53 protein-coding genes (2 of these 53 running past the window's edge) are annotated in these 57,671 nt (G+C 58.8%); 27 read left to right on the top strand and 26 right to left on the bottom strand.

Annotation, left to right across the window (positions count from 1 at the left end; all coding sequences use genetic code 11):
* Positions 1–206: the end of a D-amino acid aminotransferase gene (locus K3754_RS16355; protein ID WP_203210084.1), read on the top strand. The gene continues 724 nt to the left of window position 1, outside the view; 206 of the gene's 930 nt are visible here — the last part of the coding sequence; its start codon lies off the left edge, out of view; its stop codon occupies positions 204–206.
* Between the two features lie 18 nt (positions 207–224).
* Here the strand turns inward: K3754_RS16355 and K3754_RS16350 are convergent, their stop codons facing one another.
* Together K3754_RS16350 and K3754_RS16345 are read right to left on the bottom strand one after the other, a co-directional pair.
* The gene (locus tag K3754_RS16350; protein ID WP_259938639.1) at positions 225–1,490 is read right to left on the bottom strand and encodes a glycerate kinase; all 1,266 of its coding nucleotides are present in this window, start codon (positions 1,488–1,490) and stop codon (positions 225–227) included.
* A gap of 21 nt (positions 1,491–1,511) precedes the next feature.
* Positions 1,512–2,678, bottom strand: a complete 1,167-nt coding sequence (locus K3754_RS16345; RefSeq protein WP_259938637.1) for a nucleotide sugar dehydrogenase — start codon at positions 2,676–2,678, stop codon at positions 1,512–1,514.
* Positions 2,679–2,818: 140 nt separating this feature from the next.
* Here K3754_RS16345 and K3754_RS16340 point away from each other — a divergent pair, with 140 nt between their 5' ends.
* Positions 2,819–4,474 carry a sulfatase-like hydrolase/transferase gene (locus K3754_RS16340; protein ID WP_259938634.1) on the top strand — a complete coding sequence of 552 codons (1,656 nt, stop codon included), beginning with the start codon at positions 2,819–2,821 and terminating at the stop codon, positions 4,472–4,474.
* Between the two features lie 39 nt (positions 4,475–4,513).
* Here K3754_RS16340 and K3754_RS16335 read toward each other — a convergent pair whose 3' ends face one another.
* From K3754_RS16335 to K3754_RS16325, 3 genes are read right to left on the bottom strand one after another with little or no spacing between them, the layout of a single operon-like run.
* Complete coding sequence (locus tag K3754_RS16335) at positions 4,514–5,569, bottom strand: YeeE/YedE family protein (protein ID WP_259938632.1); 1,056 nt, start codon at positions 5,567–5,569, stop codon at positions 4,514–4,516.
* 47 nt (positions 5,570–5,616) lie between these two features.
* On the bottom strand, positions 5,617–6,009 hold the full coding sequence (locus K3754_RS16330; protein ID WP_409202360.1) for an ArsR/SmtB family transcription factor: 393 nt from the start codon (positions 6,007–6,009) through the stop codon (positions 5,617–5,619).
* An 8-nt stretch (positions 6,010–6,017) separates the two neighbouring features.
* Positions 6,018–6,386, bottom strand: coding sequence for a hypothetical protein (locus K3754_RS16325; protein ID WP_259938630.1), 369 nt, complete (start codon positions 6,384–6,386; stop codon positions 6,018–6,020).
* Between the two features lie 70 nt (positions 6,387–6,456).
* Here K3754_RS16325 and K3754_RS16320 point away from each other — a divergent pair, with 70 nt between their 5' ends.
* The 13 genes from K3754_RS16320 to K3754_RS16260 all read left to right on the top strand — a co-directional run bounded on the left by K3754_RS16320 (position 6,457) and on the right by K3754_RS16260 (position 17,811).
* Entirely contained in the window at positions 6,457–7,197 is a 741-nt protein-coding gene (locus K3754_RS16320; RefSeq protein WP_203210091.1) for a cytochrome c biogenesis CcdA family protein, read from the top strand.
* A 13-nt stretch (positions 7,198–7,210) separates the two neighbouring features.
* Positions 7,211–7,774 carry a thioredoxin family protein gene (locus K3754_RS16315; RefSeq protein WP_259938626.1) on the top strand — a complete coding sequence of 188 codons (564 nt, stop codon included), beginning with the start codon at positions 7,211–7,213 and terminating at the stop codon, positions 7,772–7,774.
* A gap of 124 nt (positions 7,775–7,898) precedes the next feature.
* Complete coding sequence (gene soxX, locus K3754_RS16310; RefSeq protein ID WP_203210093.1) at positions 7,899–8,372, top strand: sulfur oxidation c-type cytochrome SoxX; 474 nt, start codon at positions 7,899–7,901, stop codon at positions 8,370–8,372.
* A gap of 36 nt (positions 8,373–8,408) precedes the next feature.
* The gene (gene soxY / locus K3754_RS16305; RefSeq protein WP_203210094.1) at positions 8,409–8,825 is read left to right on the top strand and encodes a thiosulfate oxidation carrier protein SoxY; all 417 of its coding nucleotides are present in this window, start codon (positions 8,409–8,411) and stop codon (positions 8,823–8,825) included.
* A 20-nt stretch (positions 8,826–8,845) separates the two neighbouring features.
* Positions 8,846–9,175 (top strand): thiosulfate oxidation carrier complex protein SoxZ, encoded by a 330-nt coding sequence (gene soxZ, locus K3754_RS16300; protein WP_025049676.1) that lies wholly within the window; start codon positions 8,846–8,848, stop codon positions 9,173–9,175.
* Positions 9,176–9,202: 27 nt separating this feature from the next.
* Positions 9,203–10,054, top strand: a complete 852-nt coding sequence (gene soxA / locus K3754_RS16295; RefSeq protein WP_259938617.1) for a sulfur oxidation c-type cytochrome SoxA — start codon at positions 9,203–9,205, stop codon at positions 10,052–10,054.
* A gap of 89 nt (positions 10,055–10,143) precedes the next feature.
* Positions 10,144–11,847 carry a thiosulfohydrolase SoxB gene (gene soxB / locus K3754_RS16290; protein WP_203210096.1) on the top strand — a complete coding sequence of 568 codons (1,704 nt, stop codon included), beginning with the start codon at positions 10,144–10,146 and terminating at the stop codon, positions 11,845–11,847.
* 29 nt (positions 11,848–11,876) lie between these two features.
* Positions 11,877–13,160, top strand: a complete 1,284-nt coding sequence (soxC, locus tag K3754_RS16285) for a sulfite dehydrogenase (RefSeq protein WP_259938615.1) — start codon at positions 11,877–11,879, stop codon at positions 13,158–13,160.
* The gene (locus K3754_RS16280) at positions 13,144–14,190 is read left to right on the top strand and encodes a c-type cytochrome (protein ID WP_259938613.1); all 1,047 of its coding nucleotides are present in this window, start codon (positions 13,144–13,146) and stop codon (positions 14,188–14,190) included. Before soxC ends, K3754_RS16280 begins: the two co-directional genes overlap by 17 nt.
* A 4-nt stretch (positions 14,191–14,194) precedes the next feature.
* Positions 14,195–14,902, top strand: a complete 708-nt coding sequence (locus K3754_RS16275; RefSeq protein ID WP_259938611.1) for a c-type cytochrome — start codon at positions 14,195–14,197, stop codon at positions 14,900–14,902.
* Positions 14,903–14,924: 22 nt separating this feature from the next.
* Complete coding sequence (locus K3754_RS16270) at positions 14,925–16,190, top strand: NAD(P)/FAD-dependent oxidoreductase (protein WP_259938608.1); 1,266 nt, start codon at positions 14,925–14,927, stop codon at positions 16,188–16,190.
* A gap of 85 nt (positions 16,191–16,275) precedes the next feature.
* Positions 16,276–16,713 carry a DUF302 domain-containing protein gene (locus K3754_RS16265; RefSeq protein WP_203210101.1) on the top strand — a complete coding sequence of 146 codons (438 nt, stop codon included), beginning with the start codon at positions 16,276–16,278 and terminating at the stop codon, positions 16,711–16,713.
* Between the two features lie 39 nt (positions 16,714–16,752).
* A complete protein-coding gene (locus K3754_RS16260) occupies positions 16,753–17,811 on the top strand; it encodes a YeeE/YedE family protein (protein WP_259938607.1) in 1,059 nt (352 codons plus the stop codon).
* A gap of 21 nt (positions 17,812–17,832) precedes the next feature.
* Here K3754_RS16260 and K3754_RS16255 read toward each other — a convergent pair whose 3' ends face one another.
* Positions 17,833–18,780, bottom strand: coding sequence for an MBL fold metallo-hydrolase (locus K3754_RS16255; RefSeq protein ID WP_259938605.1), 948 nt, complete (start codon positions 18,778–18,780; stop codon positions 17,833–17,835).
* A complete protein-coding gene (locus tag K3754_RS16250) occupies positions 18,780–19,697 on the bottom strand; it encodes an MBL fold metallo-hydrolase (protein WP_259938602.1) in 918 nt (305 codons plus the stop codon). The genes K3754_RS16255 and K3754_RS16250 overlap by 1 nt, the downstream gene beginning before the upstream one ends.
* Positions 19,698–19,845: 148 nt before the next feature.
* Here K3754_RS16250 and K3754_RS16245 point away from each other — a divergent pair, with 148 nt between their 5' ends.
* The 7 genes from K3754_RS16245 (at position 19,846) to K3754_RS16215 (ending at position 28,705) form a co-directional block, all read left to right on the top strand.
* Positions 19,846–20,775, top strand: a complete 930-nt coding sequence (locus K3754_RS16245) for a LysR family transcriptional regulator (RefSeq protein WP_259938600.1) — start codon at positions 19,846–19,848, stop codon at positions 20,773–20,775.
* 102 nt (positions 20,776–20,877) lie between these two features.
* The gene (locus K3754_RS16240; RefSeq protein ID WP_259938597.1) at positions 20,878–22,956 is read left to right on the top strand and encodes a hydantoinase/oxoprolinase family protein; all 2,079 of its coding nucleotides are present in this window, start codon (positions 20,878–20,880) and stop codon (positions 22,954–22,956) included.
* Positions 22,957–22,960: 4 nt separating this feature from the next.
* The gene (locus K3754_RS16235; RefSeq protein WP_259938596.1) at positions 22,961–24,673 is read left to right on the top strand and encodes a hydantoinase B/oxoprolinase family protein; all 1,713 of its coding nucleotides are present in this window, start codon (positions 22,961–22,963) and stop codon (positions 24,671–24,673) included.
* Entirely contained in the window at positions 24,670–25,884 is a 1,215-nt protein-coding gene (locus tag K3754_RS16230) for an FAD-binding oxidoreductase (RefSeq protein ID WP_259938593.1), read from the top strand. Before K3754_RS16235 ends, K3754_RS16230 begins: the two co-directional genes overlap by 4 nt.
* Entirely contained in the window at positions 25,884–26,657 is a 774-nt protein-coding gene (locus K3754_RS16225; RefSeq protein WP_259938591.1) for an HpcH/HpaI aldolase/citrate lyase family protein, read from the top strand. Before K3754_RS16230 ends, K3754_RS16225 begins: the two co-directional genes overlap by 1 nt.
* Positions 26,654–27,865 carry a pyridoxal phosphate-dependent aminotransferase gene (locus K3754_RS16220; RefSeq protein ID WP_259938590.1) on the top strand — a complete coding sequence of 404 codons (1,212 nt, stop codon included), beginning with the start codon at positions 26,654–26,656 and terminating at the stop codon, positions 27,863–27,865. The genes K3754_RS16225 and K3754_RS16220 overlap by 4 nt, the downstream gene beginning before the upstream one ends.
* A 3-nt stretch (positions 27,866–27,868) precedes the next feature.
* Positions 27,869–28,705, top strand: a complete 837-nt coding sequence (locus tag K3754_RS16215; protein WP_259938589.1) for an NAD(P)-dependent oxidoreductase — start codon at positions 27,869–27,871, stop codon at positions 28,703–28,705.
* A 52-nt stretch (positions 28,706–28,757) separates the two neighbouring features.
* Here the strand turns inward: K3754_RS16215 and K3754_RS16210 are convergent, their stop codons facing one another.
* The 4 genes from K3754_RS16210 to K3754_RS16195 form a co-directional block, all read right to left on the bottom strand.
* Positions 28,758–29,885 carry a cupin gene (locus K3754_RS16210; protein ID WP_259938588.1) on the bottom strand — a complete coding sequence of 376 codons (1,128 nt, stop codon included), beginning with the start codon at positions 29,883–29,885 and terminating at the stop codon, positions 28,758–28,760.
* A gap of 12 nt (positions 29,886–29,897) precedes the next feature.
* Positions 29,898–30,530: a helix-turn-helix domain-containing protein gene (locus K3754_RS16205; RefSeq protein ID WP_203210113.1), complete on the bottom strand. Its 633-nt coding sequence runs from the start codon at positions 30,528–30,530 to the stop codon at positions 29,898–29,900.
* Positions 30,531–30,606: 76 nt separating this feature from the next.
* Positions 30,607–33,183 (bottom strand): DUF3131 domain-containing protein, encoded by a 2,577-nt coding sequence (locus K3754_RS16200; protein WP_259938587.1) that lies wholly within the window; start codon positions 33,181–33,183, stop codon positions 30,607–30,609.
* On the bottom strand, positions 33,180–36,602 hold the full coding sequence (locus K3754_RS16195) for a glycosyltransferase (protein ID WP_259938583.1): 3,423 nt from the start codon (positions 36,600–36,602) through the stop codon (positions 33,180–33,182). The genes K3754_RS16200 and K3754_RS16195 overlap by 4 nt, the downstream gene beginning before the upstream one ends.
* A 739-nt stretch (positions 36,603–37,341) precedes the next feature.
* Between K3754_RS16195 and K3754_RS16190 the strand changes: the two genes are divergently transcribed.
* Positions 37,342–37,878, top strand: coding sequence for a hypothetical protein (locus K3754_RS16190; RefSeq protein WP_231024312.1), 537 nt, complete (start codon positions 37,342–37,344; stop codon positions 37,876–37,878).
* A 59-nt stretch (positions 37,879–37,937) separates the two neighbouring features.
* Here K3754_RS16190 and K3754_RS16185 read toward each other — a convergent pair whose 3' ends face one another.
* The 7 genes from K3754_RS16185 to K3754_RS16155 form a co-directional block, all read right to left on the bottom strand.
* Positions 37,938–39,083 carry an iron-containing alcohol dehydrogenase gene (locus K3754_RS16185; RefSeq protein ID WP_203210116.1) on the bottom strand — a complete coding sequence of 382 codons (1,146 nt, stop codon included), beginning with the start codon at positions 39,081–39,083 and terminating at the stop codon, positions 37,938–37,940.
* A 4-nt stretch (positions 39,084–39,087) separates the two neighbouring features.
* The gene (locus K3754_RS16180; RefSeq protein ID WP_259938580.1) at positions 39,088–40,464 is read right to left on the bottom strand and encodes an aldehyde dehydrogenase family protein; all 1,377 of its coding nucleotides are present in this window, start codon (positions 40,462–40,464) and stop codon (positions 39,088–39,090) included.
* A gap of 105 nt (positions 40,465–40,569) precedes the next feature.
* A complete protein-coding gene (locus K3754_RS16175) occupies positions 40,570–41,922 on the bottom strand; it encodes a glutamine synthetase family protein (RefSeq protein ID WP_203210118.1) in 1,353 nt (450 codons plus the stop codon).
* A gap of 57 nt (positions 41,923–41,979) precedes the next feature.
* The gene (locus tag K3754_RS16170; protein ID WP_203210119.1) at positions 41,980–43,011 is read right to left on the bottom strand and encodes a TRAP transporter substrate-binding protein; all 1,032 of its coding nucleotides are present in this window, start codon (positions 43,009–43,011) and stop codon (positions 41,980–41,982) included.
* 50 nt (positions 43,012–43,061) lie between these two features.
* Positions 43,062–44,387: a TRAP transporter large permease subunit gene (locus K3754_RS16165; RefSeq protein ID WP_259938579.1), complete on the bottom strand. Its 1,326-nt coding sequence runs from the start codon at positions 44,385–44,387 to the stop codon at positions 43,062–43,064.
* The gene (locus K3754_RS16160; protein WP_203210121.1) at positions 44,387–44,956 is read right to left on the bottom strand and encodes a TRAP transporter small permease subunit; all 570 of its coding nucleotides are present in this window, start codon (positions 44,954–44,956) and stop codon (positions 44,387–44,389) included. Before K3754_RS16160 ends, K3754_RS16165 begins: the two co-directional genes overlap by 1 nt.
* Entirely contained in the window at positions 44,944–45,723 is a 780-nt protein-coding gene (locus K3754_RS16155) for an N-formylglutamate amidohydrolase (protein WP_259938575.1), read from the bottom strand. The genes K3754_RS16160 and K3754_RS16155 overlap by 13 nt, the downstream gene beginning before the upstream one ends.
* 118 nt (positions 45,724–45,841) lie before the next feature.
* On the opposite strand from K3754_RS16155, the gene K3754_RS16150 reads away from it, so the two are divergent.
* The 4 genes from K3754_RS16150 (at position 45,842) to K3754_RS16135 (ending at position 48,758) form a co-directional block, all read left to right on the top strand.
* Entirely contained in the window at positions 45,842–46,714 is an 873-nt protein-coding gene (locus tag K3754_RS16150; RefSeq protein ID WP_203210123.1) for a MurR/RpiR family transcriptional regulator, read from the top strand.
* Between the two features lie 82 nt (positions 46,715–46,796).
* Positions 46,797–47,477, top strand: coding sequence for a Crp/Fnr family transcriptional regulator (locus K3754_RS16145; RefSeq protein WP_259938574.1), 681 nt, complete (start codon positions 46,797–46,799; stop codon positions 47,475–47,477).
* A gap of 85 nt (positions 47,478–47,562) precedes the next feature.
* Positions 47,563–47,775: a DUF2892 domain-containing protein gene (locus K3754_RS16140; RefSeq protein ID WP_259938573.1), complete on the top strand. Its 213-nt coding sequence runs from the start codon at positions 47,563–47,565 to the stop codon at positions 47,773–47,775.
* 101 nt (positions 47,776–47,876) lie between these two features.
* Positions 47,877–48,758 (top strand): MBL fold metallo-hydrolase, encoded by an 882-nt coding sequence (locus tag K3754_RS16135; RefSeq protein WP_259938571.1) that lies wholly within the window; start codon positions 47,877–47,879, stop codon positions 48,756–48,758.
* On the opposite strand, the gene K3754_RS16130 is transcribed toward K3754_RS16135, so the two are convergent.
* The 8 genes in view from K3754_RS16130 to K3754_RS16095 are tightly spaced (at most 4 nt apart) and all read right to left on the bottom strand, a layout consistent with a single transcriptional unit that may run on beyond the window.
* Positions 48,755–50,689, bottom strand: a complete 1,935-nt coding sequence (locus tag K3754_RS16130; RefSeq protein WP_259938570.1) for a beta-galactosidase — start codon at positions 50,687–50,689, stop codon at positions 48,755–48,757. The two genes, K3754_RS16135 and K3754_RS16130, sit on opposite strands and share 4 nt — an antisense overlap.
* Positions 50,686–51,531, bottom strand: a complete 846-nt coding sequence (locus tag K3754_RS16125; RefSeq protein ID WP_259938568.1) for an SMP-30/gluconolactonase/LRE family protein — start codon at positions 51,529–51,531, stop codon at positions 50,686–50,688. The genes K3754_RS16130 and K3754_RS16125 overlap by 4 nt, the downstream gene beginning before the upstream one ends.
* Positions 51,528–52,133: a 2-dehydro-3-deoxy-6-phosphogalactonate aldolase gene (locus tag K3754_RS16120; protein ID WP_259938565.1), complete on the bottom strand. Its 606-nt coding sequence runs from the start codon at positions 52,131–52,133 to the stop codon at positions 51,528–51,530. Before K3754_RS16120 ends, K3754_RS16125 begins: the two co-directional genes overlap by 4 nt.
* Complete coding sequence (locus K3754_RS16115; RefSeq protein WP_259938562.1) at positions 52,130–53,026, bottom strand: 2-dehydro-3-deoxygalactonokinase; 897 nt, start codon at positions 53,024–53,026, stop codon at positions 52,130–52,132. Before K3754_RS16115 ends, K3754_RS16120 begins: the two co-directional genes overlap by 4 nt.
* 4 nt (positions 53,027–53,030) lie before the next feature.
* On the bottom strand, positions 53,031–53,798 hold the full coding sequence (locus K3754_RS16110; RefSeq protein ID WP_259938560.1) for an SDR family NAD(P)-dependent oxidoreductase: 768 nt from the start codon (positions 53,796–53,798) through the stop codon (positions 53,031–53,033).
* A complete protein-coding gene (locus tag K3754_RS16105) occupies positions 53,798–55,510 on the bottom strand; it encodes an IlvD/Edd family dehydratase (RefSeq protein WP_259938558.1) in 1,713 nt (570 codons plus the stop codon). Before K3754_RS16105 ends, K3754_RS16110 begins: the two co-directional genes overlap by 1 nt.
* Positions 55,507–57,591, bottom strand: a complete 2,085-nt coding sequence (locus K3754_RS16100; RefSeq protein ID WP_259943383.1) for an alpha-galactosidase — start codon at positions 57,589–57,591, stop codon at positions 55,507–55,509. Before K3754_RS16100 ends, K3754_RS16105 begins: the two co-directional genes overlap by 4 nt.
* A protein-coding gene (locus tag K3754_RS16095) for a carbohydrate ABC transporter permease (RefSeq protein WP_203210131.1) crosses the window boundary here: on the bottom strand, positions 57,588–57,671 show its final stretch. It continues 765 nt past the right edge of the window; only the last 84 of its 849 coding nucleotides appear in the window; its start codon lies beyond the right edge, outside the window — the gene reads right to left on this strand; its stop codon occupies positions 57,588–57,590. Before K3754_RS16095 ends, K3754_RS16100 begins: the two co-directional genes overlap by 4 nt.

Raw genomic sequence — 57,671 nt, 5'->3', positions numbered from 1 at the left:
TTTCGGTGTTTGAAAAGAACTTCTCGCTTTATGAGGCCTACAGCGCCGATGAGGCATTCTTGACCGGGACATTCGGAGCGCAGACCCCGGTGGCGACGATCGATGGCAAACCGATTGGCAATGGAGAGCGGCCTGTCACGGCGCGGTTGCAAGCGCTCTATAAGGCGTTGATCGCGGATCATGTGGCGCAGAAAGCTGCCCTTTGACTGGGGCGTTTGGCACCCTCAACCCTTTGGCAGATCGCCGATCAGGAGGGCGCGAAAATCATTCACGTTGGTGCCTGTCGGGCCGGTGACAAAGAGATCATCCGTGGCCTCAAAGGCGCTATAGGCATCGTTTTGGCCAAGAAAAGCGACGGGGTTGATGCCCGCATCGCGCATCCGGCTGGCTGTATTGCCATCGACAAAGGCACCGGCGTTGTCTTCGGAACCATCGATCCCGTCCGTGTCCGCGGCAAGGGCGCTGATCCCCGCCTGACCGTCAACTGCGATGGCGAGGCTCAGCTGAAATTCACTGTTGCGTCCGCCACGTCCCTTGTGGCGGAGCGTCACTGTGGTTTCGCCGCCCGAAAGCATAACGAAGGGCGCGGCAAAGGGTGTGCCGGACTTGGCCGCATGAAGGGCGATGGCGCTGTGCACCTGCGCGACATCCCGCGCCTCTCCCTCAATGGCGTCGGAGAGGATCCACGGCTTCACGCCGCGTGCCTGTGCGGTGTCAGCGGCGGCCTTCAGGGAAAGGGCGGCCGAGGCGATGATCTTGGTCGAGACCTGCGGCGCGCGGCCACTTGCCGTACGGGGCGCGTTTTCCAAATAGGCCAAGCAGCGGTCGGGCAGGACAATACCGCGGGCGCGGATCATCGCACGGACATCTGCGGGTGCAGGTCGTCCCGGCACGGTCGGCCCGGAGGCCACCTCGCCGGGTGCATCGCCTGGAACGTCCGACACGATCAGTGAACAGACCTGCGCGGGCGCGGCCAGTTCGGCGAGGCGTCCGCCGTTGATCCCGCTGAAGCATTTGCGGATGTCGTTCATCACCGAAATCGGTGCACCTGAGGCCAGCAGCGCCTCGTTCAATTTTTGCAGGTCGTCCAGCGTCAGACCGTCAGGTGGATCAGGCAACAAAGACGATCCACCACCGCAGATCAGCCCGATCACCAGATCGTCCGGGCCAAGCCCCCGAACAGCATCCTTGAGCGCTTGGGCGGCTTCGAGGCCGGCTGCATCGGGCACGGGGTGCGCCGCCTCCAGCACGCGGATGGTCCGGCACGGGGCGGCATAGCCATAGCGGGTGACGACAACCCCTTCGAAAGGGGCGGGCCAGAGTTGCTCAAAGGCTTGGGCCAGCTGCGCCGCGCCTTTGCCTGCACCGATGACGACGGTGCGGCCCTTGGGCGGGTCCGGCAGGTTGCCCTGCAAAGCCTTTAGCGGATCGGCGGCGGCGACGGCAGCATCAAACAGACTGGCGAGGAAATCTCTTTTTGGATCGCGCATCTGCCCTCCTCACACCTGCGGTCAGCTGAGGCCAAAAATATCGCGGGTGAAGACTTTGCCTGCCACATCGTCAAGGTCTTCGGAGGCACGGTTTGCCACGACCACATCGCTGCGTTGCTTGAAGGTCGCCAGATCGTTGATGACCGAGCAGCCCATGAAAGTTTCAGCCTCAAGGGCAGGCTCGTAAATCACCACGTCAATGCCAGCGGCGCGGATGCGGCGGATCACGCCTTGCACGGAACTTTGGCGGAAATTGTCGGAACCGGCTTTCATCACCAGACGGTGAATGCCGACAACCTTCGGGGCGCGGGATATGATCTGATCTGCGATGAAATCCTTGCGGGTGCGGTTTGCATCGACCACCGCCCGCATCAGATTCTGCGGCACATCCGAATAATTTGCCAACAATTGTTTTGTGTCCTTGGGCAGGCAATAACCGCCATATCCGAAGGAGGGGTTGTTGTAATGGGTTCCGATGCGCGGGTCGAGTCCGATGCCTTCGATGATCTGGCGGGCGTCCATGTTCTGGCTCAGCGCATAGCTGTCCAACTCGTTAAAGAAGGCAACGCGCATGGCCAGATAGGTATTGGCAAAAAGCTTGATTGATTCTGCTTCTTCGGGGCCGGTGAACAGAAGCGGGATGTCCTGCGCCTCGGCCCCTTGGACCAGCAGTTCGGCAAAGGTGCGTGCAGCGGTTGTATCGGCGCCAACAACGATCCGGGAAGGGTGCAGGTTGTCATGCAGCGCCATGCCTTCGCGCAGGAATTCGGGGCAGAACAGGATGTTGTCTGATCCCACCGCAGTACGCATGCGCGATATGAAACCAACCGGAACGGTGGATTTGATGACAACCGTGGCATCGGGGGCGTCTTGAGCAGCCGCGTGGATCACGGCCTCGACGGATGACGTGTCAAAGAAATCGGTTTTGGGATCGTAATCCGTGGGCGTGGCAACCACGACAAAGGTGGCCTGCGCCATGGCGCCGGCGCTGTCGGTTGTGGCGGTCAGATCAAGATCCTTGGTGGCCAGCCAGTCTTCGAGTTCCGGGTCTTCGATGGGGGAGCGGCGCGCATTCAATTGTGCAACGCGATCTGCGTCCAAATCCACGGCAACGACGGTGTTGTTCTGGGCCAACAAAACGGCATTGGACAGGCCCACATAACCGATACCGAATACGGCAATTTTCATGTCAATGCTGCCCGCCCCAAAATCTGTGGCACCTTAGTGTCATATCGGCTTTGGGGTGGCAATGATCAGCTGCCCGCAGGGGAAATTACCTCTGGTTGTTTTGCTTGCGCTGTGGATACTGGAGGGCAGGGGGAACGCCAGTGAATATCCTGTTTATCATGTATGACCAGTTGCGGTTCGACTATCTAAGCTGTGCGGGGCATCCGCATTTGCACACGCCAAATTTCGACCGCGTCGCGGCAATGGGAGTGCGGTTCTCAAACGCCTATGTGCAATCGCCGATCTGCGGTGCCAGTCGGATGTGCTACTACACGGGCCGTTACGCATCGAGCCATGGCGCCCAATGGAACGGCTTCCCGTTGCGGGTGGGAGAACAGACCATTGGCGATCATCTGCGCAAACTTGGCATGGATTGCTGGCTGATTGGCAAGACCCACATGGTGGCGGATGCAGAGGGCATGGCGCGGCTGGGGCTCAGCGCGGACAGCACCATCGGCGCACGGCAGGCCGAATGCGGGTTTGATGCATGGGTGCGCGATGATGGGCTGTGGGGCGAGGGGCCAGACGGGTTCTATGATGAAAAACGCTCTCCCTATAACGAATATCTCAAGGGCAAAGGTTATGACAGTGAAAACCCCTGGGCCGATTATGCCAATGCTGGCATTGACGATGATCAGATTGCTTCGGGCTGGATGTTCCGGAACGCCGACAAGCCCGCCAACATCCGCGAGGAGGACAGCGAAACCCCCTGGCTGACCAGCAAAACCATTGAGTTTATCGAAGAACATGATGGCCCGTGGTGTGCCCATGTCAGTTTTATCAAACCGCACTGGCCCTATATCGTGCCTGCGCCCTATCATAACATGTACGGCGCGAACCATGTGCCGCAACCGCGCCGCGCTGATGTGGAACGCGATGATCCGCATCCTGTTTTCGGGGCCTATATGGAAAACAAGGTCGCTAGCGCGTTTCGGCGCGAAGAGGTGCGGCAAAAGGTGATCCCGGCCTATATGGGGCTGATCAAGCAATGTGATGATCAGTTGGGGCGCCTGCTCGATCATCTGGAAAACACGGACCGTTTGAAAGACACGATGATTGTGTTGACCTCGGACCATGGGGATTACCTGGGCGATCACTGGCTGGGTGAGAAAGATCTGTTTCACGAGCAGTCAGTAAAGGTGCCGATGATCATCTACGATCCGCGCAGCGCGGCGGATGCGGCGCGGGGCACAACCTGTGACGCTTTGGTGGAAAGCGTCGATCTCGCCGCAACCTTTGTCGAAGCGGCAGGTGGCAAGGTGCCCGAGCACATCATTGAGGGCCGGTCCCTGATCCCGTGGTTGCACGGCGAGGTGCCGGACTGGCGGGAATACGCGATCAGCGAATATGACTATTCGGCCACCCCGCAGGCGGTCAAGCTGGGGCTGCGCCCGCGCGATGCACGATTGTTCATGGTGTTTGATGGCCGATACAAATTGATGCACGCCGAGGGCGGATTCCGCCCGATGCTGTTTGACCTGCAAACCGACCCGGACGAATTTCATGACCTGGCCAAGGGCGGCAAGCATCACCCCGAAATGGACCGTCTTTACGATATGTTGGCGCAATGGGGGCGGCGGATGTCACAGCGGGTGACGCGGTCCGAAGATGACATCGAGACCATGCGCGGCAAATCCGGGCGCCGGGGGATCTTGCCGTTTATGTATGACGGCAGCGAGGTGCCCGATGAATTGACGGTGAAATATCGCGGCACGGTCCGGCAGGATCACGTGAAAGGGGATGACAAAGGCAACTGATAGGGCGCCGCGATTTCTTTAAAGCAATCGGTCTTGTCCCTAAACTGGCGGCGCAAACCCCAAGATCAATTGCCGCAGCCCAATCGCTGCACCGGCCAGAATGCACAGCAGAGTGATCGGCGCACTATAGGCCAGCACTGAAAAGGCGGAGATACCTTGGCCTACGCTGCATCCAACTGCGACAACCGCGCCCATCCCCATCAAGGCCGCTCCAAAAAGCTGCCTGCCCAGCTCACGCGGGTCATCGCAGGCCTCCCAGCGGAAATGCCCCTTGAACAGACTGCCCAGAAACGCCCCGAGCAGGACGCCGATCACCGATCCGGTGCCAAAACTGATGGTGTTGCCAGAGGACGTCATCGCATACAGCATGGTTTCCCCGATGGGTGCGGAAAACGTGTGACTGACCACCGCCGTTGCATCAAACCCATGTGCCGCAACCCAGTGTGTGCCCGCCCAGCCCGAGACGATGGAAAGGCCGACAACTGCGCCCCAGAACACATGGCTGAAAGATCGCCGCATATCATGGTTCGCCAATGTCAGTGCCAGAATGACCGCGCCGATGGCCATGCCTGAAACGTTTACGGATAGGCCCGAAAGCGCGGACAGCGCCTGCGCATAGCTGGAGGTTGCAGCGGGGTGTACATAGGTGCCAAAGGCCCAGATGCGCAGGCCCGACAAAGGCCCGCCCAAGGTGACATAGGCCGAAAGCCCCATCACCAGAACAATCAAGAAGGACCGCAGATCACCGCCGCCCAGCCGCGCCAATGCGCCGTAACCGCAGTTGCCCGCCAAGGCCATGCCATAACCAAAAACCAACCCGCCAAACACCGATCCCAGCAGGTTCCAATCGCGGGTCATGTAAAGGGTATTGCCGAGGTCCAGCAGGCCTGCCGCCGACAACCCAAAGGTGCCGATCACCGCAACGCCAATGGCAATGCCCCACATCCGCAGACGCAAGGCGCTTTCGCCGTAATAAAGATCTTCGATTGCACCAAGCGTACAGAACCGCCCGATGCGGGCTGCCAGACCCAGAAACACGCCGCCTACAAGGCCGATCAGCGCAACCAGTGCAGGTTCGGAAAAGACATCAAACATGGCTTGGCCCTCTGGTTGCAGTGGGTCTTGCTGTGCCGCGTCACCGGTTACTTTTGTCGGCAGAACAGATCATAGACAACTTCCATAATCTGTTTCGGGCGGTCATCGGTCAGACTGTAATAGATGGTTTTGCCATCGCGGCGCGGGGTCACAAGCCCCTCTAGCCGGAGGCGTGACAATTGCTGGGACACCGCCGCCTGCCGCGCAGACAGCAATTCCTCCAATTCGGTCACGGATTTTTCGCCAGAGGCCAGATGGCACAGGATCATCAGACGCCCCTCATGGCTGATCGCCTTGAGAAAATTGGACGCCCGCATCGCGTTGGCGGCCATCTTGTCCATGTCTTCGGCGCAGATGTCCTTGTCGAACACGGGCAGGCTGGATGTGCTTGCCGGTTCCGACGGTGAAAGGCCGTCTTGGTGTGAAACGCTCGTGTCCATCGTCATCCTCAATTCAATGGCGGGCTGTCGGCTTTTTCCAGCATCTTTTCCAGAAGCCCCCAAAAGAAGTCTTCTCCAGGATAGCCCTCGATGCGTGAAATTTCCAGATTATCCTGCATCAGCACAAATGTCGGGGTAAAGCTGAGCCGTCTGGCAAAGGTCAAATCCTCCGGCAAGGCTGCGTGAATGTCGATCCGGCGCAGGGGGGCGGACTGGCCTTCGGGGGTCTTGGGATAGATATGGGCAATCTCGTCATTCCAGCGGGCGCACCAGACACATCCGTCTTCTTCGACCATCACCAATGACAGCTCAGCCGCCGCCGAGAGGGCAGAGGAAAGCAGCAGAAAAGCAGAAAGTAAGACGCGGCGCAGGAACATGGTAAATTGACCTTTGATAGTAATAATACATAATATGAATATGTGAATTACTCAAGGGCGGGTCTGGGTCATGATGGATATTACCTTTGCAGGGGCCTTGATCGCCGGGCTGTTGTCATTCCTGTCGCCCTGTATCTTGCCGATCGTGCCGTTCTACCTGAGTTATCTGGCGGGCGTTGGCATGAACCAGATCCAGGCGGATGCGCAAATTGACCGCAGTGTGAGAATACGCGCGGTGCTGGCCGCCTGTTTCTTTGCAGCCGGTGTCATCACCATCTTTATGGGGCTTGGGGCCGTGGCGACGACCTTTGGTCAGGCGGTGCGCGAGTACTTTGACATCCTGCGCTGGATAGCGGCGGCAATCATCATCGCGATGGGCCTGCATTTTCTGGGGGTGATCCGCATTGGCATCCTCTACCGGCAATTGCGGGCCGATGGCGGGGGCACCTCCAATGTCAGCCTGCTGGGCGCTTATGTGATCGGGCTGGCCTTTGCTTTTGGCTGGACGCCCTGCGTGGGTCCGGTGTTGGCGGCGATCCTGTTCACAGCCGCGGGGGCAGATACCGCATCGACCGGCGCGGCGCTGCTTTTTGTTTACGGATTTGGCATGACCTTGCCTTTTGTCCTTGCGGCGCTGTTCATCGGACCATTCATGCGATGGATGCAAAAATTCCGCCGTCATTTGGGAACGATTGAAAAGCTGATGGGCGTTATGCTGATTGTGTTCGGCATCCTGATCGCGACAAACTCGATCAATTACATTGCGCAATGGATGCTGTCGATCGCGCCGGACATCGGCGTATTGAGATGAGGGAGAGTTGATAATGAAACGGATTGCTATTTTGTTTGCCAGCTTGCTGGCCTTGACCCTGCCATTACATGCAGCAGAGCTGGGCGATGACGGGCTGCACAAAGCACCTTGGATGCGCGACACGTTCAAGGATCTGAGCGAGGATCTGGAAGAGGCCAACGCCGAGGGCAAGCGGATGGTGGTGATGATCGAACAGCGTGGATGCATCTACTGCACCAAGATGCACGAAGAGATCTATCCGCAGCCCGAGATCGCCGATTACATCGCCCGGAATTTCTTTGTTGTGCAGGTGAATATGTTTGGCGATGTCGAGGTCACCGATTTTGACGGAGAGACTTTGACGGAGAAGCAGATGGTCCGCAAATGGGGTGTTCTGTTCACGCCGACGATTCTGTTTTTCCCGGAAAATGTTGAAGGGGGCATGCCCGCTTCCAAGGCGGCGGTGGCGACCATGCCGGGCGCATTTGGTCGCCAAACCACGTTTGACATGTTCAACTGGGTCGTTGAAAAGGGCTATGCCGGAGACGAAAGTTTCCAGAAATATCATGCCCGTAAGATCGCCGAACGTGCCGGTTGATCGGAAGGGCGCTCAAGAGATTGGTCGCTCAGATAAAATAATTCATTAAACTGAATTTGTTGTTGCGTGATCGGGAAATCGTGCGCTACGGTATACAAAACGCCGTGAAGGCAAGGGAGGACGCATGAAGATTTTAGGAACTGCAGCCGTGATTGCGGGCATGCTGACAAGCGCGGCACTGGCCGAAGTCGTGGCGCCTACAGCGGTGAAATACGAGGATGGCACCGTTGCGATGTCATTGTCAGGCGTGGCCGGTGATCCAGTCGAGGGCCGCGACATCGTCGGCAACAAGAAAAAGGGCAACTGCGTGGCCTGTCATCAGGTCACCGATCTGAGCGATGTGCCGTTCCACGGTGAGATTGGTCCTGCGCTGGATGGCGCTGGTGATCGCTGGAACGAAGCAGAGCTGCGCGGGATCGTGGCGAATGCCAAACTCATGTTCGAAGACACGATGATGCCGGCCTTCTACAAGACCGAGGGCTTCATCCGGCCAGGCAAAGCCTACACAGGCGAGGCGGCGGACGAGACCTTTGGTCCGGTCCTGACCGCGCAGCAAATCGAAGATGTTGTTGCCTACCTCAAGACACTCAAAGAATAATCCGCAGGGTCTGCGGACCAGACTAGGAGATCACTCATGGAATTCACACGACGCAATGCGCTGGCGCTTGGGGCGGGGGCACTTGTTCTCGCGGGTCTTCCGGTCAAGGGCTACGCCGCGGGCGAAGCCGAGATCGAAGCCTTCACCGGCGGCGCAGCAATGGCCGACACCGGCATTACACTGACCGCGCCCGAGATTGCCGAGAACGGCAACACCGTGCCAATCGAGGTCGACGCCCCCGGCGCGGTCGAGATTATGGTGCTGGCGCTGGGCAACCCGACACCGCCTGTCGCCACCTTTAAATTTGGCAAGCTGGCCGCCTCGCATCAGGCCTCCACGCGGATCCGCCTTGCGGGCACTCAGGATGTTGTAGCCATCGCCAAGATGGCGGACGGCACATTCGCCAAAGCATCCAGCACGGTCAAAGTAACAATCGGCGGCTGCGGCGGCTAAGGCATTAAGGAGAATTTAACATGGCATCTGGTGTAAAACCCCGCGTCAAAGTCCCCAAGAAAGCGGCCGCCGGCGAGGCGATCACGATCAAGACTTTGATCAGCCACAAAATGGAATCCGGCCAGCGTAAAGACGATGATGGCAACCCCATTCCGCGGTCCATTATCAATCGCTTTACCTGTGACTTTAACGGTGAAAACGTGATTGACGTGACCCTTGAGCCGGCAATCTCGACCAACCCCTATCTGGAATTTCAGGCCACCGTGCCCGAAGCCGGTGAATTCAAGTTCACCTGGTATGACGATGATGGGTCGATCTACGAAACAAGCAAAAAAATTGCGATCGGCTGAGGGGCTGTGTCACTGGGAGGAACACATATGAAACGACTGGCACAAATGGCCTGCGCGGTATCGGTGATGGCATTTGGCGGGGCGGCATTTGCCGATCCGGTGGATGACACGCTGATCCTGAATGAAGACATCACCATGGTAACGCGGACTGCAGCGCCTGCGCATCTTGAGGACGTCATGGACGAAGTTATATCGGGTTGGCACTTCCGCGGGACAGAAACCCGCGCGATGCAAGCGGACGATTTCGACAATCCCGGCATGATCTTTGTGGAACAGGCCGAAGAGGTCTGGAACACCGCTGAAGGCTCCGAAGGCAAGTCCTGCGCAAGCTGCCACAATGAGCCTGAAACGATGGCCGGCGTGCGGGCGGTCTATCCCAAGTGGAACGAAGCGGCGGGTGAGGTGCGCACCCTTGAGATGCAGATCAACGACTGCCGCGAAAACCGTATGGGCGCGGAAAAGTGGAAGTACACCAAAAGCGAAATGGTCAACATGACCGCGCTCTTGGCATCTGTATCTCGCGGCATGCCGATCAATGTCGCCATTGACGGTCCGGCGCAATCCACATGGGAGCAGGGCAAGGAACTCTACTACACCCGCACGGGCCAGTTGGAACTGTCTTGCGCAAATTGCCACGAAGACAGCTATGGCAAGATGATCCGCGCCGATCACCTCAGCCAGGGCCAGATCAACGGCTTTCCTGTTTACCGCTTGAAAAACACCAAGCTGAACGCGGTCCACGCCCGTTTCAAAGGCTGCGTGCGCGACACGCGCGCCGAGACATACAAGCCCGGCTCGCCCGAGTTTATCGCGCTTGAGCTTTATGTCGCTTCGCGCGGCAATGGTCTGTCCGTCGAAGGACCTTCCATCCGAAACTAAGACATGACCCCGCGCAGAACGCTGCGCGGGGTTTTTCGCATCTATTAAATTCACAAATGCGCATACGTGCGCGTGACTGGAGCCACCCTATGATTTCTCGCCGCGATTTCCTGCAAACCTCCATGGCCGCTGCGGCCCTTTATGGCGGGTCCGGCTTTGGCAATTGGTCTCAACTTGCCGCACAACAGGCCCTGACACAGGACAAACTGCTGGAATTTGACAGCTTTGGGAATGTCTCGTTGATCCATGTCACGGACATCCATGCCCAGCTCAAACCACTGTATTTTCGTGAGCCAGAGGTAAACATAGGCGTGGGCGACAACAAAGGCGCGGTGCCGCATTTGACTGGTGCGGACTTCCGTCGCGCATATGGCATCGAGGACGGCAGCCCCTCCGCCTATGCCCTGACCTACAATGACTTTGCATCCCTCGCCAAAGGCTATGGCCGCGTTGGTGGTCTGGACCGGGTTGCGACAGTGATCAATTCCATCCGTGCCGAACGTCCCGACGCCCTGCTGCTGGACGGCGGCGACACATGGCACGGCAGTTACACCTGCTATCACACCCAGGGGCAGGACATGGTCAATGTCATGAACGCCTTGAAACCGGACGCGATGACCTTCCACTGGGAGTTCACGCTGGGTTCCGACCGGGTGAACGAGATTGTAGAGGGCCTGCCTTTTGCGGCGCTGGGCCAGAACATCTTTGACGCCGAATGGGATGAACCGGCGGAATTGTTCCCGCCCTACAAGTTCTTTGAGCGCGGCGGCGTGAAGATCGCTGTGATCGGCCAGGCCTTTCCCTATATGCCCATCGCCAACCCCGGCTGGATGTTCCCTGAATATGCTTTCGGCATCCGCGATGAGAACATGCAGGACATGGTCGATCAGGTTCGCGCCGAAGGGGCCGAGCTGGTCGTCTGCCTCAGCCACAACGGCTTTGACGTGGACAAGCGGATGGCAGGTATTGTGACCGGCATCGACGTGATCCTGTCCGGCCATACCCATGACGCACTGCCCGAACCGGTGTTGGTGGGCGATACGATCATTGTGGCTTCGGGATCGAATGGCAAGTTCGTCAGCCGCGTCGATCTGGACGTGCGCGATGGCCGTATGATGGGTTTCCGGCACAAGCTGATCCCGATATTCTCGGATGTGATCACCCCGGATGCAGAAGTGGCCAAGCTGATTGACGAACAACGTGCGCCATACCTCGACGATCTGACCAAGGTGATCGGCAAGACGGCTGATGACCAAACGCTTTACCGCCGCGGAAATTTCAACGGCACATGGGACGACCTGATCTGTGACGCACTGATCTCGGAACGTGAGGCGGATATCGCCCTGTCCCCCGGTGTGCGCTGGGGGCCGTCGATCCTGCCCGGTCAGGACATCACCCGCGAGGACATCTGGAACGTCACGTCCATGACCTATGGTGAGGCGTACCGGACAGAGATGACAGGCGAATTCCTGCATGTCGTGCTCGAAGACGTCGCTGACAACCTGTTCAACCCCGATCCCTATTACCAGCAGGGCGGCGATATGGTGCGCGTTGGCGGCCTTGGTTACCGAATTGACGTGACCAAAAAGCAAGGCGAACGGATCACCGAAATGACCTTGCTGAAAACCGGTGAGTTGATCGATCCGGCCAAGACCTATCAGGTCGCAGGCTGGGCCTCGGTCAACCAGGGCACCGAAGGGCCGCAGATCTGGGATGTGGTCGAGGCGCATATCGCCAAACAGGGGACGGTATCCCTTGATCCGAACAACAGTGTGAAAGTTGTCGGGGCCTAACCCCCGAACTGCCAGAGGAGACATGACAGATGTCAGATAAAAGAACACCGGGCGCTCCCTCGCGCCGTGCCTTTCTGCGTGGGGCCGCCGCGGCCAGTGCGGGCGCCATTGCCGCAGGCACTGCCCGTGCCGCCGCGCCCGATCCGCTGATCAGCGAAGTTCAGCCCTGGGCGCGGGAATTGGGCGATGGTGTCGACGCCACGCCTTACGGTTTGCCAATTGAATATGAAAACGATGTGATCCGCCGCAATGTGGAATGGCTGACCGCCGACACCGTTAGTTCGATCAATTTCACCCCGATCCACGCCCTTGATGGAACGATTACCCCGCAGGGCTGCGCATTCGAACGGCACCATTCCGGTGCGATTGACCTGAAAAAGCAGGATTACCGCCTGATGATCAATGGTCTGGTGGATACGCCACTGGTCTTTACCTATGCCGATCTTGAACGCTTCCCCCGTGAAAACCACGTCTATTTCTGCGAGTGCGCCGCAAACACCGGCATGGAATGGGCAGGTGCGCAGCTTAATGGCGCGCAGTTCACCCATGGCATGATCCACAACATGGAATATACCGGCGTGCCGCTGCGCACGCTGCTGGAAGAGGCCGGGCTGGGTGCCGCCGGTGATCTGAAGGACAAATGGGTGTTTGTCGAAGGTGCAGATGCATCGTCAAATGGCCGGTCGATCCCGATGGAAAAGGCGCTGGATGATGTCTTGGTCGCCTTCAAGGCCAACGGCGAGGCGTTGCGCAAGGAACACGGCTATCCGGTGCGTCTGGTTGTCCCTGGTTGGGAAGGCAACATGTGGGTCAAATGGATCCGCCGGATCGAGGTCATGGATGCCCCTGTCGAAAGCCGCGAAGAGACCAGCAAATACACCGACACGCTGGAAAACGGCATCAGCCGCAAATGGACATGGGCGATGGATGCAAAATCGGTTGTCACTTCACCCAGCCCGCAAGCACCGATCACGCACGGCAAGGGGCCATTGGTGATCACCGGATTGGCGTGGTCGGGCCGCGGCGCGATCAAACGGGTGGATGTGTCCAAGGATGGCGGCAAGACATGGGAAACTGCCCGTCTGGCCAAGCCGGGCGAGAAAATGGCGCTGACCCGCTTCTACCTCGATACCAATTGGGACGGGGAAGAGATGCTGCTGCAATCGCGTGCCATGGATGACACCGGGTATGTGCAGCCCACCAAGGCGCAGCTGCGCGAAGTGCGCGGGCTCAATTCGATCTATCACAACAACTGCATCCAGACATGGTTGGTGCGCAGCACGGGCGAGGCTGAAAATGTCGAAGTTTCTTAAATCCATTCCCCTGATCGCTTTGCTGGCCGGATTGGCCGCGCCCGCATCCGCCGAGAAATTCGGCCTTGGCCGCGCCGCCCTGCCCGAGGAAATTGCCGCATGGGATGGCGATGTAAGCCCCAACGGCGACGGCCTGCCCGCCGGATCAGGTGACGCGATCGTTGGCGAAGAGATCTTTGCCGAGCAATGCGCGGTCTGCCACGGGGATTTCGCCGAAGGGATCGACAACTGGCCTAAACTGGCGGGCGGTGCGGACACGCTGGATCATGACGACCCGCTCAAGACGGTCGGTTCTTACTGGCCGCATCTCAGCACGGCGTTTGACTATATCAAACGGTCCATGCCCTATGGCAACGCAGGCACACTCAGCGATGACGAGGTCTATGCGATTGTCGCCTACATCCTGTATTCCAACGACCTGATCGAAGATGATTTTGTCCTTTCGGATGAGTCATTTGCCGATGTCGAATTGCCCAACGCGGACGGGTTCATTTTGGACAATCGCGCCGAAACCGAATACGCAATCTGGAGCGGCGAGCCTTGCATGGAAAACTGCAAGGAAGAGGTCAAAGTGACCATGCGTGCCATGGTTCTTGATGTCACCCCCGAAGAAGACAAGCCAGCAACTGCCGAAGTGACGCAAGCCAGTGCAGCCAAGGTGGAAGAGACCGAAGAAGCGCCGGTTGAAGCCGCCGCCCCTGCGATTGACGCCGAATTGGCTAAGGCGGGCGAGAAGGTTTTCAAAAAATGTAAGTCCTGCCATCAGGTCGGCGCCAAGGCCAAGAACCGCTCTGGTCCGGTCCTGAACGGGATCGTTGGCGGCGCGTCGGGGGCTGTGGACGGGTTCAAATATTCCAAAGCCCTGAAGGCGGCAGCCGAGGGTGGGTTGGTCTGGACACCCGAAGAACTTGCGGCTTTCCTTGCCAAACCCAAGAAATACCTCAAGGGCACCAAGATGGGGTTCGCTGGTTTGAAAAAGGAAGAGGATCAAGCGGCGGTGATTGAATATCTCAAGACCTTCGCGGAGTGACGGGGTGACCACTCGATTCACCACTCTCTTTGCGTTTCTCGTCGCCTCTCTGGCGGCGGGGGTCTCCTCTGCCACTGAAGTGGGCGATGCGGTAAACGGTGCGAAGGTTTTCCAGCAATGCAAAGCTTGCCATCAGGTGGGAGAGGGGGCCAAGGATCGGGTTGGCCCACAGTTGAACGGAGTGTTTGGCCGCAGGGCGGGTATCATCGAAGGCTTCCGATATTCCAAAAGTATGGACCGGATGGGCAGTGATGGTCTGACCTGGACGGCAGAAACACTCGACGCCTATATAGAAAATCCCAAGGCGTTGGTGTCGAAAACCCGGATGAACTTCAAGGGGATCAAGGACGCGGCCGATCGCAGAGATCTGCTGGCTTATCTGCGCCAGTTTTCCGACAACCCGGCAAACTTTCCCGAGGCCGAACCAACAGCAACGGCAACGGATCATGACATTGATCCCGCAATTCTCGCGCTACAGGGCGATCCGGAGTATGGTGAATATCTGGCCGGAGATTGCACCACCTGCCATCAGCGCGATGGAGAGGACGCAGGCATCCCCTCGATCACCAACTGGCCAGTGGAAGATTTCGTTGTGGCCATGCATGCCTACAAACGCAAACTCAGGCCGCATCCGGTGATGCAAATGATGGCGGGCCGGTTGTCAGACGAAGAGATCGCGGCATTGGCCGCATATTTTGAGGCCCTCGAATAGGGTCCGTCAGGGAGGAAGAAAAATGAAACTGAACAGACGTCATTTTATCGGGACAACGGCTGCGGCCACGGCATCCCTTTCCGCGCCGATGGTATTGGCTGACGGGCACGCAAAACCGCGTGTTGTGGTCGTGGGCGGCGGTGCCGGCGGTGCAACCGCGGCGCGTTACATCGCCAAGGACAGCAAAGGTGCGATTGACGTCACGCTGATCGAGCCCACGCGCATGTATTACACCTGCTTTTTCTCCAACCTCTATCTTGGCGGGTTCAAGGACATCGAGGACATCGGCCATAGCTATGGCAGTTTGGCCGCAGGCGGCGTCAATGTCGTGCATGACTGGGCTGTGGGTGTGGACCGCGATGCCAAGACGGTTTCCCTCGCCGGTGGGGGAAGTGTGCCTTATGACAAGCTGATCCTCAGTCCCGGCATTGATTTTGTGGATGGCGCGGTTGAAGGCTGGGATCTGTCTGCACAGAATGCGATGCCGCACGCCTACAAGGCCGGATCACAAAGCGAACTGCTCAAGGCGCAGCTGATGGCAATGCCTGAAGGAGGCATATTTGCCATGGTCGCGCCGCCCAACCCCTACCGCTGCCCGCCCGGTCCTTATGAGAGGGTGTCGATGGTCGCGCATTTCCTCAAGAACAACAATCCGACGGCCAAGATCATTGTTGCGGACCCCAAGCCGAAGTTCTCAAAGATGGCCCTGTTCCAGGAAGGCTGGGCCAATCACTATGAGGGCATGATCGACTGGATCGGAGAAGACTTCGGTGGCGGCAATGTTTCGGTTGATCCGAACGCCATGACCGTCACGATCGACGGCGAAGAAACCAAAGTGGACGTCTGTAACGTCATCCCCGCGATGAAAGCGGGCCGCATCGCTGAAATCGCAGGTGTGACAAATGGCAATTGGGCACCGGTCAATGCAGTCGACATGTCCACCAAGGCAGACGCAGATATCTATGTTTTGGGCGATGCATCGCAACAGGGCGACATGCCCAAATCCGGATTCTCTGCCAACAGCCAGGCCAAGGTTTGCGCCAATGCGGTGCGCGGCGCGCTGACCGGGTCAAAGGTCTTTCCGGCGCGGTTCTCCAACACCTGCTGGTCACTCATCGACACCAACGATGGGGTCAAGGTCGGCGCAAGCTACGAGGCGACGGACGAAAAGATCGCCAAGGTTGATGGCTTCATTTCCCAAACAGGAGAAAGCGCGGATCTGCGCAAAGCCACCTATGAGGAATCCGAAGGATGGTATGCGGGCATTACCGCAGACATGTTCGGCTGATACGTTTTGGACGGGGCTTTGATCAGGGTCAAAGCCCCGCGCCTACTGCTATGGTATTCTGACCCTGAGAAAAGGGGATCAATCCATGAAAAATACAATTATCGCAGGTCTGTTTGCCACCGCCATGGCGGTGACGGCGCAGGCCGACACATTATCCACGTCCTATGATTTTGACGGCAGCTTTGACGACGCCACGTTTAGCGTTGAAAGTGCAATTGTCGGGCGCGGGCTGGTCATTGACTACGTCAGCCACACGGGTGAAATGCTGAACCGCACGGGCGCGGATGTCGGCAGCGATGTCAAAATTTTTGACGGGGCCGATATCTTCTTGTTCTGCTCTGCCGTTCTGTCCCGCAAGGTGATGGAGGCCGATCCGATGAACATCGCCCACTGTCCATACGGCATTTTTGTCACCGACAAGGACGGCAAGGTCTCGGTCGGTTATCGCAATTATCCTGAAGGGCCGATGCAGGAGGTACAAAGCCTGCTGGACGACATCGTCCGCGAAGCGGTGGGCGAGTGATCGCGTATCTGTAACCACTGACCTGTCCGAGGATTGCCGATGTTGGAGGCTTTGATCGACCGCTTTGGCGATCCGGCTGTGTTGATGATGGCCGGTGCGATCACCGGTGTTGTCTTTGGCATGGCCGCCCAGCATTCACAGTTTTGCCTGCGCGCCGCCACAGCGGAAGTGGCCGAGGGGCGCTTTGGATCACGGTTGTCGATCTGGCTGATCGCGTTTTCGGCAGCGGTCATGCTGGTGCAGGGCGGCGTGGCGCTTGGCCTTCTGGATGTGTCAGACGCAAGGCAACTTGCCGCCACCGGCAGCATGTCCGGCGCGATCATCGGCGGTTTGATGTTTGGTGTGGGGATGATCCTCGCGCGCGGCTGTGCCAGCCGTTTGCTGGTCTTGTCGGCCACCGGCAATATGCGGGCGATCCTGACGGGACTGGTGCTGACGCTGGTCGCACAGGCCTCTTTGCGCGGGGTGTTATCGCCCGCCCGTGAAAGCCTGACGGTGCTGTGGTTGGTTGAGGGGGGAGAAGCGCGAAACATGCTGACCCAATTGGGGCTGAGCGCGGCTGTGGCAGCTTCGGTTGCGGCCCTTGCCCTGATCGGCGGGCTTATCTTGGCGTGGCGCACCCAGGTCAAGCTAAGCCGCATCTTCGCTGCTGCGGGCGTGGGCGCGGCCGTGGCGCTAGGCTGGGCTTTGACCTATGCGATCGCGCAAACCTCCTTTGATGTGGTGCCTGTATCGTCTGTCACCTTCACCGGACCATCGACAGACACCCTTATGGGGCTGGTCAATGCGCCCGACCTGCCACTGGGCTTTGGTATCGGGCTGGTGCCGGGGGTTTTTGCGGGGGCCGGATTGATGGCGCTGCTGACCCGCGAAATCCGGATCGAACGTTTTGGCCCGGACACCCCGATGGAACGCTACCTGCTGGGCGCTGTTTTGATGGGTTTTGGCAGCATGCTGGCCGGAGGCTGCGCTGTGGGCGCGGGCATGTCGGGCGGGTCGATCTTTGCGATCACGGCATGGGTCGCCGTCTTCTGCATGTGGCTGGGGGCAATGGCGACACATACATTGCTGCGCCGCCGTGTGGTCGTGGCCGCCTGAGGGGCAGGCGGCCATCAGACCTTATTCAAATTCCATCTGTTCGTAGACGCGGCCTGCATTCTTGGTCGCCAGTTCCTCGAACGTATCAAGATGCGCGTAGGGCGATTGGTCCACATAATAGGCTTCGGCCAGATCACCGCCCGCGTCCAGATGCGCCCCAACTTTTTCTCGCAGGTATTCCAGATACCCTTTGGTATAGCGGCGCACCTGATCCATGTTGGTCGGATGGCCATGGCCGGGGATCACATAGGTCGCGCCCAATGCTTCAAATTCGGTGTCCCAAGTCTCCAGCCAATCGGCGGTATAGGTGTGTTCAAAGATCGGCAGCATACGTTCGTGAAACGCCATATCGCCGGAAATCACCAGACTTTGCGCTGGCAACCACACGACGATATCACCGGGGCTGTGGGCCGGCCCAAGATACCGCGCCTCGATCTCCATACCGCCCATGGAAATCGGATAGCTGTCCTCAAAGGTTTCATCCGGCATCACCACGCGGGTCTGATCGGCGCGTTCAAGCAGTCGGTTCTGATGCGCCCGCAGGCTGGCGCCACCAAACTCCTCAATCTCATGTGCAGCATCCACATGGGCGACAATCTTGACCCCCTGATCGGCCCAGTATGAATTGCCCAGCATCGCATGCCCCTGACCGTTTTCATTCAGCACCAGCTTGACCGGTTGATCGGTCAGCGCCTTGATCTCTTTGTGCAGTGCTTCGGCCAGAAGGTAGGACGCGCCACCATTGATCACCACAACGCCGTCGCCTGTCACAATAAAGCTGAGGTTGTTGTTGTGTCCGGCGTTGTCATAGGTGGGCGGGGCGGTTGCGCCGATGGCCGAGTAAACACCGGGAATGAATTCCACCGGTTTGGAATACAGCAAGGAGCCGGGATATTGATCCGGTATGTCCTCGCTGGCCTGCGCGGCCCCGGCTAAAATGCATGTGGAGATAAGCAATGAACGCAGCATTATGTTTGTCCTGTAAAAGTGTAACCGTCTGAGGTCTTTTCGACATAACCCGCGCCTTGCGGCAGGTGGTAGCCGATGACCTGTATCTGTTCGGCGGCCAGCTGATCCAGCAGCGCCACGCGGGTTTGAGCTGCCTGATCCTGATCCTGATCTGACCCTGATCGCCAATCGGGCCGGGCAAAAGCGACGTGGTGATTGCCGATACAATCGCCAAGGATCATCACGGCATTGCTGCCCGATCGCACCTCAAAGGCCATATGGCCGGGCGTGTGGCCAAAGGTGGCCCGCGCCGCAACGCCGGGCAGGATCTCTTGGCCATCTTTGAAAAAGGCGATGTTGTCTTCGATCATCTCAAGCCGTCGCTGTGCACCGACAGCAAAAGAAGCACGCGCGTCGCCGATGGTGCCGACGGTGTTGGGATCCATCCAGTAATCCCACTCGGCCTGCCCGATCATGTAGCTTGCATTGCTGAACAATGGATCGTCAAAATCATCCAATAGCCCCCAAAGGTGATCCGGATGGGCATGGGTGAAGACCACATCGGTCACGTCCTCGGGGGTAACGTCAAGCGCCTCAAGCGATGTCAAAAGCGTGCCGGCATTGGGGGCGAAATCCGGGCCGGACCCAACATCGAACAGGACCACGCGGTCCCCGTTGCGCATCAATGTGACATTGCACGGCGGCGTGAGAACATCCGCAGACAGATTGAAACGTTCTATGATCGGGGCCAGTTCATCCTGCGGCATCGGATCAAAAATGAAACCGCCCGGCAGGGTCAAAGACCCATCGCTGACCACGTCCAGATGGATGGGCCCCAGATCAATCTGTGCAAAAGCAGGGGCGGGGCGGAGGCCAAATGCCGCGCCTGCCATCAGGCCCGCCCCACCTGCCACAAAACCGCGTCGAGAAAGCGCCATCTGATACCTCCGCAAAAATTCGATAGTATGAATATGATAGGTTGTTCAGGATTAATCAAGCGATAGCGCAGGCGCAGTTGACTTTGCCTGCCACCAAAGGCTTGTCTGGGCAAAGGCATCCGCCGCCCCTCGAATGCAAGGCTCCGCGATGATCGGTAACACCTTTACCCTCAAACAACTTGAAGCCCTGATCTGGGTGGCCGATTTGGGCAGTTTCCGCAAAGCTGCGGCACATCTCAACACCACACAGCCGAATATATCGGCGCGGATTGCTGGTATCGAGGCGACCTTGGGCGTCACGTTGATGCTGCGCAATGCAGGATCGGTGCAACTGACGGACAAAGGCACCGAGATCGTGCAAGCGGCCCGCCGGGTGCTGCATGAGGCCGAGGGGCTGATCACGGTGGCAAAGCGGCCCGACCTCATTCAGGACCGCCTGCGCCTTGGCGTGACCGAACTGGTGGCCTGCACTTGGCTGCACAGTTTCCTGCTTAGTCTCAAGGACGCTTATCCCAGCGTGAGCGTTGAGTTGACTGTGGATCTATCTCGAAATCTCGATATTGCCCTGACCAAGAACGCGGTGGATCTGGCGATCCAGACCGCGCCTTTCTCATCCAACGCCACGGGGATCACTGAATTGGGGCAATATCCCTATATCTGGGTGTGCGGCGCATCATTGACCTTTGAAGAGGGTCAGCAATACGGCATTGGTGATCTGCTAGAGGCAGGCATCCTGACCCCGGCACGAGACACCCAAGCTTCCATAGCGCTGAATGAATACGCCGACCGGCAAGGGCTGCCAAAAGGGCGGATTGTGCCGTCAAACAGCCTGTCGTCCTGTGTGAAAATGGCCCGCGATGGTCTTGGCGTTGCGGTCCTCCCCAGGGCTTTGGTCACGGCGGAGGCAGGCGGCGCACCACTGCGCCAACTGCGGGTCGACTGGACCCCGGCACCGTTGCGCTTTGCTGCCCGTTATCAGGCGGGCAAAGTGGCGCGTTATGTCGAAGTCGCCGCCGCCATCGCCGGGCAAATCTCAAAGGATTACATCGCTCGCGAGGCGGAGGCGGTGATCTTGTGATCGCTAGTGGATCACAAAAAACTATCACTCATATCGGAAATAAGAATTTGATGTGATCTGCTCCGCGCCGCTACCCTGCGGCAAATCATTCAGGTTGGACAGATGACAGAGAATTCGATTCGACTGGGCGTAGACATTGGCGGCACCTTTACCGATGTGGTGCTTGAAGTGAACGGCAGCCCCTTTTCCACCAAGGTGCTGACCACCTACGCGGCTCCGGAAAATGCTATCATTGACGGCATGCATCAGGTTTGCGCCAAGGCCGGGATCATCCCGGCGGACATTGGCCAGATCATCCATGGCACCACCCTGGCCACCAATGCGCTGATTGAACGGCGCGGGGCCAAGACGGCGCTGATCACCACCCAGGGCTTTCGTGATGTGATCGAGATGCGCACCGAAAGCCGGTTTGAACAATATGACCTGAACCTCAACCTGCCGGAACCGCTTTTGCCGCGTCAGTCGCGCTTTACGGTGCCGGAACGGGTCGATGCGCGTGGTCATGTGCTGATCGCGCTGGACCGTGCGGCGGTTGAAGATGTGGTCGATCAGATTGCCGCGGCGGGCTATGACAGTGTCGCCATCGGCCTGATGCATTCCTATCTCAACGGCGATCACGAACGCATGGTGGCTGAGGTTGTGGCCGAGAAAATGCCAGACGCGATGATTTCATTGTCTTGTGAAGTCTCCCCTCAGATGCGCGAATATGAACGGTTCAACACCGTGGTCGCCAACGCCTATATCAAACCCTTGATGAAGTCCTATCTGGGCCGTCTTGAAGGGCGTCTGCGCGATGAGGGGGTGAGCTGCAACATCTTCCTGATGCATTCGGGTGGCGGGATCATCTCGATCGAAAACGCTGCTGAATTCCCCGTGCGGCTGGTTGAATCCGGCCCCGCAGGTGGCGCGGTTTTTGCGGCCCATATCGCGGCGCGGTATGGGTTGGACAAGGTATTGTCATTCGACATGGGCGGCACAACGGCCAAGATTTGCCTGATCAAGAACCAGACCCCAAAAACCAGTCGGGTGTTCGAAGTGGCGCGGACCTATCGGTTCAAGAAGGGCTCGGGGATGCCGATATCCATCCCGGTGATCGACATGGTCGAGATCGGCGCAGGCGGTGGCAGCCTGGCCCATGTGGACAGCATGCGCCAGATCCGCGTTGGTCCCGAAAGCGCAGGTTCCGAACCGGGACCGGCTTGCTATGGGCGGGGCGGCGACAAACCTGCCGTGACGGATGCCGATCTGGTGCTGGGCAAGCTCGACCCGGACAATTTTGCCGGTGGGTCGATCAAGCTCGAAACCGCCAGTTCAGAAGGGGCGCTGTCCAGCGTTCTGGGCGAGGTTCTGGATATGGACGCCGCCACCGCCGCTTTTGGTCTGGCCGAAGTGGTAGATGAAAACATGGCCAATGCCGCCCGTGTGCATGCGGTTGAGAATGGAGAGGACCTCAGCGAATATACGATGATCGCCTTTGGCGGCGCGGCTCCGCTGCATGCGGGGCGGCTTTGCGAGAAACTGGGGGTCGAGCGGCTTCTGGTGCCACCGGGGGCCGGTGTTGGGTCTGCCATCGGGTTCTTGCGTGCGCCTTTCAGCTTTGAGGCGAACCGCTCTGTCTATATGAAGCTGTCGGATTTTGACGGTCCCAAGATCCAAAGGCTGTTGTCGGAGCTCAAGGCCGAAGCCACCGGATTTGTTCGCAATTGCGACGCAGATGCGCCGATCCTGTCCGAGTTCAAGGTTTACATGCGCTATGCTGGGCAGGGCTGGGAGATCCCGATTGTTCTGACCGAAGATCAAGCGATGAATCCCGACGCCGGCACCTTTGAGGCACGGTTCGAAGAGGATTATGTCAAACTGTTCGGCCGTAAGGTGACCGGACTTGATATCGAGATCACGGTTTGGTCCGTCAATGCCACAACGCCGCCCGAACAGGTGGCGCAAATCGCGATGGCCACCCCGGCGGGCGCTGCGCCGATTGCCGGACGCCGCCAGATGTTTGACCCGGCCAAGTCTGCTTATCAGGATGCCGCCGTGGTCTTGCGCGATCAAATGTCCGAAGGGGCAGAGATCGCTGGCCCCGCCGCCGTGACAGAGGATGAAACCACCATCATCATCCCCTCCAGCCGCAAGGCTATCCGCCAGCCCGACGGCTGCATCGACGTCAGTGTGAAAGGGTAATCCCATGGCAAAGCAACATTCAAACGTCGCCTATCAGGTCATGTGGAACCGCCTGATTTCTGTGGTTGAAGAACAGGCGCAGGCCTTGGTTCGGACGGCGTTCTCCACCTCCGTACGCGAGGCGGGCGATCTGTCGGCAGGGGTCTATGACACCCATGGCAAAATGCTGGCCCAGGCGGTCACCGGCACGCCGGGGCACGTCAACGCGATGGCCGACGCGGTCGCGCATTTCATCCGCCGCATCGGGCGCCAGAACATCATCGAAGGGGATGTTTATATCACCAACGATCCTTGGGAGGGCACCGGCCATTTGCATGACATCACCATGGTCACGCCCTCGTTTTATAAGGGCGTTCTTGTGGGGTTCTTTGCCTGCACCGCGCATATCGTGGACATCGGCGGGCGCGGCTTTGGGGCGGATGCGGCCAGTGTCTATGAAGAGGGGCTGTACATCCCGATCATGAAATTCGCCGCTGGCGGTGAGGTGGATGAAACGCTGGTGCGGATCATTCGCGGCAACGTGCGCGAGCCGGATCAATTGGTTGGTGACATCTTTGCCCTGACCACCTGCAACGAGATCGGCCATCGCCGGTTGGTTGAGATGATGGAGGAATTCGACCTCGATGATCTGGATGGCATCGGCAGCTTCATCCTCGAAAACTCCCGCCGTGCCACGCTGGAGCGGATCAACGCCCTGCCGCGCAAATCCGCCTCTGGTGAAATGACGGTCGATGGCTTTGCCACGCCGATCACGCTCAAGGTCAAGGTCAGCATCGAAGAGGACCGGATCCTGTCGGATTTCACCGGCACCACGGGCGTCGACAAAAAGGGTATCAACTGCCCTCTGGTCTATACCAAGGCCTATGCCTGCTATGCGCTGAAATGCGCCATCGCGCCGGAGATCCCGAACAACGCGGCCTCATTGGCCCCGTTTGAGATCACCGCGCCCGAGGACACCATCGTAAATGCCGTGCATCCGGCGCCAGTGGCGCTGCGCCATATCGTGGGGCATTTCGTGCCCGATACGGTTTACGACGCGCTCGATAAGATCCTGCCGGATCTGGTGCCTGCCGAAGGGGCGGGGTGCCTGTGTAATTTCCAGGTCTCATTGCGCCCGCGCAGCGATGGCCCCGCGCCCAAGGGGGCCAAACGGTCCGAGGTGCTGACCTTCAACTCCGGCGGATCGGGCGCGCGTCCTGAGCATGACGGGCTGAACGCCACGGCCTTCCCCTCGGGCGTGATGACCATGCCAGTGGAGGCCACGGAACATGTCGGTCCCGTGATCATCTGGCGCAAGGAACTGCGCCCGGACAGCGGCGGCGCGGGTAAACAGCGCGGCGGTCTGGGCCAATACATGGAAGTGGGCGCACAAGAAGGCTATGAATTTGACATTCAGGCGATGTTTGACAGGGTCGATCATCCGGCCCGTGGCCGCCGGGGCGGTGCATCCGGCGCACCAACCACCATCGCGCAGGATGACGGCACCGCGATGAACGGCAAGGGCAAACAATTTGTGCCCCATGGGCGCAAGGTGATGATGGCCTTCCCCGGGGGTGCCGGCTACGGCGATCCGTCCGAGCGTGATCCGGCGCTGGTCAAACGCGATCTGGCACGCGGCTATATCTCTGCCGAAACCGCCGCAAAAGACTATGGACTCAGCGCCGAAGACATCGCCGCCGTCCAAGCGGCCATCAGCAAGGGAGAGAAACTGGCATGAGCAAACTGCAAGCCCCTGCTCATCAGAACTATGATGTAGTGATTGTCGGCGGCGCCATTATGGGATCATCGGCTGCTTGGTTTCTGTCCAATGACGCCAGCTTTGACGGGCGCATTCTGGTGGTGGAACGCGACCCCACCTATCAAAACGCCTCTACCATGCATACGAATTCCTGCATCCGGCAGCAGTTTTCAACCAGCCTCAACGTGAAGGTGTCCCAGTTTGGCGCAGACTTCATCAAGAACCTGCGCGATTACATGGGCGGTGATGACAATGTGCCGAAATTGACGATCCAAAGTTTTGGTTATCTCTATTTGGCCGACACTGAAAGCTTTGCCGAAACCCTGCGTCAAAACCAGAAAATTCAGCTTGCCGCCGGCGCTGCCACTCGGTTGCTCGGCCGTGATGAGATTGCCGAGGCCTATCCGTTTTATAATCTCGACGACGTGGTGCTGGGGTCGATCAACACCGTTGACGAGGGCTATTGGGATGGCACCGCCGTTTTTGATTGTCTGCGCCGTGGCGCAAAGAGAAACGGTGTGGAATATCTCCAGAATGAGGTTGTCTCAATCACCAAGAACGCGGCAGGCACCGGTGTGGAATCCGTGACGCTGGCGTCGGGCGAGGTTGTGGCCTGTGGCAAGCTGTTGAATGCCTCCGGCCCGCGTGCGGTACGCACCAGCCGCATGGCCGGTATCGAAATACCGGTCGAGCCGCGCAAACGCTTCACCTGGATTTTTGCGGCGGAGAAACCGCTGGATCGCGAATTGCCCCTTACAATTGATCCCTCTGGCGTGCATTTCCGCGAGGTTGGCGGCGGCACCTATATGGCGGGCGGTCACGCAGACGTCGATCCGGGGGTGGATTACGATGACTTCGCCATGGATTTCTCGATCTGGGAAAACCACATCTGGCCGACCATCGCCACCCGTATCCCGCAATTTGAAGCGATCAAGGTGCAAAGCGAATGGGTGGGCCACTACGCCTATAACACCTTTGATCAGAATGCGATCTTGGGTCCGCATGACGAGGTGTCCAATTTCTTCTTCATCAATGGCTTTTCGGGCCATGGATTGCAGCAATCCCCGGCCATGGGGCGCGGCACCGCCGAGATCATGTTGCATGGTACATACAAGACCCTCGACCTCAGCGAATTTCACTTTGAACGTATCGGGCAAAACCGCCCGGTCAGCGAAAAGGCAGTGATCTGATGGAGCTTGAACAAAATCCCTTTACCCACGCCATTGCCGCTGGGCAAAAGCAGCTTGGCCTCTGGATCAGCTTTGCCAGTGCATTTGCCGCCGAGGTCACAGCGCCAAGCGGTTATGACTGGGCGCTGATTGATATGGAACATTCGCCCAACGACTACTTTAGCGTTCTGGGCCAATTGCAGGTTTTTGCCTCTAGCCAAACGACTGCCATTGTGCGGCCCGAATGGAATGATCCTGTGATCGTCAAGCGCCTGCTCGATATGGGTGTGCCGGGGTTGTTGTTTCCAATGATCCAGACGGTCGAGGAAGCGCAAAAAGCAGTCGCCGCAACCCGCTATCCGCCGCTGGGCATGCGCGGTGTGTCGGGCAACACGCGGGCCAACAAGTTTGGCCGCGTGGGGGATTATTTTGCCAAGGTCGCGGACGAAACCACGGTTCTGTTGCAGATCGAAACCGCCTCCGCGCTTGAACAGGCCCAAGACATTGCCGCCGTGGACGGTGTCAGCGGGATCTTCTTTGGGCCTGCCGATATTGCCGCCGACATGGGCCTGCTGGGCAAACCGATGGATGATGCGGTTTGGAATGCGATCATGCCCGTTGCGCGGCGGTTGATGGACAAGGGCATGCCTGTTGGCACTTTGGTTTCCGATCCGGCTTTTGCCGCCAAATTGCTGAACGACGGGTTCACATTTGTTGCTTGCGGAAGTGATACCGGCCTGTTGGCCAAGGCCAGCGATGCCTTGTTGGCAGAGGTGAAAGGCCAGCTCAGATGACCTATGCCGCCGCCCGTCTTGCCACAGTGAAACCGTCGGCATCCGCCGCCGTCAGTCAAGCTGCCAAGGCGGCTACGGCTGCAGGCCGCGATGTCATTGATCTGGGTTTGGGCGAGCCGGATTTTGACACGCCTGCCCATATCATCGAGGCCGCGCATCAGGCCGCTCTGGCCGGAGACACCCGTTATCCGCCCACCCAAGGTACTTTGGCCGCGCGGCAAGCGGTCAGCGCCAAATTCGCCCGCGAAAACGGTCTGGTTTATGCGGCAGAGACTGATGTGATTGTCAGCAATGGCGCAAAACAGGTCATTTTCGATGCACTGATGGCAACGTTGGAGCCGGGTGACGAGGTGGTGCTTTGTGCGCCCTATTTTGGTCAATACAAGGATATGGTGCTGATCCTGGGCGGCGTGCCGGTCACGGTCAAAACCAGGGCCGCGGAGGGTTTCTGCCTGACGCCTAAGGCGCTGGAGGATGCGATCACGCCCAAGACCCGCTGGATCATTCTCAACAGCCCATCCAATCCGGCGGGCGCAACCTATGATGATGCGGCCCTACGCGGCTTGGGCGCAGTGCTGCGCGATCATCCTCGGGTTTTGATCCTGTCTGATGAGATCTATGAACACATCCTGTTTGACGGGCGCAATTTCCTGTCTTTTGCCGCCGCATGTCCGGATCTCAAGGATCGCACGCTGACTGTCAACGGCGTTTCCAAAGCCTATGCCATGACCGGTTGGCGGATCGGCTACGCGGGCGGACCTGCGCCCTTGATTGCCGCAATGACCAAGGTGCAGTCGCAGATCAGCTCTGGACCCTGCACCATTGCGCAGGCCGCCGCAGTCGCCGCCTTGAACGGCCCCCAAGACGACGTGCGTCGGTTCAACGCCGCGTTCGAGGCCCGCCGCAATCTGGTGGTGGACCGGATCGCGCAGATTGAGGGTCTGACACTCGACGCACCGGGCGGCGCTTTCTATGCCTATATTGGCTGCGCCGCGTTCATTGGGGGCCAAACTCCGGAAGGCAAAGTGATTGCGGGCGACATCGACTTTGCCGCCTATCTGCTGGACGCCGCAGGTATCGCCGCCGTGCCCGGCAGCGCCTATGAGATGTCGCCCTATTTCCGCCTATCGACGGCCACCTCTGCCGAGGTTTTGGACAAGGCGATGACCCGCCTTGCCGAGGCCACATCAAAACTCAAGAAAGACTGACCCATGAAAAAACTCGTTTTGACAGGCGCCGCTGGCCGCCTTGGTTCCTACCTCCGTGAACCGCTGACCCAGATGTGTGATGAACTGGTCTCGACCGACATCGTGGAAGATATCGGTAAACTCTACCCCGGTGAGACCTACATGAAGGGTGATCTGGCCAGCCTTGATGACATGCTGCGTGTTCTCGAAGGCGCGGATATGGTTGTGCATATGGGCGCCTACGCGGACGAAGGCCCGTTTGAAGAACTGCTCGGTCCCAATTTTATCGGAGCCTACAACATCTGGGAGGCCGCATACCGCCAAGGTTTGCGCCGCGTGGTTTACGGCAGCTCGATCCATGCGGTTGGAATGCACCCCAAGACCGACTTTATCGGCACCGACGCGCCGCACCGCCCGGATACATTCTATGGTCTGGCCAAATGCTTTGCCGAAGATCTGGGCAGCATGTACTGGGACAAACGCGGGCTGGAAAGCGTACATATGCGCATTTTGTCCTGTGCACAGGTGAACAACGCACGGGCACTGGGATCATGGCTGTCTTATGATGATCTGATCCAACTGGTACAGCGGTCGATCGACACGCCGGTGACGGGCTTTAGCGTGGTTTATGGCGTGTCCAACAATGACCGCGTTCCAGTGGACAATTCGAAGGCGTCCTTCCTCGGCTACCGGCCCAAAGACAACGCCGAAAAATTTGCCGAACAGGTGCTGTCGAACACACCGCCGATGGACAACCAAGACCCCGGCAACATGTGCCACGGCGGCCCATTTGCCTCGGTCGAGCTGGGCAACAGCGGCGTGGCCTCGATGAATATCGTGAACGACAAAAAAGAAACCTGATCAGATCGGATCGGCTGAATGAAAGGGCCGCCTCACGGGGCGGCCCTCTGTCTTAAGTCTCGTGGACCGTTGTTCCAAAGGATGACGGTAGAGTTACCTCGATCAACTCGCAATCGGCGGATGGTTTGACATAGCGGGTCTTCAGGAACGGCGGCAGGACAAATGCATCCCCCGCAACCAGATCATGTGTTTTGCGCCCCTCGCTGTCGGCCTCAAGGGTCAGGCTGCCCTCTTTGACAAAGGTGAACAGGATATCGGTGTCATGGCTTGTCCACGAGTCCTGCGCATCTGCACTGGGGCGGCTGACCTGTACACCCGCGATACCTTGGGTGGCCCCACCAATGCCTGTATCCCGCGCTTCCCAACCGGGAACGCGCCAGGGGGTCCATGTCGCCTGATCCTCGCGGTGGTGTACAAATTTGGTGCCGTCCCACTCGCGGTCAGGGTTCGCGGGGCCGTTGGGCAGCTCCATCTCGTGGTCAATGGTGGTGATATGTTCCGCAGGCACGCCGATCTCCAACACCTCGACGTTGTCAGATGCTTCAAGCACCCGGTGGCGGATCTGCGGTGGCTGGATCACGCAATTGCCGGCCTCAAGGATAAATGGATCACCGTAGTCCTCATAAACCAGCCGCACCCAGCCGCGATAACAAAAGATCAACTGAAATCCGACGGTGTGATAATGCACCATATCCGGTACCGGCCCGCCATCGGGAATGCGGATATGGCTGGCGATGATCGACCCGCCCAGACGGTCGGTGATCAGATCGCGATAGCGCATGCCTGCACGGCCGATGATCCAACTGTCGCTGTCGGCCAAACGGCGCACCATAAATGAATGCTGCGTTTCCGGGATCACCAGCGGCGGATTGGCATCCTGTATCTCGACCTGATTGCCGTTGGGCGAGGTCACAATAGTGCCCACACCGCCCAGATCATCCGGGGCATCGCAGTAGAGTATGACCTTGCCCGGCGCGACCTCTGCCCCGCGTTCCAGCCGCAACCGCAGACCATGACCGGACACCACCGCCACAGCCGGATCATCGGCGGGATAGATTGTATCCAGCCGGAAGCCCAACTGGCCAAGGAAAAACGGCATCTCTGTTTTCAGATCTTGCACGGGCAAAACCAGTTCGGCGCTGCGGATCGCCTCGGGGGTGAGCTTTGTTTCGGCGTTCATTCATGTGGCCTTTCAGGAGGGGGAGGAGGAGACAGGCGTATCAACGCCCAGATCGGGTTCGGCGGAATTGACCACCAGAATGCGGGCGGGCGTGCCATCAGGCGTGAGATAGGCATGCGCCATGCCTGCGTCGAAATAGATGGAATCTCCGGCGTTCAGGCGCAGGGGGGCGTAATGCTCTGAATGCAGGATCAACACGCCGTCCATGACGAGCAGGAATTCTTCGCCGCTGTGACTGGCCATGCCGCCGACCTGATCCAATGTGGTGGCGGTTACAACGTCCATGGCCGGGTGCATTTTCTTGTTCGACAGATCGGCGGCCAGAACGGTGGAGGTGAACCGCGCCGTATCAATCTGCCGGCCATCCCCGGCGCGGGACACCGACCGGATGCCGCTGCGGATCGGATGGGCAGCAGGCTCATAGAATGCAGTGATATCGACGTTCAGTGCTTGGCTGAGGATATAAAGGTTATGGGCAGAAACCAGCGTTTGCGCGTTTTCCACCCGCGACAGGGTCGCGTCTGAGATGCCGGTGATGTTGGCAAGTTTTGCGAGCGAATACCCTTGAGCCATACGAAATTCGCGCAGCCGTGTGCCAATGCAAAGATCGGTGTCATCTACAGGTGAATTGTCCAGTTGTGCCAAATCAGATCCCTTCCGGTTTGGAGGGAAGAATTACATATCTGTAATATCACTGCAATAGTGAAGTCGATGGGCGGCGTTACTGGCTTTTGGCGTTGCGCATGATCTGGGCGATGGATTGCAGGATGATCGCATTGGTATTGATGTCGGCATAGGTTGCCGTCGCCTTGCCTGTCTCGCGATAGATGCTGGAGGCAAAGCCGTTGTCGGTTCGTGCCCGTTCGCGCACATAGTCCACCAACAGATCGCAATAATCGTGGTTCTTGTAAGCCGCCCAAAGGTAAGCGGCCTTGGAACTGACCACATGGTTTTTCTTGCGGAACTCGGGGGAGCGGTGTTCGGGCAGGCTGGCGACTGTGTCGGTGGCCCAGATCCGCCCAGGCGCGTCAAACTGGATTCCTTGATAGGTAAACCAAGGTGCGCGGTCGATAGGCCCCTCGGACACACAGGTCAGGTTGCCGGTTTCGTCATATTCCTCTAGTTGCGCGGCAAAAAGCACATCCGCAAGGTATTCCGATTCCGGTGACATCCCCAGTTCAATCGCTTCGAGCAGCAGCGGTTCTGCCCCCATCGGCCCGATGTGACCGCCCACTTCCAACAGGGCAATCCGCCCATCCGTTTCACTTTTGCCGTCAAGCACCTCATAGGGCGAGCGGACCTCAAGCCCCCAGGTGCGAAAGGCCCAAGCCGCGTAATGGGCACAATGCGAGCGGTAAGTCGTGGTCTCGACCCCATCGGTCACGTTGTAAATCACGCCATCCTTGATCACCTTGTCCAGATCCCAGGATCGCACGGTTGGCTCAGCCCGGTCCTTGGTGGCGCTGTGGGTGTCCAGATTGTAAAGCGCGGCCATGAGCCGTCCGGCATCGCAGCCGTCAAAATCCTTGACGCCCCATTTGATCCTGTCCGTGGCGATCCACCCCTGCGGCAGCAAACGTCCCTGCGATTTACGGCCCGCGATGTTGGGCAGGATTTTGCGGATAGCGGTTTGAAACGCCTTGTCGGTGATCAGAGACAGTTCGTTGGCGGCGACCAATGCGTTGATCTGGCTGCCTACGTCCCACATCGTGACCGCTTCGTGCAGGGTGGAGCCGCTGCCGGAGAAATTGACCGTTGCCGGGCATAGGCCGGTCCGCCGGTTGGTCCATTTCTCAAAATAGCGCCAGGCGGTCTTGGCGTCTTCCATCAGTTGCGCGTGACTTTGACGGCCCTGCGCCCGATCAGATCCACGGGCGCGACCCGCATAGGCAGCGGTCCGGCGAAAGTGGTTCAGGTAGGCATCGGTTGGGGTAATCCCGCGCACATATTCGGGCAAGGTCACAGGGCGGGTGATCCCGTCATCGGCCAGTTGCAGTAGGGCTTGTTTCAGGATTTTCCGCTGCGGCGCGTTTTGCAGCACCTGATCCGAAATCAGGACAGTGAAATCCTCGGTGCCATAATCGGCGCGGTCCAATTCGGCCAATTGGGCGGGCGCGTTGATGATCTCTGCGGGGACAACCATGGTGTTGTCTTCGGTGATCCCGGCGGCACGGGCCGTGCTGCGTGGGCGAAACTCGACGCCCATGCCAAAGCTGTTACGATCCGCGTTCAGCGCGGCAGGGTCCAATTTGGCGGATCCGGCAAGGTAGTGTTGCACGGGCAGGATGGGCAGCACCGCTTTGGTGCGCTGAATGTCAATCCAATAGCCGGTGCCGTCACGATCCGTCTGGCCAGTCTCGACCGCCTCGCCAAAGCTGGAGGGCAGTCCAGCGTTGAGCAGATCAAGCCGAAAATCAGTGAGAATGGCCCGTTCCACCGCCGTTGATCCGGGGGAGGCCATAAAGTGCAACGCCATCTTGCGGTTGTAGCTATAGGCATCGCGGAACTGCACGTCAGAGGCCAGGATCGGGCTGACCCATGTGTCGCCATCAGGCTGCATCACAGCCGTGGCAAATTGGGCGGCAAGGTCGGGCAGATCAGCGGCAGGGAGGGCGGCCAGATTTTCAGCTGACAGGTACAAGACCCGTTCACCAGGGTTGGCCGGATCGTTCTGCAATTGGGCCGCAGTGTCAGTCAGTTGCACCCGCTTGCCCCCGATCAGACGCACCACCCCGTTGTCCCAAGCCTGAGATTGCACCGCAGCGCTGGCGTTAGCAGCCGGGCGCATCAGGACATTGCGGATACCGCTGGTTCGGACGCCGGTGGGGGGCAGCGCGTTTTCGGCCATGTCGCAGGCCACAGCACGAGGGCGGAACCCTGCGGACTGGCCGTCGCGATCGCCCCAAAGGGCATCAAACAGGCGGTGCTGCGCGTCATAGGCGTCGCGGGATTGGAAATGCGCGGTCCGGTTGGCCAGATCGGGGAGCACAGGCAAGAGGTCGATCAATCCGGGCAACCGTCCCCGCATATCACGCAGCAGGGCCGCCACCGGATGATCCGCACGCAGCGGACCTGCCTCAGGATGTGCCGTTTCAACAATGCAGCTGATTGGCACACCCAGACGGATCAACCCGTCCATCGTCGCCGAAAGACTGTCCGCGTCACTGGCCGCCGAGAGACCGTCAATCACAACAATCGTATTGCGCGATTTGCTGAGCGCCTGCGCCATGGTGCCGGGCAGAACCAAGGCCAGCGGCAGGGCGCTGCTTGCTTTTAGAAAACTGCGGCGGTTCATCATGACTTTCTCGTCTGGTCGAACTGGAAACCGGCGCGTTGCGCATGGCCCCATTTGGCAAGTGATCCCGTGGTGGCACGCCAAAGGGCGCGGATCACCGAAATGTACAGCAACTGGCGATAGAACAGGCGCTGCATCGGGATAAGCCACAATAGACGGCGATCTTCTTTCGGGTCCAGCTTGAACGCCAGCAGAACGGTGAACAGCTCAAGCAGCGGCAAGATCAGATAGGCCAGCAACAGGCTTGGCGGGACGGCCGTTGTCACCGCAGGTTCTGTCCCGTTGATCCAGCCCATGACATAGCCGCCCGCAAGGATCAGCAGGAACAGATCCGCCAAGGGCGCCAGCAGTGGCATCAGATAGCCGAAGATCGCCAGATCGGGCAGGGAAATCAGGCCCAGTTTGCGCCCCTCGACCACAGCACCCAGATGTTTCCATCCAGCTTGCATCATACCCAGCGACCAGCGCAGACGCTGGGTCAGCAAACCGGACACGGTGGCAGGCGTTTCGGTTTTGGCCACGGCGCGGTCTTCGTAGATCACGCGATAGTTGGACCGGATTACCGCCATGGTCATGTCGGCGTCTTCGGTCAGGGTCTCAGTCGAGAAGATCCCCGCCTCCATCAAGGCGGTGGTCCGCCATGCGCCGATGGCACCGGGCACAACGGTAATCGCGTTGAGGTATTCCTTGGCGCGGCGTTCCACGCTTTGCGCGGTGATATACTCCAGCGCCTGCAGACGGGTCAGCAGGTTGTTGCGATTGCCCACGACAACACGGCCCGCCACCGCGCCGATATCGGGATCGCTAAAGTGACCGGCCAGCAGCCCCACCGCATCCGGCGCAATCTGCGAATCCGCGTCGATGCAGATCAACACGTCGCTTTCGGTCTCAAACAGGGCCCGGTTCATCGCTGAGGATTTGCCGCCGTTCTTTTGGGTCAACACCGTCACATTGGGAAGAGTGTCGTAAGGCAGCGCCTTGGCGTATGTGTCATCGGTTGATCCGTCATCCACCACGATGATGTCGAAATAGGGGTACTGGGACTGCAACACCCGTTCGATACACTGGGTGATCACATGCGCTTCGTTATAGGCCGGGATCACCACGGTCACGCTGGGCACATCTGCGGCATAGCTGGCCACATGGCGTTTGCGGCGGGACGTCAGGAACAACAAAAGCAGCCCCCGGAACAGGCCAAGGCCAAAGACCGACCAGAACGTGATCTCCAAAACCGACCAGCTGTTGCCAACCGCCTTAAAGGACACGCTGCTGAACGCGGTGCTGATCCCGTCCACATGCGGCATCAGTATTTCCGGGTTGGTGTCGAGGAAATCCGCGATAGAAGTGAACTCATACCCCTTGGCCCGCAGATCCGCGATCAGGATTGGCAGGGCCGCAACGGTCTGGCTTTGATCGCCACCACCATCATGCAACAGAACAATACCGCCGGCATTCTCTTCGACCTGGCGGACCACTTCGGCCGCCAGTTCCTCGGCAGAGGTGGTCAGCCAGTCGCGCGGCACAATATCCATGCCAGTGATGATATATCCCGCCTCTTCCAGCGGCAGCAGGGATGCCACTTCCTTGGAGGTGATCGGCCCGCCGCTGCGCATATAGGGCTCACGATACAGGCGCATGCTGCGCCCGGTGATGCCGTTGACCAGCAATTGCACCGAATTCACCTCAACCGTCGCACGGGAGGCAGAAATGTCATTCATATGCGGGTGCCAATAGGTGTGCGAACCCAGCTCGTGACCGTCTTCGATGATCCGGTCAATCAGATCAGGGTTCTGTAGCGCATTGTGACCCAGCACAAAGAACGACGCAGGCGTTTTGGTCTCTTTGAGGATATCCAGCGTCTCGGTGGTGTAGTTGCGCACCGGTCCGTCATCAAAGGTCAAAACCACCTTGTTGGGGGCGCCGCGCCCATAGAGGCGAACGCTGGCCGGGCGGGCCATGCTGTCATATTGCACATCCAGAACCTGATTTGTCTGGGGGTCCAACACGACCTCACGTTGCCCAATCACCGGCATGGACAGGGGCGCAACAAACGGCCCCGCACCAATGCGGTTCACGTAGTTGGTGAACACAACGTTGCTGAGTGTATCGCCATCCAGCGGGGTGTCATGCTGCGCCTGATCCAGAACAGCCCAGAGACCGGGATCTTCATAACCAAGATTCCATACACCAACGCCGCGAACGCCGCGCTTTTTCAGCCACATCATCTGATTGTGGGCAGAGGCCGCATCAAGAATCCAGCTGCGGTGCTGGCGGCCCTTGTCATCCACATAGATCGCCTGCGACGCACCGGCCGCAGGGATGAAGGTCGGCTTGGCGTCGGCCTCGGCCAGCGCTGATGCCATTTGCGCATAGGGCATCGTGTTGGGCTTGGCCCGGCCCGAAACCCAATCCACCGAAAAGGTGCCAAGTGCCAGCACCAGCTTGTCTTCGGCAACGATGTCTTGCACCGCGGTCACACGCTTTTCAAACCAGTCACGTGCAGCAACCGGCCGCGGGGCGGAGCCGACCCAGGGCTCTTCAAAGCCCTTAACAACAACCAGATCGAGAAAATGATCTGTCACCACCAGGTTGGCGTCTTCAGTGGTGCCGGAAATCACGGCGCAGGACTGGAGGCCCAAATCGGACATCCGGCTGGCGAAGGGGCCAAACACCTCTGCCAGGGCGGCACTGCCTTTTGCTGCAATCAGACTGGCATCAATGCAAAGGCCCACCGCCTCGTCGCTCTTGGCCAGGTCGTCAGCAAAACCAGACAGTGCCGCCGCCACCGCGCGGAGCCCCCTCGCGGTTTCGAAATAGGAATAGCTTGATGGATCAAAGCGCAGGATCGGCAACACCTTCACCCGGCCTTTTTGCTGCGCCACGTAACCGCGCACGGCTTCGCGTGCGTCATCGGCCAGACCGCCGACGCGCAGGGCGTCTTGTTCGACACGCAGGTCAAACCACATCGGCATGACCACATCCACAATATCGCAGCTTTCGTTCAGAGACGCTGGAGATTCAGCCAGATGGCTGGTCACGACCGCATAAACGCGCTGGGCGTTTTCTGAGGCAGGTTTTTCATCCGCGATACAGCGATACTTTGAGGTCTCCTGAAGCGCATAGCGTTCAATCGCAGGCAGATTGCCGCCTGAACCGTGCGCGTGGCTGGCGTGATCATGGGTGCCAGTTTGATGAAACTCACCTTTGAGCGTGATAATCTCGTCCGGCAGCGCCGCCTTGATCCCGCGTGTCGAGACCAGTGAAATGGAAAACACCACCAGCCAGATCAACACGGCGGCGAACAATGTCATCGCCGACAGCAATACCCGCGACCGGCGCCGGTTGCTGGGGTCCAGAAACACCCGGTCCGACTTGCCACGTGCAACGCGGGTCTCGGTATATGAACGCGCAAGGCGGCTCATCCACGGGATCCTTTGGTATTGCAAACTGTTGTCGTCATCGGGCGGCAGCCTTTGGTCTACATGTCAAAGACCGGACAAACCCTGAGCCGCGCCAGCAAAGCGCCGTCCAAAATCTGTAGCCCGGTCCATTTGGTCTAGTTGGTTGCAATACCCCCAGGTCCTGCCTTATCGGCAGTTCCGCGCTGGCAGTGCGCGCTAGGTCGGTCTGGCCACCCTCCAGAAAGACCCACTAGAATTCTGATCTCAAATCGCGGGAAATCCGCCAATGTTGAAGAGAATGAGCTTAGTATATGTCTAAAATTGGGCGAGTCATCAAACGGCACATTTTCGGCCTAATTTACTGGGTAATGTGGCACCATTGTTTCTGAGGCGTGATTTATCCGCGCAATCGGCCAAGATTATTGAATTGGGAAAACCGTTAAAGTTGATTCTGGCCAATTTGAAACAGCCTTTGGCCGAAAGTTCCGCGAATTTGTCATGTGATTCTGTAAAAATGGCCGGGTAGGGTTTTCTGGCCCGTTTGCCCGCAAAAGCAATCATCTACATGGTTAACCATTTGTGACCGCAGGGTGCGGCCTCTGGTATTAGGGCGTTCTGGCCGGGTCAAATACAGGCTGTCGCCCCTCGACCTGCGGCGGCGATTAACAGCATGTTAGAAAATCTGGCTGAGGTTTCGAAGGCGTCCGGCGGCCAATCTAAACGCGCCGTCGGTCCCGAAAAACCAAAGAGGATCAACCAGATGCAGATCAAGAAAACCTGTTTGCAGGTCACGATGGCGCTCGGCCTGATGCTGGGTGCAGGGGCTGCGCAAGCCGAACAGCAATTCAGCGCATTTTTGACCGGTTACAGCTATTGGGACAACACGCCGCGCGGCTCAACCGCGATTGCGCGGCCGGTATTGCACAGGGGGGCAGGGGGCACCGGCACCTATGCGGATCCGGTGACGCTGGCGGTCGGGCACGTCAAACGAGGCGGCCGCAGTATCATGGATTTCCCGGCTGGCACGCGGTTCTATTTTCCGCGCCTGCGCAAATACGCCATTGTCGAAGATCTTTGTGGCGATGGAAACGCGCCCCAGAACGGCCCCTGCCACAGTGGATACAAAGGGTACGTCTGGCTTGATATCTATGTGGATGGGCGACGTGCGGGCAATGCGGCTGCCAATCAATGTATGCGCCGGCTGACGGGTATTCAGCGGGCCATCATCAACCCCAAACGCAACTATCCGGTCGAGAAAGGCGCGATCACCGAAACAGGATGCCGCGTGTTCCGATAGGCCAACAAAAAACGGTCTGGCGCAGTGGCGCCTGACCGTTCTGTTCTACGGGCCGTGGTTCAAACGATCTGCAAGAGCAATTTGCGGGTGTTTTCCTCGGTCATCTCAACAGGGTTGCCACCGGTGCTGGGGTCTTTCAAGGCGCCCGCAACGATCCGGTCGATGTCGGGGTTTGCGATCCCCAGCTCGCCCAGATTTCGCGGCACTTGGAACAGCGCGTTGAAATCATCGACAAACGCGCAGAACCCGTCAAAGCCTCCGTCGATATCCAGATAACGCGCCGCCTTATCAAAAACGCCGCGGATGGCGGGCGCGTTGAACTTCAGGACCGCCGGCATGCAGACCGCATTCGTGGTGCCATGGTGCGTGTGGTACATTGCGCCAATCGGGTGCGACAGGGCGTGGATTGCGCCCAAACCCTTTTGAAACGCGGTCGCGCCCATCGCCGCGGCGGACATCATATGCGCCCGCGCTTCAAGGTCAGCGCCGTCCGCATAGGCGCGGGGCAGGTATTCCTTGACCAGGCGCATACCTTCTAGCGCCATGCCCTGGGACATCGGGTGATAATGCGGTGATGAAAACGCCTCAACACAATGGGCAAAGGCATCAAGGCCGGTGCCTGCCGTGATAAACTGCGGCATGCCCACAGTCAGCTCCGGGTCACAAATCACCACGCTGGGCAGGAATTTGGGATGGAAAATGATCTTCTTCTCTTCGGTCTCCGAATTGGTGATCACAGAGGCGCGGCCCACTTCGGAGCCGGTGCCTGCCGTGGTCGGCACCGCCACGATCGGCGCGATGGCATCGGCATCGGCGCGGGTCCACCAATCGCCAATATCCTCAAAATCCCACAAAGGGCGGGTTTGACCGGCAAGAAAGGCCACCAGCTTGCCCAGATCAAGGCCAGAGCCTCCGCCGAAAGCCACCACGCCATCATGGCCGCCTTCGTTAAAGGCTTTCACACCTGCTTCGGCGTTTTTCTCATTCGGGTTTGGATCAACATCGGCAAAAATTGCCCGCCCCATGCCCGCCGCCTCAAGCAGATCCAGCGTGCGGGTGGTGATCTCCATGTTTGCCAGACCGCGATCCGTGATCAGCAGCGGCTTGGAAATGCCAGCGGCCTTACAAGCATCGGCAATTTCAGAAATGCGCCCCGCACCAAAGCGGACGGCGGTGGGATAAGACCAATTTGCAGTGAGCGTCATCGGATCAGGCTTTCTTTAGGTGATATGATTTGGGCCGTGTCAGGTTGTGATAGCCGATGATCGACAATCCCCCGCCACGACCGGTGTCTTTGCAGCCGGTCCAGCAAAGACCGGGATCAAGGTAATCAGCGCGGTTCTGGAACACGGTGCCGGTTTCGATCTGATCGCCAATGGCCATGGCGCGGGCGGTGTCCGCCGTCCAGACAGAGGCCGTCAGACCAAAGTTGCTGTCATTCATCAGTGCAATGGCTTCGGCGTCATCCTTGACCGGCATGATGCCCACAACCGGGCCAAAGCTTTCCTCGCGCATCACCCGCATGTCATGGGTCACGCCCGTCAGGATCTGTGGCATCAGATAGGCACCGCCATCTTGCGGAAAATCCGCCGGATCAATATGCGCCTTGGCGCCGGCAGCAATCGCCTCGGCGGTTTGGGCACGGACCTCATCGGCAAACCGGGCCTGAGCCATCGGGCCAAGCGTTGTCTCCGGATCCAGTGGATTGCCCAGCTTGTACCCCTTCACAATCGCCACGGCCTTTTCGACAAAGCTGTCAAAATGCTGCTCTGCCACATAAATCCGTTCGATCCCGCAGCAGCATTGCCCGGCGTTGAACATCGCCCCGTCAATCAGGGTATCCACCGCCGCGTCGATGTCCGCATCGTCGCACACATAACCGGGATCCTTGCCGCCCAGCTCAAGCCCGATACCGGTGAAGGTGCCGGCCGCAGCCGTTTCAATCGCTTTGCCGCCCCCGACAGATCCGGTGAAATTCACAAATCCAAAGCTTTTGGCGGCGATCAGATCGGATGTGGTCTGGTGGTCAAGGAACACGTTCTGGAACACATCTTCAGGCACCCCGGCGGCATGAAAGGCTTGCGCCATCCGTTCACCGACAAGCGGCGTTTGGGAGGCATGTTTCAGCATCACGGTATTGCCCGCGATCAGGGCCGGGGCGACCGTGTTGATGGCCGTCATGAACGGATAGTTCCATGGCGCGATCACCAGAACAACGCCATGGGGCACCCGCTTGATCAGGCGGCGAAACGCGCCGCTGTCTTCCAGCTCGATATCGGCAAGCGCCTCTTCGGCGATCTCGGCCATATAGCTGGCCCGTTCATTGAAACCACCGAATTCACCGCCATAACGGATGGGCCGGCCCATCTGGTGGGCGATCTCCGGCACGATCTCTTCGTTCATCTCGCCGACCTTGGTCACACCGGCCATGACCAGGTCAATCCGTTCCTTGAGCGGCCGCGCAGCCCATGCGGCCCCCGCTGCTGTGGCGCGGTCCACGGCAGCCTTGGCAGCCTCGGCGGTCAGGGCAGGGCGCTCGGCATAAACCGACCCGTCAATGGGCGAAATACAGGTGATTGTACTCATGTCTTGTCTCCGAATCTCGGCAGCGCCGAAGAGGATGTTTCACAGGTAAAGAAGGCAGCACTGCCGCCCGATAACGTTGGCGCGGGGCCCGTGCAAGCCGCGCGATCAGGCCCGCTCGAACCCGCGGGCGATTTCCCAATCCGTCACCACGCGGTCGAACTCTTCTTGTTCCCATTCGGCGCAGCGGGTGTAGTGATCGATCACGTCATCGCCCATGGCTTCGCGCAGGAATTTCGAATTGCGCAGGGTCTCTGTCGCGGCGCGCAGGGTTTGCGGGATGTCTGCCGCTTTAGCGTCTTCATAGACATCGCCGGTGGTTGGGGCGGGCAGGGTCATCTTGTCTTCGATGCCCTTGATCCCGGCAGCCAACATGGCCGCTTGCGCCAGATAGGGGTTCAGATCGGATCCACCGATCCGGCATTCAACGCGCACGCCCTTGGTGCCTTCACCGCACAGACGGAAACCGGCGGTGCGGTTGTCCACGGACCAGACGGTTTTGGTCGGCGCAAAGGTGCCTTTTGAGAACCGTTTGTAGCTGTTCACATAGGGCGCAAGAAAGAAGGTGTAGTCCGGCGAATAGGCAATCAGCCCGGCCATGTAGTGGCTCATCAATTCGGACATGCCCAGCTTGGCCTCGGGATCAAAGAACGCGGGCTTGCCATCGACCCAAAGAGATTGATGCACGTGGGATGAACTGCCCACCTTGGTATGATGCCACTTGGGCAAGAAGGACGCGGCATGGCCATGTTGCCAGGAGATTTCCTTGATCGCGTGTTTGGCAATCGAATGGTAATCGGCACAATCGAGCGCGGCGGAATAGCGGATGTTCAGCTCTTCCTGACCGGCCTCGGCCTCCCCCTTGGAGTTTTCAATTGGCAGACCAGCGTTGAACAGATGGTTGCGGATCGGCCGCATCACGCCCTCTTCCTTGGTGGTCTGGAAAATGTGGTAATCTTCGTTGTATCCGCTGATCGGGGTCAGATCGCGGAACCCGTTCTTGCGAATTTCATCATAGCTTTGCTCAAACAAAAAGAACTCAAGCTCGGTTGCCATCATCGCGTCAAAGCCAAGCGCCTCAAGCCGGGCAATCTGCTTTTTCAGGATCGCGCGGGGCGAATGCGGTACAGGTTCATGGGTGTGGTGATCCAGCACATCACAAAGCACCATTGCCGTACCTTCAAGCCAAGGCACCGGGCGGATCGTGTTCAGGTCTGGCTGCATGACATAATCGCCATAGCCGCTTTCCCAGGAGGTCGAGGCATAGCCATCAGGCGTGGCCATCTCGAGGTCGGTGGCCAGCAGATAGTTGCAGCAATGGGTCTCTGCGTAAGAGGTCTCAACGAAATTCACCGCGTGAAAGCGTTTGCCCATCAGGCGGCCCTGCATATCCACAAAGCATGCCAGCACGGTGTCGATGCTGCCATCCGAGACGCGGGCTTTCAGATCGTCGAAGTTCATGTGATCCCTTTCAGATAGAGGCGTAGGGTGGAGACTATCCCCACCCTACGTTGAGTTTTAGCCGTAACGGTACGGACGGCCAGCTTTGACCATGTCCGCGTTGTACTTTTTGAAGATATCAACAACACGGCGTTTGACGTCGCTTTCTGCTGCGATCTCTTCCCAGAACTCCTGGGCGGCGTTCTCGACCGTGGCCCATTCTTCGTCCGGGATGGTTGTCAGCTTGAGCTTGTCGCCGTTGACGCGCAGGTTGGCTTCGCCGCCCCAGTACCACCATTGGCGATAGTAATGCGACTGGTCACAGCAGACCCGGAACAGGGTTTGCAGATCTTCAGGCAACTCGTTCCAGCGATCCATATTGGCAAAGAATGAACCCGCCCAAGCGCCAGAGATGTTGTTGGTGAGGAAGTAGTTGGTCACATCGGCCCAGCCAACGGTGTAGTCTTCGGTGATGCCCGACCACGCGATCCCATCCAGCTCGCCGGTTTGCACGGCCACTTCGATGTCTTCCCACGGCAGGTTCACAGGAACCACGCCAAACTGGCTCAGGAACCGGCCCGCGGTTGGGAAGGTAAAGATGCGCTTGCCATTCAGGTCGGCAAGGCTGTTGATCGGATCTTTTGTGGCAAAGTGGCAAGGATCCCAAGCCCCGGCGGAGATGTGTTTGACGCCAACTTTGGAATATTCTTCATCCCAAATTTCGTTCAGGCCGTACTGGTTGAACAGCACCGGCACATCGAGACTGTAGCGCGAGCCAAACGGGAAATAACCGCCAAATACCGTCACTTCGGTGGGCGATGCCATGCTGTCATCATCGGATTGAACCGCGTCGATTGTGCCGCGCTGCATCGCTTGGAACAATTCGCCCGTTGGAACCAGCTGATCGGCATAGAACAGCTCGATCTGCATCCGGTCGCCAGCGATCTGGTTGAACATCTTGATCGCAGGATCGATGACTTCGGCGGCCAAAGCAGCGCCGGCATAGGTCTGCATGCGCCATTTGATGGTGCTTTGTGCCAGCGCAGGTGTGGCCAGTGCGGCCGGGCCCGCAATGGCGGCCCCTTGGATAAACTTACGTCTTGTGGTCATGGTCGTTCTCCTTGTTGAAGGTTACACCGGTTGGCCCGGCTTCTTTATTGTCAGTTTCCGTAGACAACCTCCGGCAGCCATGTGGCCAATCCGGGGAAGATCATCACGAGGGTCAGGGCCAGCACCATCACCAGCACAAAGGGAGTGATGGACCCGTAGATATCGCGCAGCGAAATTTCGGGCGGTGCCATGGCCCGCATCAGAAACAGGTTATAGCCAAAGGGCGGCGTCATATAGGCGATCTGAGTGGTGATCGTATACAGGATGCCGTACCAGATCAGATCAAACCCAAGCGCCCCCACCAGCGGCACATAAAGCGGCGCAACGATCACCAGCATCGCCGTGTCATCCAGAAATGTGCCCATCAGGATAAAGCTGAGCTGCATCAGGATCAGGATCATCCACGGGCTGAGGTTGAGCTGTTCGGTAAAGAGGCTCTCAATCGCTTTGACTGCGCCGAGGCCGTCAAACACCGCGCCAAAGGCCAGCGCAGCAAGGATGATCCACATGAACATGCAGGTGATGCCCAACGTGTTGCGCACGGAGTTCTCAAAGACCTCGCGCGTCATGCGGCCCTTGATCACCGCGGCAAAAAAGGCCGCCAGTGCGCCGATGGCAGAGCTTTCCACCAGCGAGGTCCAACCATTCACGAAAGGCACCATCATCACCGCAAAGATGATGATCGGCAACAGACCGGCGCGCAGCAGGTGCAGTTTCTCATCGCGGGGCATGTCGCGGTCTTCTGCGGACAGAACCGGACCGAGAGAAGGATTCATCCGGCAGCGGATGGCGATATAGGCGATAAACATCGAAGCCATCATCAGCCCCGGCACCACACCGGCCAGCCACAACTGCCCTACAGGTTGCCGCGCGATCATTGCATATAGCACCAGCACAACTGAAGGCGGCACCAGAATACCAAGGGACGATCCGGCCTGAATGACCCCCGTCACCATGCGCTTGTCATAACCCCGTTTCAAGAGTTCTGGCAGGGCGATGGTGGCCCCGATGGCCATACCCGCCACGCTCAGCCCGTTCATCGCAGAGATCAGAACCATCAATCCGATTGTGCCAATCGCCAGCCCACCACGAAGGCCGCCCATCCAGACATGAAACATCTTGTAGAGGTCATCGGCGATCTTTGATTCCGACAAGACATAGCCCATGAAAATGAACATCGGGAGGGTCAAAAGCGGATACCATTTCATCAGCTTCATCGCGGCGGCAAAGCCGATGTCATAACCGCCCTTGTCCCCCCAAAGCAGCAGCGCTGCGACAACAGCGATAAACCCGATGGCACCGAACACCCGCTGACCGGTCAACAGCATCAGCATCATGGTTGAGAACATCAACGTGGCGATCAACTCGTAAGGCATTATACTTCTTCACCTTTCAGGCGCAGCACGTCTTTGCAGAATTCGGAAAGGCATTGCAGAATCATCAGTGTGAACCCGATGATCATCACCAGTTTGATGGGCCACATATACGGCCGCCAGACAGAGGAAGACCGCTCAAGGCGGCCGACCTCTTCGCTGCCGGTGATCACACCAAACAGGTAGGAAATCGGCTCTGTCTTCCAATAGCCCAGTGAATAGGCAGTGGAACTGATGGCGCCGTAGAGCAACACCAGAAGGTAGAAGATCAACAGCAACACGGTGAACAGATCCACCCACGCCTTGCGGCGCGTAGACCAGCCACCATAAAGCAGATCCATCCGCACATTCGATCCCAGTTGCAACGAATAGGGACCGCCAAGGATGTAGTAGCCAACCATCACGAATTGCGCCATTTCCAGCGTCCAAAGAGAGGGCAGAAAGAATGTCTTGCTGACCGAGGACCAGAGCAGGATGCCCATCAAGACAAAGATGCCGTACATGGCAATCCGGCCAATGCGATAATTCACCGCGTCCACCGCAGTGATATAGCCACGCATCACGCCACGCATGTCACGGCCCCTTTTGCCTGGGTCAGTTTATAGGCGCTTGAGAGCCATCCGGCGATCATATCGGCCATGGCTGTCTGGCGCTCTGGCGTGTCGATCAGATCATTGCGGATTTCCAGCATCACGTTCATATGCCCGTTGGCGATACCGTGCTCTTTCAAAGTATGGGTCACGCCATGCTCGGGGCCGTAGGGCGCATTGCGCTGCACCACCGCATCCGTGTGATCCGCTGCATTTTGCAGCATCGCTTCGGCAAGCCGCGTGTCGCTGTCATGCAGCACGCCAATTTCTACCGCGCGGGTCTTGCCGTGATAGACCGGAGTGAAACTGTGAATGGTGACGATCACGGGCTCGGCCACTTGTGCCGCGGTTTTGGCCACGGCATCGCGGAAGGGCAGGTAATAGGCCGCTGTCCGCGCATCGCGCTGGGACTGCGACAGGTTCTGGTTGCCCGGAATGTCGAAAATCTCGCTTTTGGGCGGCATCGCATCCGGCGCTTCGGGCGGGCGGTTGCAGTCATAGACAAGGCGCGACACACAGCTGGCCACCAGCACCGCGTCCAGCCGCTCGGCCAACCGCCGTGCCACCGGCATCGCGCCGGGATCCCAGGCCGCGTGACTGGTCAAAGCGTCACCAGAAAGGCCAAGATTCTGAAAATGATCAGGAATATAGTGCGAGGCATGTTCGCAGACCAACACAACAGAAGAGCCAGCTGCGGGGTTAACCACTTGCACAACTTCTGCCTGTTCTTGATTCTGTGTGTCTGTCATCACGCCTCCATAGCGGCCAACCTGAGCGGCGACGGGGCGGTCTGTCAACAAAATTTTGAAAAATATATCACAACAAAGTTTCATTTGTTATATTATCAATCAAAAGGGGAGGGCCACCATGTCTGAGGCACCACTGACAATTTCAGATCGCATTCAGGAAAAGCTGGATGATCTGACCCGCGCCGAGCGGCAGTTGGCCCATTCCATCCTCGAAAACTACCCTGCTTCCGGCCTTGGCCCGCTGACGGCGCTGGCCAAGGATGCCAATGTATCGGTGCCCACAGTGGCGCGGATGGTGCAAAAGCTGGGGTTCAAAGGGTATCCCGATTTTCAGTCCGAACTGCGCGAAGAGCTCAAGGCCAAAGCCAAAGACCCGATTGAGAAACACGACACTTGGGCCGAAAACGCCCCGTCCGGACATATGCTCAACCGGTTTACCGAGGCGGTGATCGACAACATTCGCCACACGCTTGGCCAGATTGATCCCAAAGGTTTTGATGAGGCCTGCAAACTGGTCGCTGATGACCAGCGGCACCTCTATATCGTCGGCGGGCGTATCACCCATACGCTGGCGGAATATCTGTTTTTGCACATGCAGGTGATCCGCCCCAAGATCACCCATATTCAATCGACCTCAAACACATGGCCGCACTACCTTCTGGATGTAAAAGAGGGCGATGTTTTTGTAATCTACGACGTGCGCCGATATGAAAACAACACGCTGAAGCTGGCGGAAATGGCCCATGCACAGGGTGCCAAAATCATCCTCTTTACCGATCAGTGGCGTTCACCCGTGCATCAACTGGCCCAGATCAGCCTGTCCAGCCGGATTGTCGTGCCGTCTGCTTGGGACAGTGCGGTGACGACGATGCTTTTGACCGAAACGATGATCTCCGCAGTTCAGAACCTCAGTTGGGGCGATACCAAAGAACGTATGGAAGAGCTGGAAGAAATATTCGACCAAACCAGATTGTTCCGCAAATTTACCTGACTTGCATGGGCAAGTTGCCCCATGGCGCGGCGCGGTCGGCGGTGGCAAGATAGGGCAGAGCAAAGCAAGGAAAGCAGGATCAATGGCGCAAACAGATCTGACCATCGATTGGGTCGAACGCTTTGCCGGGCTGGCGCGGCTGGAACCGGAGATAAAACAGATCCTCCTGACCCGCAGTGCGATCGTTGACGTGCCCAAGGATACGATGATTTTTGGCCCGGACAGGTCACCGGAGAACATGCTGTTTCTTCTGGACGGCACGGTGCGGGTGCAACAAGTGTCCGAAACCGGCCATGAGATCGTGCTGTATCGCATTCACGCCGGGGAAAGCTGCGTGCTGACCACCGCCTGCTTGTTGGCCTATGAGGATTACGCGGCTGAAGGCATCTCCGAAACCGCCGTGAAGGCAGCCGCCGTGCCCCGCGATGTTTTTGATGATCTGGTCGCCCGATCCAAGTCGTTTCGCGATTTTGTCTTTGCGGCGTTTTCCAAGCGGATCACCGATCTGTTTCGCATGATTGACGAGGTCGCCTTTCAACGGCTGGATGTGCGGTTGGCTGACCGTTTGATTGATCTGTCCGAAGGCGCTGACACGATATCGACGACCCACCAGAAGCTCTCGGTCGAGTTGGGCACAGCCCGCGAAGTGATTTCGCGGCAATTGCAAGAATACCAGCGCCGCGGCTGGATCGCACAGGGGCGGGGCAGCATCACCATGACCAACCGCGCCGCACTGGAACAACTGGCCGGGCACGTGGGTTAATCTCTTGCGGAGTTGGTGACATTGTCACCGTTGCAGGCGGGGCGATCTGGTAAGATGTGCCAACGCTTGTAAAAGGAGAGATGAGATGACTGCCAATGTAGGTTCAATCGACCGTGTACTTCGTGTTGTTTTGGGACTGATTTTGATTGCCCTGCCGTTTGTGTCGAATATGGCCCTGTTTGCCAGTGGCACCGCGACCGTAATCGCTGTGTTGGTTGGGCTGGTGCTGATCGCTACATCTGCGATGCGGTTTTGCCCACTTTACCGGATCTTCGGCATCCGGACCTGCAAAATCTGATTTGCCTCGCTTTCGGCAAACCCCTTGAGCGCTTTGTCGTGCTGCGTTTACTCTGAACGCGGCACGTTTGCTTTTCACCTCGAGAAACCAAGGATTACCCCATGACCTATCCCGTTGATCTGTCGGTAAAGCCGGATGTCTCAGCCCATTTCGATGAGGCTACAAATACGATCACCTATATCGTCAAAGACCCCAGCAGCAATCACTGCGCGATCATCGACAGTGTAATGGATATTAACTACGCCGCAGGGCGGATCACATACGACCACGCTGATGCGCTGATCAAGGAGATCACGGATCGCGGGCTGACGCTGGATTGGATCATCGAGACCCATGTGCATGCCGACCACCTGAGCGCTGCGCCCTATTTGCAGGAAAAGCTGGGTGGCAAGATCGGTGTGGGGGAAAAGATTCTTGTGGTGCAGGACACCTTCGGCAAGATCTTTAACGAAGGCACCGAGTTTCAGCGCGATGGATCGCAATTTGACGCGTTATTCAAGGACGGCGACACCTATACCGTTGGCAACATGCAAGGCTTTGCCATGTACACGCCGGGCCATACGCCCGCCTGCATGGTACATGTGATGGGCAATGCGGCCTTTGCCGGGGATACGTTGTTTATGCCCGACGGCGGATCGGCCCGCGCCGATTTCCCCGGCGGTGATGCAGGGCAGCTTTATGACAGCATTCAAAAGGTGTTGTCGTTGCCCGACGAGATGCGGCTGTTCATGTGTCACGACTACGGCCCCAATGGCCGCGCGATCATGTGGGAAACAACCGTGGCCGAACAGAAGGCCGACAACATTCACGTTGGCGGCGGCAAGACCCGTGAAGAGTTCATCAAGTTCCGCACAGAGCGTGACAAACAGCTCGACGTGCCCAAGCTGATTATCCCGTCCTTGCAGGTAAATATGCGCGCAGGCGAGGTGCCCACCGACAAAGACGGCAATCCAATGTTAAAGGTGCCGGTGAACGGGCTTTAGTCCGGCAAGTTCTCTCGCAAGACCGAAAGGGGCGGCAGGTGCCGCCCTTGAACGTCTGCGGCGTGCAGGTCGTAGTTGAACCAGAACCGTTCCTTTCCTGTGTCGCGTAGGCGCACCGCATCTGGCAGGTCCAATGTCTCCAGTCCCGAATTGGCACAGGCGGCAGCCAGAACCCGTTTCAATGCTGTCTGATCCAGCCAAGCACCGACATAGCGCAGATGCCCGGAGGCGCAGACCACGGCACTGCCATCCTCACTGCGCTCCAGCACCTCTGCACGGCCTTCCAATTCTTCGCAATACCCGATGATTGCGCCGCCCCCTTCCAATGGTCTGGGCATATCCGCGCGAAGGCTTTCCACCCGCGCGACGGTGACGTCCAACCCCGCAATTGCAGGCGGCATCGGCAGGGGAATGCACATATCCGCATCCCGCGCCCCGCTGCGCGGCCCCAAAACAACCTGCGCCTGCGTCTTTGCCAACGCCGCCTTCAGCGTCTCTGGCATATGCATGAGGCCGGGTGCAACAATGAGCTTGTAAACCGTGAAATCGGGTGTGTTGGGCGGCAGAATGTCCACCGAAAGCCCCAACCGGCGCAGCGCCTTGTAGGTGTCAAACACCAGAGCAAAATAGCTTAGGCCCGCGCCATGGGGCTGCACCGTCCAGGCGGCGTCTGCGTCATAGTCAAAGATCAGGGCAACCGGAGCCTGCGCGGCGGAAACATCCGGCGCATCGGCAATCTCGGCAGCGACCTTGCGGGCCTCATCCAGGCCCGGTGCATCTGCACTGTCAATCCTGAGCAGACCGCTGTGCATCTGTTCCTGCGCAAAGGGTGCCTGCCGCCAACGGAAGTAACACACCGCCTCGGCCCCATGGGCAAAGGCTTCCCATGACCAAAGCCGGACCACGCCGGGTGCGGGCGCGGGGTTGGATGGGGCCCAGTTCACCGGACCGGGTTGTTGTTCCATCACCCACCAGCGGCCCTTGCCAACGGCACGATAAAGATCGTGGTGAAAGGCCTGAAAATCCGGATCACCCTGCCGGGCAAAGCGGCGTTGATGGTCCGCATCCGCGCCAACGCGGTCTTCGAGAAAGCCGAGCGGATAACTGTCCCAACTGGCAAAATCCAGATCTTCGCCAACCTTGAAATGGTCAAAATCGGTGATCCGGCCCATGTAGTTATGGGTGATAGGTGCATCCGAATGGGCCCGAATGATCTCAACCTGCGCGCGGTTGAATGCCACAACCTGATCCGAGGCAAAACGGCGGAAGGCCAGCGCATGGGCGGGGTTCGGTTCCGTCACCGTAAGGTTGGGCAGCTCGATCTGGTCAAAATTATCGTATTCCATCGACCAGAACACATTGCCCCACGCGGCATTCAACGCCGCAATATCCCCGTCATTTCCAGCGCCGGGATAGCGGGTGCGCAACCATCCGCGAAAGGCGTCGCGGGCCGCAACGCTGTAGGAAATGGTGGTGTCGTGGCAGCCATATTCATTATCGGTCTGCCATGCCGCCACATGCTGGTTCCGGCCGTAGCGTTCGGCCAATGCGGTGACGATGCGGCTGCATTCGGCAAGATAACCCACATGGGAAAAGCAATAGTGCCGCCGCGATCCAAATCCGCGCGGGCGACCTTCGGCATCGAGGGCCAGCATATCGGGATGTTTGTCCACAAGCCAACGCGGCGGTGTCGCGGTGGGCGTGCCCAGCACGACCTTGAGGCCTGCCGCGCCCAAAATCTCAATCGCGCGATCAAGCCAGCCAAAGGTGTATTCACCCGGCACCGCCTCCAGCCGAGACCATGCAAATTCACCGATGCGCACCCAGGTCAGCCCGGCCTCGGCCATCCGGCGGGCATCCTCGGTCCAAATCTCTTCGGGCCAGTGTTCGGGGTAATAGCAGGTGCCGAGGCTGCGTTTCAGATCGGTCATAGAATAACCTGATGTTCGCGCTGTCCGGTCACATCAGTCTGGAGCACGAAAGTCTGTCCGCCCTGTGTCTCATCCAGATGCACCGCCGCCGACGTGGCATAAAGCGTGGTCAGATCCGGCCCGCCAAAGGAGGGGCAGGTCATCTGGGATGCGGGATAATCAATGGCCGACAGGAACCGCCCCTGCGGATCATAGCGGGCAATTTGACCGGCACCCCAGAGCGCGACCCAGATGCACCCCATACTGTCCACCACCGCGCCATCAGGATTCAAACCCTCTTCGCGCAAATCGATAAACACCACTGGATCGCTTTCGGGCCAACCATCCGGCCCAAGGGGCTGGCGCATGACCTGCCGGCTATGGGTGTCGGTGAAATAGGCGCAGGTTCCGTCCGGGGCGAAACAAATGGCGTTGGACACGGAAATATCGCCGTAAAGCTTGCGCAGCTCACCCTTGTAGAAACGATAGATCGAACCCGCGCCTTTCTCAGCAGATTTGCCCATTGTCCCGATCCAGAAGCCGCCGAAAGGGTCGGCACGGCCATCGTTGGACCGTGTGACCGTGTTGTCCACCTCCAGCCCGATCACCCATTCGCTTTCGCCGGTGTTCAGGTCAAAGGTTGACAGGCTTGTCTCCGATGCGACGAGCAGGCGGTTTTCATCGACCCAACCGGCAGCAGAGACATGTTCGTCAAATTGCCATTCGAGAGTTTCCTCACCAATCCGGCTCATCAACCGTTTGCGCAGGATATCGAACCAAAAGAACTGACCGCGCAGCGGATGCCAAAGCGGCCCTTCACCAAGAACACATATGCGATCATCAAAAACCTCAGGAGCGGTCATGTCCATGCCTCATCAAAAGCTGTGGTGATGGCCTGCGCCTTTGCGCCGACCTCTGCTGCGGTCAGGCCTGGGGTGAAAACGCCTGTCCCGATGCCAAAACCTGTAACCCCTGCCGCCCGCCACTCGGCAAAGTTGTCCGGTCCCACACCGCCGACCGCAAAAGTCTGCGTGCCTTTGGGCAGCACCGCTGAGATCGCCTTGAGACCCGCAGTGCCAACCAGAAAGGACGGAAAGAATTTCAACCCGTCAGCCCCGTGACGCAGGGCGGCAAAGCACTCGCTCGGGCTCATCACGCCGGGAAAGGACAACATGCCTGCGGCCTTGGTGGCCGTGATGACGTCGCTATTGCAATCGGGAGATACGATCAATTTGCCACCACAATCCGCAACATCGGTCACGTTCTTGGGGGTCAGCACTGTCCCCGCTCCGATCAGCGCGTGATCGCCAAACGCCTTTGCCAAGGCTTCGATGCTGCGCAGGGGATCGGGTGAGTTCAAGGGCACTTCGATCCGGTCGATGCCCGCATCGATCAGCGCCGTGCCGATGGGCACAGCCTCATCCGGGGTGACACCGCGCAGGATGGCAATGATGGGGCGGCTCATGACGAGGTCTCCTTGAGGGATTGATACGCGGCAGACAGCCCGGCAAGGGTCATTTCGTCCGCGTTGGTGTGTTCAGGTTGCAAGCCTTGCGCGGCCAGCGCTTCGGCATATCGGGCGCAAAGGGCGGAATCACCGATCAGGGCAATCCTCTGGCCCAGCCAATAGGGCTTTGTCGCCGCCAGTTCGAGCCCGATCAATAAGCCAGAAAGTCGGGCGCGGGCGCTGTCTGGTGCGGGCGGGTGCAGCAAACTATCTGCACGGATCTGAAACAGCTTAGCCGCGATGGCCTGCGGCCGCGACATCGCATCTGAAAGCGCTTCGGCAAAGGCGGCATCGTCCCAGCCCGGCCCAATCGAATGGCGCAGAACCGATTGACCTGACAGCAGGGCAAACAGTTCTCCGGTCATGGCGGTTTGAAAGCTGACGATCTCTCCGGCGCTGATGTGTGCCCATTTGGTGTGGGTGCCGGGCAGACACAGCACGCCGTCAAAGTCCGGTGTCTGCGCCAGAAAGCCGGCGATCTGGGTTTCTTCGCCGCGCATCACATCGGCAGGCCTGTCCTGAGACACACCGGGCAGAATATGTATATCGAGCCGCGCATCAGCCACCGTTGGCCGGGTGGCATTGCCGATCCCCGGCGGCGCACATGGCACCTTGGCATAGGGCGCCTCGGCCCAGCCCTGACGCGCACCGACCATGCCGCAAGCGATCACCGGCACAGGCCCTTCAAGGTAAGGGCCAACCAGATCCAGCAGGGCCGCTTCAAATTGATCGGGTGCCAGCCCGCCCATGCCCTTGTCAGATCGCAAAAGCCGGGGCGCATCCGCTCCCATCAGCCAGACCCGCAGAGCAGAAGTGCCCCAATCGACGGCAATCCATTCAACCGCGTTCATTTTGTTATCCTGTCACCACTGTTCCGCCGTCAACAACCATCATCTGTCCGGTCATCATCCGCGAGGTTTTGGAAGACAAAAACAACACCGCGTCAACGATGTCCTGCGGGAGCAACTCTTCCTTGAGGCATTGCCGCTCAAGATGCGCAGCCAGCGCCTCTGGCGTCACCCAAAGATCGCGTTGTTTGTCGGTCATGACCCAGCCGGGGGCCAAGGCGTTGACGCGAATCTTGTCGGGGCCAAATTCGCGGGCAAGGCTGCGGCTCATGCCGTTGATGCCTGCGTTTGCCGTTGTGTAGGATGGGTAACCCGCGTTGCCCATCATGTAACTGATCGAGGAAAAGTTGACGATGGCACCGCCGCCCGCCGCCCGCATGCCTGCGATCACTGCCTGACAGGCAAAAAAATAGGCCTTGAGGTTGATCGCCTGCGACCAGTCCCAAAATTCTTCGGTGACGTCCTCGGTGTCGTGGCGTTTGTCATTGGCGGCGTTGTTCACCAAAACCGTCACCGCGCCGTGGGCTTGGGCGGCGGTTGAAATGGCCGATTGCAGGGCGCTGACATCGGTGATGTCGCAAGGGATGAACAGCGGCCGCACCCCGTGTTTGTCCTGCATGTCATCGCAAAACCCGCTGGCATCCGAACGCTGGACAAAGGCGACCTTGGCGCCCTGTTCGATAAACCCTTCGGTGATCGCGGCACCAATGCCCGCGCCGCCGCCGGTGATAAAAACGGAAGTATCTTTGAGATCGTGAAACGTGGCTGTGGGCATCAATGGCTCTCTCTTGTGACGGGACGGGTGTCTTTGCCGACGAGGAAATCAAGGTCTGCGCCCTGATCGGCCTGCAGGACATGATCAACATACATTTTTGCATATCCGCGCGTATAATGCGCAGGATCGGGGGCCCATGCGGCGCGGCGTGTCTCCAGTTCGGTCTCATCGACCAACAGCTCTAGTGATCCTTCGCGGGCGGACAGACGGATGCGGTCACCGGTTTTGACCAGAGCTAACGTGCCACCCGCCTGCGCCTCGGGCGAGATGTGCAAAACCACGGTGCCATAGGCGGTGCCGGACATGCGGGCGTCCGACAGTCGGACCATATCGCGCACGCCCTCTTTGACCAGACGGGCCGGGATCGGCATATTGCCCACTTCCGGCATGCCCGGATATCCCTTTGGCCCGCAACCTTTGAGCACAAGGATCGTGTCCTTGGTCACGGGCAAATCTTCGCGGTCGATGTTGGCTTTGAAGTCCTCGATGCTCTCGAAAACGTAAGCTTCGGCCTCATGTTCCAGCAAGCTTTCGGTCGCGGCGGAGGGTTTGATGATCGCCCCCTGCGGCGCCAGATTGCCGCGCAGCACCCGCAGACCTGCGGCTGGTTTCAGCGGATTGGACATCGGGCGGATCACATCCTCGTTCCAGCATTCCGCACCATCCGCATAGACCCCGATATCGCCGCCAAGGACCGTCCGGGCCGGTCGCAGCATCTCGCCCAATTCCTTGAGCACAACGGGCATCCCGCCCGCATAGCAGAAATCCTCCATCAGGTACTGCCCCGATGGCATACAATTGACGAGCAGGGGCACATCACTGCCCAGTTCAAAATCATTCAAACTCAAGTCGATGCCGACCCGTCCCGCAATCGCCAGAAGATGCACCACGGCATTGGTCGATCCGCCCACGGCAGCATTGGCAAGGATCGCGTTTTCAAAGCTTTCGCGGCTGACCACATCAGAGAGCTTCAGTTCCTCTTCGACCATCTCGACGATGCGTTTTCCGGTCATATGGGCCAGCGCCATCCGGCGGCTGTCGACGGCCGGCAGCGCGGCATTGGTCGGCAGTGACAGGCCCATCGCCTCAACCACGGACGCCATGGTAGAGGCGGTCCCCATGGTCATGCAGACCCCCTTGGACCGGCTCATCCCGCTTTCGGCGGCCATGAAATCCTGCAATGTCATCTCGCCCGCGCGCACCGCTTCGGAGAATTTCCAGACATCCGTGCCAGAGCCGATGTCCTTGCCCTGCCACTTGCCGTTCAGCATCGGGCCGGAGCTGACCACGATCGTCGGCAAATCGACCGACGCGGCGCCCATCAACTGCCCCGGCGTGGTCTTGTCACACCCGCCAAGCAGAACAACACCGTCAATCCCATAGGCCCGGATGGACTCCTCGACATCCATCGCCAGCAAATTGCGAAACAGCATTGCGGTGGGTTTCATCTGGGTCTCGCCCAGCGACATCACCGGGAACTCAACGGGAAAGCCGCCCGCCTCCCAGACGCCGCGTTTTACCCCTTCGGCCAAATCACGCAGGCCGGAATTGCAAGGCGTGAGTTCGGACCATGTGTTGCAAATGCCAATGACCGGGCGACCATCAAAGACGTGATCCGGAAACCCCTGATTTTTCATCCAGCTGCGGTGAATAAACCCGTCCCGATCGGCCTTGCCATACCACGCCCGGTTTCTGCGTTTGTCATCTGTCATAGCCGTTTTCCTTCGATCACCCACATCCGGTCCGGAAAAGACCACGGCAGGGTGAGACCGTTGTTCATCAAATAGGCACCTGAAAGCGTGACCGGCCCGTTGCGCAGCGCCGGTGCCCCGCGCGACAGCCGCTCGCGATCATCGCGGTTGCGCAGATTGATCTCGTATGCGGCGTTTGCGTCCAATCCGGTCAGGCGCAGGGGGCGCGGCACAATCTGGCTGGGCGCGGCCGCAAGTCCGGCAAATGCCACGAAACGGCTGCCATCCTCGGCCATCTGCTGCTCTGCGATCATTGCCGCATCGCCTGTATCAAGGCGCAGGATATCTGCCCGCGCCATCCAATCGCGATTGGCCTTCCACCAGCCCGTGACATCGCGCAGGACATCGGCCTCACTATCGGTCAATTCGCGCGGGTCCATTTCGAACCCCATGTGCCGCTGCGCCGCGACCCAAGCGCGGAACCTTATGTCATGTTTGCGCCCCGATGTGTGGCAATGAAGCGGGCCGACATGGCTGCCGGTGACGACCATCGGCAGGAACAGCGCTGCGTTGTGCTGGATCTTGAGGCGTTCATGGGCATCATTGCTGTCGGACAGCCAGACCCGTTGCGTGCGCTCCAGAATGCCAAAATCAATCCTCCCGCCGCCCGAGGCGCAGCTTTCAATCTCGACCTCGGGGTGGGCCGCGCCCAGCCGGTCCAGCAGGGCATAGGTGCCACGGGTCTGCGCCGCGTCGGGGGCGGGCAAAACCCGGTTGTGATCCCATTTTATATAATCAATGGGATGGGCGGACAGCAGGGCAGAAATCCGGTCAAACAGAAAGTCGCGCACCGCGTCTTGCGCCATATCAAGCACCAGTTGCTGCCGGCCGGTGATCTGATCTTCGGGGCCGAGCACCCAATCGGGATGGGCGCGATAGGTTTCGCTGTTGGTGTTGATCATTTCAGGCTCAAACCAAAGGCCGAACGTCATGCCCAGACCCTGCACATGGTCGATCAGCGGGCCCAATCCATCGGGGTATTTGCGGGCGTCCACCGTCCAATCGCCAAGCGATGTGGTGTCGTCATCGCGTTTGCCGAACCACCCGTCATCCAGCACAAACCGCTCTGCGCCCAGATCTGCCGCACGGGCGGCGATGTCTTTGAGGTCCGACAATTTGTGGTCGAAATAGATCGCCTCCCAGCAGTTGTAATGCACAGGGCGGGGGCGGGCTGGATCGGGAAAGCGCACAATCGCGTCACGCAGATGACGTTGAAAGGCGGCCGCGCAGCCATTGATCCCTTGGGCCGAGAACGTTGCATATAGCGGGGCAGTGGCAAATTCTGTTGCGGGTTCCAATTCGCTGGCTGAGGCATTGCCGAACTGCACCTGTCTGCGGCCATCGGGCAATTCTTCGGCCACCATCCGGTGCCCGCCGGACCAGCCGTAATGCAGAGCGTATGCTTGGCCTTGGGTATTGGTCGCGCCAAGGCAGGGCAGGATCAAACCGGGAAAATGTTCATGCCCGCTGCGGCCCGTGCGGCTTTCGCGCATGCGGATGCCAGCGGACCACGGGCTGTGCACCATCTGAAATTCACCGCACCAGCGACCCGCGAAATCAATCATCTCATCGGCCAATTGCGGCGCGGGCAGCACAGGTGCCGCCAACCATTCAAGGCGGACGGGCTGATCAGAGGTCAGCGCTGCCTGGGCCGTGATCATGTGCGTGTCGGCGTTGATCGTGAAGCGCGCAGTATAGGTGAGCCCCAGCGCGATATCTTTGTACACCAAGGTCAGCGCATCCGCAGTGTGCTGCGCATCCTCAAGCCTCAAGTCAGGATGGATCGCCGCCCCATCGGCACGGCGCAGCGACAGACCGGCCTGTCCGGGAAAGCTGCGTCCGGCGTCGGGACAGATCGACAGGGCGGGCGCCTGATCCAGCATACCGCCGGTCACATCCTGCCTTCCCGCTGCAAAAAGTGTTTCGAGGTTCTCACCCTCGGGCAGGGCCGAACCCCAATAGATCACTTCGGCCAAACGCCCATCCGCGCAGCCCAAAACAAGGGACTGCCGTCCATCGTCCAATCGCCAGCTTTGGATCATTTCACCGCCCCAAGGGTCAGACCGGCGATAAAGTGTTTTTGCATCAGAAAGAACATCAAGACAGGAGGCATTGCAGCCAC

Source organism: Sulfitobacter sp. M368 (assembly GCF_025141875.1).
Classification (GTDB): Bacteria; Pseudomonadota; Alphaproteobacteria; order Rhodobacterales; family Rhodobacteraceae; genus Sulfitobacter; species Sulfitobacter mediterraneus_A.
The sequence above is the reverse complement of the archived record's forward strand: the minus strand, read 5'-3'. Positions and strand labels throughout refer to the sequence as shown.

Bases quoted from the DNA above. Each gene is read 5' to 3' on its own strand.
- K3754_RS16150 (WP_203210123.1), top strand. From the start codon at position 45,842: ATGTCTGAGGCACCACTGACAATTTCAGATCGCATTCAGGAAAAGCTG.
- K3754_RS16145 (WP_259938574.1), top strand. From the start codon at position 46,797: ATGGCGCAAACAGATCTGACCATCGATTGGGTCGAACGCTTTGCCGGG.
- K3754_RS16265 (WP_203210101.1), top strand. From the start codon at position 16,276: ATGAAAAATACAATTATCGCAGGTCTGTTTGCCACCGCCATGGCGGTG.
- K3754_RS16230 (WP_259938593.1), top strand. From the start codon at position 24,670: ATGAGCAAACTGCAAGCCCCTGCTCATCAGAACTATGATGTAGTGATT.
- K3754_RS16110 (WP_259938560.1), bottom strand. From the start codon at position 53,798: ATGCCCACAGCCACGTTTCACGATCTCAAAGATACTTCCGTTTTTATC.
- K3754_RS16250 (WP_259938602.1), bottom strand. From the start codon at position 19,697: ATGGCGCTTTCTCGACGCGGTTTTGTGGCAGGTGGGGCGGGCCTGATG.
- K3754_RS16280 (WP_259938613.1), top strand. From the start codon at position 13,144: ATGTCGAAGTTTCTTAAATCCATTCCCCTGATCGCTTTGCTGGCCGGA.
- K3754_RS16100 (WP_259943383.1), bottom strand. From the start codon at position 57,591: ATGATCCAAAGCTGGCGATTGGACGATGGACGGCAGTCCCTTGTTTTG.
- K3754_RS16345 (WP_259938637.1), bottom strand. From the start codon at position 2,678: ATGAAAATTGCCGTATTCGGTATCGGTTATGTGGGCCTGTCCAATGCC.
- K3754_RS16120 (WP_259938565.1), bottom strand. From the start codon at position 52,133: ATGAGCCGCCCCATCATTGCCATCCTGCGCGGTGTCACCCCGGATGAG.
- K3754_RS16190 (WP_231024312.1), top strand. From the start codon at position 37,342: ATGCAGATCAAGAAAACCTGTTTGCAGGTCACGATGGCGCTCGGCCTG.
- K3754_RS16245 (WP_259938600.1), top strand. From the start codon at position 19,846: ATGATCGGTAACACCTTTACCCTCAAACAACTTGAAGCCCTGATCTGG.
- K3754_RS16180 (WP_259938580.1), bottom strand. From the start codon at position 40,464: ATGAGTACAATCACCTGTATTTCGCCCATTGACGGGTCGGTTTATGCC.
- K3754_RS16325 (WP_259938630.1), bottom strand. From the start codon at position 6,386: ATGTTCCTGCGCCGCGTCTTACTTTCTGCTTTTCTGCTGCTTTCCTCT.
- K3754_RS16130 (WP_259938570.1), bottom strand. From the start codon at position 50,689: ATGACCGATCTGAAACGCAGCCTCGGCACCTGCTATTACCCCGAACAC.
- K3754_RS16185 (WP_203210116.1), bottom strand. From the start codon at position 39,083: ATGACGCTCACTGCAAATTGGTCTTATCCCACCGCCGTCCGCTTTGGT.
- K3754_RS16115 (WP_259938562.1), bottom strand. From the start codon at position 53,026: ATGAACGCGGTTGAATGGATTGCCGTCGATTGGGGCACTTCTGCTCTG.
- K3754_RS16260 (WP_259938607.1), top strand. From the start codon at position 16,753: ATGTTGGAGGCTTTGATCGACCGCTTTGGCGATCCGGCTGTGTTGATG.
- K3754_RS16165 (WP_259938579.1), bottom strand. From the start codon at position 44,387: ATGCCTTACGAGTTGATCGCCACGTTGATGTTCTCAACCATGATGCTG.
- K3754_RS16270 (WP_259938608.1), top strand. From the start codon at position 14,925: ATGAAACTGAACAGACGTCATTTTATCGGGACAACGGCTGCGGCCACG.
- soxB (WP_203210096.1), top strand. From the start codon at position 10,144: ATGATTTCTCGCCGCGATTTCCTGCAAACCTCCATGGCCGCTGCGGCC.
- K3754_RS16315 (WP_259938626.1), top strand. From the start codon at position 7,211: ATGAAACGGATTGCTATTTTGTTTGCCAGCTTGCTGGCCTTGACCCTG.
- K3754_RS16255 (WP_259938605.1), bottom strand. From the start codon at position 18,780: ATGCTGCGTTCATTGCTTATCTCCACATGCATTTTAGCCGGGGCCGCG.
- K3754_RS16335 (WP_259938632.1), bottom strand. From the start codon at position 5,569: ATGTTTGATGTCTTTTCCGAACCTGCACTGGTTGCGCTGATCGGCCTT.
- K3754_RS16140 (WP_259938573.1), top strand. From the start codon at position 47,563: ATGACTGCCAATGTAGGTTCAATCGACCGTGTACTTCGTGTTGTTTTG.
- soxC (WP_259938615.1), top strand. From the start codon at position 11,877: ATGTCAGATAAAAGAACACCGGGCGCTCCCTCGCGCCGTGCCTTTCTG.
- K3754_RS16330 (WP_409202360.1), bottom strand. From the start codon at position 6,009: ATGGACACGAGCGTTTCACACCAAGACGGCCTTTCACCGTCGGAACCG.
- K3754_RS16235 (WP_259938596.1), top strand. From the start codon at position 22,961: ATGGCAAAGCAACATTCAAACGTCGCCTATCAGGTCATGTGGAACCGC.
- K3754_RS16240 (WP_259938597.1), top strand. From the start codon at position 20,878: ATGACAGAGAATTCGATTCGACTGGGCGTAGACATTGGCGGCACCTTT.
- K3754_RS16200 (WP_259938587.1), bottom strand. From the start codon at position 33,183: ATGATGAACCGCCGCAGTTTTCTAAAAGCAAGCAGCGCCCTGCCGCTG.
- K3754_RS16175 (WP_203210118.1), bottom strand. From the start codon at position 41,922: ATGAACTTCGACGATCTGAAAGCCCGCGTCTCGGATGGCAGCATCGAC.
- soxX (WP_203210093.1), top strand. From the start codon at position 7,899: ATGAAGATTTTAGGAACTGCAGCCGTGATTGCGGGCATGCTGACAAGC.
- soxZ (WP_025049676.1), top strand. From the start codon at position 8,846: ATGGCATCTGGTGTAAAACCCCGCGTCAAAGTCCCCAAGAAAGCGGCC.
- K3754_RS16215 (WP_259938589.1), top strand. From the start codon at position 27,869: ATGAAAAAACTCGTTTTGACAGGCGCCGCTGGCCGCCTTGGTTCCTAC.
- K3754_RS16155 (WP_259938575.1), bottom strand. From the start codon at position 45,723: ATGACAGACACACAGAATCAAGAACAGGCAGAAGTTGTGCAAGTGGTT.
- K3754_RS16210 (WP_259938588.1), bottom strand. From the start codon at position 29,885: ATGAACGCCGAAACAAAGCTCACCCCCGAGGCGATCCGCAGCGCCGAA.
- K3754_RS16195 (WP_259938583.1), bottom strand. From the start codon at position 36,602: ATGAGCCGCCTTGCGCGTTCATATACCGAGACCCGCGTTGCACGTGGC.
- K3754_RS16350 (WP_259938639.1), bottom strand. From the start codon at position 1,490: ATGCGCGATCCAAAAAGAGATTTCCTCGCCAGTCTGTTTGATGCTGCC.
- K3754_RS16105 (WP_259938558.1), bottom strand. From the start codon at position 55,510: ATGACAGATGACAAACGCAGAAACCGGGCGTGGTATGGCAAGGCCGAT.
- soxA (WP_259938617.1), top strand. From the start codon at position 9,203: ATGAAACGACTGGCACAAATGGCCTGCGCGGTATCGGTGATGGCATTT.
- K3754_RS16220 (WP_259938590.1), top strand. From the start codon at position 26,654: ATGACCTATGCCGCCGCCCGTCTTGCCACAGTGAAACCGTCGGCATCC.
- K3754_RS16125 (WP_259938568.1), bottom strand. From the start codon at position 51,531: ATGACCGCTCCTGAGGTTTTTGATGATCGCATATGTGTTCTTGGTGAA.
- K3754_RS16135 (WP_259938571.1), top strand. From the start codon at position 47,877: ATGACCTATCCCGTTGATCTGTCGGTAAAGCCGGATGTCTCAGCCCAT.
- K3754_RS16160 (WP_203210121.1), bottom strand. From the start codon at position 44,956: ATGCGTGGCGTGATGCGTGGCTATATCACTGCGGTGGACGCGGTGAAT.
- K3754_RS16170 (WP_203210119.1), bottom strand. From the start codon at position 43,011: ATGACCACAAGACGTAAGTTTATCCAAGGGGCCGCCATTGCGGGCCCG.
- soxY (WP_203210094.1), top strand. From the start codon at position 8,409: ATGGAATTCACACGACGCAATGCGCTGGCGCTTGGGGCGGGGGCACTT.
- K3754_RS16225 (WP_259938591.1), top strand. From the start codon at position 25,884: ATGGAGCTTGAACAAAATCCCTTTACCCACGCCATTGCCGCTGGGCAA.
- K3754_RS16320 (WP_203210091.1), top strand. From the start codon at position 6,457: ATGATGGATATTACCTTTGCAGGGGCCTTGATCGCCGGGCTGTTGTCA.